Annotated in this window: 50 protein-coding genes; 26 read left to right on the top strand and 24 right to left on the bottom strand. The window is 68.4% G+C overall.

The genetic code is table 11. The features are described from left to right. Positions 1–113: 113 nt before the first annotated feature. Both QH276_RS04060 and QH276_RS04055 read left to right on the top strand, forming a co-directional pair. Positions 114–791, top strand: coding sequence for a response regulator transcription factor (locus tag QH276_RS04060; RefSeq protein WP_030522487.1), 678 nt, complete (start codon positions 114–116; stop codon positions 789–791). Position 792: 1 nt separating this feature from the next. Next, positions 793–2,103 carry a sensor histidine kinase gene (locus tag QH276_RS04055; protein ID WP_280399187.1) on the top strand — a complete coding sequence of 437 codons (1,311 nt, stop codon included), beginning with the start codon at positions 793–795 and terminating at the stop codon, positions 2,101–2,103. A gap of 212 nt (positions 2,104–2,315) precedes the next feature. Here QH276_RS04055 and QH276_RS04050 read toward each other — a convergent pair whose 3' ends face one another. Then, complete coding sequence (locus QH276_RS04050; protein WP_280399188.1) at positions 2,316–2,867, bottom strand: GtrA family protein; 552 nt, start codon at positions 2,865–2,867, stop codon at positions 2,316–2,318. A gap of 87 nt (positions 2,868–2,954) precedes the next feature. On the opposite strand from QH276_RS04050, the gene QH276_RS04045 reads away from it, so the two are divergent. From QH276_RS04045 to QH276_RS04025, 5 genes are all read left to right on the top strand, one after another. Continuing rightward, positions 2,955–4,127 (top strand): 5-(carboxyamino)imidazole ribonucleotide synthase, encoded by a 1,173-nt coding sequence (locus QH276_RS04045; protein ID WP_432278637.1) that lies wholly within the window; start codon positions 2,955–2,957, stop codon positions 4,125–4,127. After that, positions 4,120–4,647: a 5-(carboxyamino)imidazole ribonucleotide mutase gene (purE, locus tag QH276_RS04040; protein WP_280399190.1), complete on the top strand. Its 528-nt coding sequence runs from the start codon at positions 4,120–4,122 to the stop codon at positions 4,645–4,647. The genes QH276_RS04045 and purE overlap by 8 nt, the downstream gene beginning before the upstream one ends. A 130-nt stretch (positions 4,648–4,777) precedes the next feature. Beyond that, positions 4,778–6,028 carry a hypothetical protein gene (locus tag QH276_RS04035; protein WP_280399191.1) on the top strand — a complete coding sequence of 417 codons (1,251 nt, stop codon included), beginning with the start codon at positions 4,778–4,780 and terminating at the stop codon, positions 6,026–6,028. 33 nt (positions 6,029–6,061) lie between these two features. After that, the gene (locus QH276_RS04030; RefSeq protein WP_280399192.1) at positions 6,062–6,766 is read left to right on the top strand and encodes a TetR family transcriptional regulator; all 705 of its coding nucleotides are present in this window, start codon (positions 6,062–6,064) and stop codon (positions 6,764–6,766) included. Between the two features lie 114 nt (positions 6,767–6,880). Continuing rightward, a complete protein-coding gene (locus QH276_RS04025; protein ID WP_280399193.1) occupies positions 6,881–8,041 on the top strand; it encodes an acyl-CoA dehydrogenase in 1,161 nt (386 codons plus the stop codon). A 195-nt stretch (positions 8,042–8,236) separates the two neighbouring features. Here QH276_RS04025 and QH276_RS04020 read toward each other — a convergent pair whose 3' ends face one another. Together QH276_RS04020 and QH276_RS04015 are read right to left on the bottom strand one after the other, a co-directional pair. Continuing rightward, complete coding sequence (locus QH276_RS04020) at positions 8,237–8,704, bottom strand: hypothetical protein (protein WP_280399194.1); 468 nt, start codon at positions 8,702–8,704, stop codon at positions 8,237–8,239. A gap of 16 nt (positions 8,705–8,720) precedes the next feature. Then, on the bottom strand, positions 8,721–8,897 hold the full coding sequence (locus QH276_RS04015) for a hypothetical protein (RefSeq protein ID WP_280399195.1): 177 nt from the start codon (positions 8,895–8,897) through the stop codon (positions 8,721–8,723). 188 nt (positions 8,898–9,085) lie between these two features. Between QH276_RS04015 and QH276_RS04010 the strand changes: the two genes are divergently transcribed. After that, complete coding sequence (locus tag QH276_RS04010; RefSeq protein ID WP_280399196.1) at positions 9,086–9,913, top strand: sigma factor-like helix-turn-helix DNA-binding protein; 828 nt, start codon at positions 9,086–9,088, stop codon at positions 9,911–9,913. A gap of 16 nt (positions 9,914–9,929) precedes the next feature. Here QH276_RS04010 and QH276_RS04005 read toward each other — a convergent pair whose 3' ends face one another. Continuing rightward, the gene (locus tag QH276_RS04005) at positions 9,930–10,646 is read right to left on the bottom strand and encodes a hypothetical protein (RefSeq protein WP_280399197.1); all 717 of its coding nucleotides are present in this window, start codon (positions 10,644–10,646) and stop codon (positions 9,930–9,932) included. 216 nt (positions 10,647–10,862) lie between these two features. Here QH276_RS04005 and cutA point away from each other — a divergent pair, with 216 nt between their 5' ends. Further along, the gene (gene cutA / locus QH276_RS04000; protein WP_280399198.1) at positions 10,863–11,189 is read left to right on the top strand and encodes a divalent-cation tolerance protein CutA; all 327 of its coding nucleotides are present in this window, start codon (positions 10,863–10,865) and stop codon (positions 11,187–11,189) included. A gap of 43 nt (positions 11,190–11,232) precedes the next feature. Here the strand turns inward: cutA and QH276_RS03995 are convergent, their stop codons facing one another. From QH276_RS03995 to QH276_RS03980, 4 genes are all read right to left on the bottom strand, one after another. Next, the gene (locus QH276_RS03995; protein ID WP_280399234.1) at positions 11,233–11,520 is read right to left on the bottom strand and encodes a GNAT family N-acetyltransferase; all 288 of its coding nucleotides are present in this window, start codon (positions 11,518–11,520) and stop codon (positions 11,233–11,235) included. A gap of 146 nt (positions 11,521–11,666) precedes the next feature. Continuing rightward, positions 11,667–13,025, bottom strand: a complete 1,359-nt coding sequence (locus QH276_RS03990; protein ID WP_280399199.1) for an FAD-binding oxidoreductase — start codon at positions 13,023–13,025, stop codon at positions 11,667–11,669. A 99-nt stretch (positions 13,026–13,124) separates the two neighbouring features. Next, positions 13,125–13,508 carry a peptidase inhibitor family I36 protein gene (locus tag QH276_RS03985; protein WP_280399200.1) on the bottom strand — a complete coding sequence of 128 codons (384 nt, stop codon included), beginning with the start codon at positions 13,506–13,508 and terminating at the stop codon, positions 13,125–13,127. Positions 13,509–13,649: 141 nt separating this feature from the next. After that, positions 13,650–14,615, bottom strand: coding sequence for an NAD(P)/FAD-dependent oxidoreductase (locus QH276_RS03980; RefSeq protein ID WP_280399201.1), 966 nt, complete (start codon positions 14,613–14,615; stop codon positions 13,650–13,652). Between the two features lie 170 nt (positions 14,616–14,785). Here QH276_RS03980 and QH276_RS03975 point away from each other — a divergent pair, with 170 nt between their 5' ends. Continuing rightward, positions 14,786–15,259 carry a GtrA family protein gene (locus tag QH276_RS03975; RefSeq protein ID WP_280399202.1) on the top strand — a complete coding sequence of 158 codons (474 nt, stop codon included), beginning with the start codon at positions 14,786–14,788 and terminating at the stop codon, positions 15,257–15,259. A 50-nt stretch (positions 15,260–15,309) separates the two neighbouring features. Here the strand turns inward: QH276_RS03975 and QH276_RS03970 are convergent, their stop codons facing one another. Next, complete coding sequence (locus QH276_RS03970; protein ID WP_280399203.1) at positions 15,310–16,191, bottom strand: SDR family NAD(P)-dependent oxidoreductase; 882 nt, start codon at positions 16,189–16,191, stop codon at positions 15,310–15,312. 70 nt (positions 16,192–16,261) lie between these two features. Between QH276_RS03970 and QH276_RS03965 the strand changes: the two genes are divergently transcribed. Continuing rightward, positions 16,262–16,849, top strand: a complete 588-nt coding sequence (locus tag QH276_RS03965) for a TetR family transcriptional regulator (protein ID WP_280399204.1) — start codon at positions 16,262–16,264, stop codon at positions 16,847–16,849. Between the two features lie 58 nt (positions 16,850–16,907). Here QH276_RS03965 and QH276_RS03960 read toward each other — a convergent pair whose 3' ends face one another. From QH276_RS03960 to QH276_RS03950, 3 genes are read right to left on the bottom strand one after another with little or no spacing between them, the layout of a single operon-like run. Continuing rightward, a complete protein-coding gene (locus QH276_RS03960; RefSeq protein WP_280399205.1) occupies positions 16,908–17,549 on the bottom strand; it encodes a Type 1 glutamine amidotransferase-like domain-containing protein in 642 nt (213 codons plus the stop codon). Next, entirely contained in the window at positions 17,549–18,385 is an 837-nt protein-coding gene (locus QH276_RS03955) for a maleylpyruvate isomerase family mycothiol-dependent enzyme (RefSeq protein ID WP_280399206.1), read from the bottom strand. The genes QH276_RS03960 and QH276_RS03955 overlap by 1 nt, the downstream gene beginning before the upstream one ends. 56 nt (positions 18,386–18,441) lie before the next feature. Further along, entirely contained in the window at positions 18,442–18,900 is a 459-nt protein-coding gene (locus QH276_RS03950; RefSeq protein ID WP_280399207.1) for an HIT family protein, read from the bottom strand. 278 nt (positions 18,901–19,178) lie between these two features. Between QH276_RS03950 and QH276_RS03945 the strand changes: the two genes are divergently transcribed. The 4 genes from QH276_RS03945 to QH276_RS03930 all read left to right on the top strand — a co-directional run bounded on the left by QH276_RS03945 (position 19,179) and on the right by QH276_RS03930 (position 23,483). Next, a complete protein-coding gene (locus QH276_RS03945) occupies positions 19,179–20,312 on the top strand; it encodes a Re/Si-specific NAD(P)(+) transhydrogenase subunit alpha (protein ID WP_280399208.1) in 1,134 nt (377 codons plus the stop codon). Next, positions 20,312–20,632: an NAD(P) transhydrogenase subunit alpha gene (locus QH276_RS03940; protein WP_033244390.1), complete on the top strand. Its 321-nt coding sequence runs from the start codon at positions 20,312–20,314 to the stop codon at positions 20,630–20,632. Before QH276_RS03945 ends, QH276_RS03940 begins: the two co-directional genes overlap by 1 nt. Before the next feature lie 3 nt (positions 20,633–20,635). After that, positions 20,636–22,054, top strand: a complete 1,419-nt coding sequence (locus QH276_RS03935; RefSeq protein ID WP_280399209.1) for an NAD(P)(+) transhydrogenase (Re/Si-specific) subunit beta — start codon at positions 20,636–20,638, stop codon at positions 22,052–22,054. A gap of 115 nt (positions 22,055–22,169) precedes the next feature. Continuing rightward, on the top strand, positions 22,170–23,483 hold the full coding sequence (locus QH276_RS03930) for a DUF5925 domain-containing protein (RefSeq protein WP_280399210.1): 1,314 nt from the start codon (positions 22,170–22,172) through the stop codon (positions 23,481–23,483). Between the two features lie 130 nt (positions 23,484–23,613). Here the strand turns inward: QH276_RS03930 and QH276_RS03925 are convergent, their stop codons facing one another. After that, positions 23,614–25,113, bottom strand: coding sequence for an MFS transporter (locus QH276_RS03925; RefSeq protein ID WP_280399211.1), 1,500 nt, complete (start codon positions 25,111–25,113; stop codon positions 23,614–23,616). A 146-nt stretch (positions 25,114–25,259) separates the two neighbouring features. Here QH276_RS03925 and QH276_RS03920 point away from each other — a divergent pair, with 146 nt between their 5' ends. From QH276_RS03920 to QH276_RS03910, 3 genes are all read left to right on the top strand, one after another. Next, positions 25,260–25,841: a TetR/AcrR family transcriptional regulator gene (locus tag QH276_RS03920; RefSeq protein WP_280399212.1), complete on the top strand. Its 582-nt coding sequence runs from the start codon at positions 25,260–25,262 to the stop codon at positions 25,839–25,841. A 105-nt stretch (positions 25,842–25,946) separates the two neighbouring features. Then, entirely contained in the window at positions 25,947–26,897 is a 951-nt protein-coding gene (locus tag QH276_RS03915) for an AraC family transcriptional regulator (RefSeq protein ID WP_280399213.1), read from the top strand. An 83-nt stretch (positions 26,898–26,980) separates the two neighbouring features. Continuing rightward, positions 26,981–27,415, top strand: a complete 435-nt coding sequence (locus QH276_RS03910; RefSeq protein WP_280399214.1) for an acyl-CoA thioesterase — start codon at positions 26,981–26,983, stop codon at positions 27,413–27,415. A 51-nt stretch (positions 27,416–27,466) separates the two neighbouring features. On the opposite strand, the gene QH276_RS03905 is transcribed toward QH276_RS03910, so the two are convergent. From QH276_RS03905 to QH276_RS03880, 6 genes are all read right to left on the bottom strand, one after another. Then, positions 27,467–28,240, bottom strand: a complete 774-nt coding sequence (locus QH276_RS03905) for an ESX secretion-associated protein EspG (RefSeq protein WP_280399215.1) — start codon at positions 28,238–28,240, stop codon at positions 27,467–27,469. After that, on the bottom strand, positions 28,240–29,403 hold the full coding sequence (locus QH276_RS03900) for a hypothetical protein (protein WP_280399216.1): 1,164 nt from the start codon (positions 29,401–29,403) through the stop codon (positions 28,240–28,242). The genes QH276_RS03905 and QH276_RS03900 overlap by 1 nt, the downstream gene beginning before the upstream one ends. Positions 29,404–29,442: 39 nt before the next feature. Beyond that, positions 29,443–29,919: a hypothetical protein gene (locus QH276_RS03895; protein WP_280399217.1), complete on the bottom strand. Its 477-nt coding sequence runs from the start codon at positions 29,917–29,919 to the stop codon at positions 29,443–29,445. A gap of 53 nt (positions 29,920–29,972) precedes the next feature. Next, the gene (locus QH276_RS03890; RefSeq protein WP_280399218.1) at positions 29,973–30,563 is read right to left on the bottom strand and encodes a DUF3558 domain-containing protein; all 591 of its coding nucleotides are present in this window, start codon (positions 30,561–30,563) and stop codon (positions 29,973–29,975) included. A gap of 222 nt (positions 30,564–30,785) precedes the next feature. Further along, positions 30,786–30,998 carry a DUF397 domain-containing protein gene (locus QH276_RS03885; RefSeq protein WP_280399219.1) on the bottom strand — a complete coding sequence of 71 codons (213 nt, stop codon included), beginning with the start codon at positions 30,996–30,998 and terminating at the stop codon, positions 30,786–30,788. Next, positions 30,988–31,881 carry a helix-turn-helix domain-containing protein gene (locus tag QH276_RS03880; protein ID WP_280399220.1) on the bottom strand — a complete coding sequence of 298 codons (894 nt, stop codon included), beginning with the start codon at positions 31,879–31,881 and terminating at the stop codon, positions 30,988–30,990. The genes QH276_RS03885 and QH276_RS03880 overlap by 11 nt, the downstream gene beginning before the upstream one ends. A gap of 368 nt (positions 31,882–32,249) precedes the next feature. Between QH276_RS03880 and QH276_RS03875 the strand changes: the two genes are divergently transcribed. Together QH276_RS03875 and QH276_RS03870 are read left to right on the top strand one after the other, a co-directional pair. Beyond that, a complete protein-coding gene (locus QH276_RS03875; protein WP_280399221.1) occupies positions 32,250–32,567 on the top strand; it encodes a hypothetical protein in 318 nt (105 codons plus the stop codon). Positions 32,568–32,600: 33 nt separating this feature from the next. Then, positions 32,601–33,140, top strand: a complete 540-nt coding sequence (locus QH276_RS03870; RefSeq protein WP_280399222.1) for a tetratricopeptide repeat protein — start codon at positions 32,601–32,603, stop codon at positions 33,138–33,140. 136 nt (positions 33,141–33,276) lie between these two features. On the opposite strand, the gene QH276_RS03865 is transcribed toward QH276_RS03870, so the two are convergent. Beyond that, positions 33,277–34,110 (bottom strand): SDR family oxidoreductase, encoded by an 834-nt coding sequence (locus QH276_RS03865; protein WP_280399223.1) that lies wholly within the window; start codon positions 34,108–34,110, stop codon positions 33,277–33,279. Between the two features lie 174 nt (positions 34,111–34,284). After that, positions 34,285–34,779: an Lrp/AsnC family transcriptional regulator gene (locus QH276_RS03860; protein ID WP_280399235.1), complete on the bottom strand. Its 495-nt coding sequence runs from the start codon at positions 34,777–34,779 to the stop codon at positions 34,285–34,287. Between the two features lie 143 nt (positions 34,780–34,922). Here QH276_RS03860 and pdhA point away from each other — a divergent pair, with 143 nt between their 5' ends. From pdhA to QH276_RS03840, 4 genes are all read left to right on the top strand, one after another. Continuing rightward, positions 34,923–36,029, top strand: coding sequence for a pyruvate dehydrogenase (acetyl-transferring) E1 component subunit alpha (pdhA, locus tag QH276_RS03855; RefSeq protein ID WP_280399224.1), 1,107 nt, complete (start codon positions 34,923–34,925; stop codon positions 36,027–36,029). Beyond that, entirely contained in the window at positions 36,026–37,000 is a 975-nt protein-coding gene (locus tag QH276_RS03850; RefSeq protein ID WP_280399225.1) for an alpha-ketoacid dehydrogenase subunit beta, read from the top strand. Before pdhA ends, QH276_RS03850 begins: the two co-directional genes overlap by 4 nt. Before the next feature lie 39 nt (positions 37,001–37,039). After that, positions 37,040–38,770, top strand: coding sequence for a dihydrolipoamide acetyltransferase family protein (locus tag QH276_RS35475; protein ID WP_280399226.1), 1,731 nt, complete (start codon positions 37,040–37,042; stop codon positions 38,768–38,770). Between the two features lie 94 nt (positions 38,771–38,864). Then, complete coding sequence (locus QH276_RS03840; RefSeq protein WP_280399227.1) at positions 38,865–39,680, top strand: sulfurtransferase; 816 nt, start codon at positions 38,865–38,867, stop codon at positions 39,678–39,680. 306 nt (positions 39,681–39,986) lie between these two features. On the opposite strand, the gene QH276_RS03835 is transcribed toward QH276_RS03840, so the two are convergent. Both QH276_RS03835 and QH276_RS03830 read right to left on the bottom strand, forming a co-directional pair. After that, positions 39,987–40,703: an HNH endonuclease family protein gene (locus tag QH276_RS03835; RefSeq protein WP_432278636.1), complete on the bottom strand. Its 717-nt coding sequence runs from the start codon at positions 40,701–40,703 to the stop codon at positions 39,987–39,989. A 47-nt stretch (positions 40,704–40,750) separates the two neighbouring features. After that, the gene (locus QH276_RS03830; protein WP_280399228.1) at positions 40,751–41,113 is read right to left on the bottom strand and encodes a hypothetical protein; all 363 of its coding nucleotides are present in this window, start codon (positions 41,111–41,113) and stop codon (positions 40,751–40,753) included. A gap of 303 nt (positions 41,114–41,416) precedes the next feature. On the opposite strand from QH276_RS03830, the gene QH276_RS03825 reads away from it, so the two are divergent. Together QH276_RS03825 and QH276_RS03820 are read left to right on the top strand one after the other, a co-directional pair. Further along, positions 41,417–44,221 (top strand): DEAD/DEAH box helicase, encoded by a 2,805-nt coding sequence (locus tag QH276_RS03825; RefSeq protein WP_280399229.1) that lies wholly within the window; start codon positions 41,417–41,419, stop codon positions 44,219–44,221. Beyond that, complete coding sequence (locus QH276_RS03820; RefSeq protein WP_280399230.1) at positions 44,221–44,985, top strand: SWIM zinc finger family protein; 765 nt, start codon at positions 44,221–44,223, stop codon at positions 44,983–44,985. Before QH276_RS03825 ends, QH276_RS03820 begins: the two co-directional genes overlap by 1 nt. Positions 44,986–45,025: 40 nt before the next feature. Here QH276_RS03820 and QH276_RS03815 read toward each other — a convergent pair whose 3' ends face one another. Then, positions 45,026–46,084 carry an amidohydrolase family protein gene (locus tag QH276_RS03815; RefSeq protein WP_280399231.1) on the bottom strand — a complete coding sequence of 353 codons (1,059 nt, stop codon included), beginning with the start codon at positions 46,082–46,084 and terminating at the stop codon, positions 45,026–45,028. Positions 46,085–46,909: the final 825 nt, after the last annotated feature.

The following is a 46,909-nucleotide window of genomic DNA, read 5'->3' as shown; positions in this document are numbered from 1 at the left end:
GGTGCTGCCTTTGTTCACCCATCGGTGTTGGGGGGGGGGGGGGGGGGGGGGTTTTTCCTCCGCGGCGCGGGGCCCGGCGCGGGTACCGGCGTCCCGGACCGTAATCTGGTCGCATGACCGCGGTATTGCTGGGCGAAGACGACGAGGCCATCGCGGCGCCCCTGTCGCGGGCGCTGGGCCGCGAGGGCTATTCGGTGACCGTGGAGAGTTTCGGTCCCGCGGTGCTGGACCGGGCGCTGGAAGGTCATCATGACCTGCTGATTCTCGATCTCGGGCTGCCCGGTATGGACGGTTTGGAGGTCTGCCGGCAGGTCCGCGCCCGCGGCGCCGAGATGGCGGTGCTGATGCTCACCGCCCGCACCGACGAGGTGGATTTCGTGGTCGGCCTAGATGCCGGTGCCGACGATTACGTGGGCAAACCTTTCCGGCTGGCCGAACTGCTGGCCCGGGTGCGGGCGCTGCTGCGGCGCAGCGGGATCGGTGACGACACCGTGGAGGTGGGCGGGATCCGGCTGGAACCGGCGGCGCGCCGGGTGCTGGTGAACGGGGTGGAAGTGGGGCTGGCGAACAAGGAGTACGAACTGCTCAAGGTGCTGATCGACCGGGCCGGTCAGGTGGTGCCGCGGGAGACGATCCTGCGCGAGGTGTGGGGCGATGCGGAGTTACGCGGTTCCAAGACCCTGGATATGCATATGTCCTGGTTGCGCCGCAAGATCGGGGACGAGGGCCCGATGGCGGAGCGGCGGATCGTCACCGTGCGCGGTGTCGGTTTCCGGTTGAACACCGACTGACGTGCGGCGCCGGATCCTGCGGTCGATGCTGACCGTGCTGATGCTGACCACGGTCGTGCTCGGCGTACCGCTGACCTATACGGCGTGGCTGTGGGTCGAGGACATCACCCGTAATGATCTTCGCGGCCGGTTGGAACAGATCTCCACCGATATCATCGGCCAGGAACGCGGTACCGGGGTGGTGCGGGGCGGGCTCGATCTGCGCACCGTTCAACCGCTCGTCCCGGAGGGCGGTCGGTTGACGATCGTGTATCCCGCCCCCGAGGACAACGCCGCGAAGGTGGAGATCGGGGCTGTCGGCGTCGAGGATCCGCTCGTGGAATCCCTGTCGATGGGCACCGAGGGTTCCCTGCGGCTCGAGGTGCCGGCCACCCCGATGAAGGCCCGGCAGCGGCAGGCGGTGGCGGGCGTGGGGCTGGCGGTGGCGGTTTCGCTGGGGGCGGCGATCACCGTCGCCATCGTCACCGCGCGCCGCGTCGCCGATCCGATCCGCGATGTGGCGGCCCGAGCCGCGCGGCTCACCATGGGGGATTTCCGTCCGGATCCGCGGCGGCACGGTATCGCCGAACTGGACCGGGTCTCCGATGTGCTCGATGCGGCGACCGTGGAGATCGCCGGGCGGTTGCAACGGGAACATGCGCTGGTGGCCGATGTCTCGCATCAGCTGCGCAGCCGGCTCACGGCGGTCCGGTTACGGCTGGACGAACTGTCCGCGCATACCGACCCGGCTGTCGTGCACGAGGCGGAGGAAGCGATGGCCCAGGTCGACCGGCTGACCGAGGCCATCGACGATCTGGTCCGGGCCTCCCGTGACGAGGACGCCACCGACCGCGATCCGGTGCCGGTGATGGACGAACTCCGCGGCGTCGTCGCCGAATGGACGCCGCCGTTCCGTGAAGCGGGCCGCACGCTGACGCTGACCGGGGATGGATCGCTGCGTGCCCCGACCACCGGTTCGCGGTTGCGGGAGGCGGTGACGGTGCTGGTGGACAACGCCTTGATGCACGGCGGCGGGACCTGCACGGTGTCGGTGCGTACGGTGCGCCCGGGGCAGGACCGTGAGCCGCTGGTCTGCGTGCAGGTGGCCGACGAGGGCGACGGAGTCAGCGACGAACTCGCGCCGCATATCTTCGACCGCGGTTTCTCGGGCGCCGGGTCGACCGGGGTGGGATTGGCCCTGGCCCGCGCATTGATCGAGGCCGACGGTGGCCGACTGGAGCTACAGCGCCGACGGCCGGCCTTGTTCGCGGTATTCCTCGGCAAACCGGTGGCGGCGCGGATGGAGAATCGGCGGGTCGGCGAACCGCGGTGAGGACACTCGGTCCACAGCCGGCGTGTCGTCGCCGGGCCGAATGGATGCGGCACGGTATCAACCGGCGGGACGTCGTAGAGCCCGGGACACGGAAGAATGCGGCGTTCACACCTGGGGAGGCGCCGGTGAGTGTCGTATCGGAGGCCCGCGCGACGCCGGAAATCAGCGGCCGAGTTACCGGTGGCTTCGGCGGTGAGGGCGGCTTGGGGAAGTCAGCGGCCGAGCGGGCGCCGGTGGTGTTCCTCTTCCACGTAGTCCTCGAGCTGTTCCAGCATCTGGTCGACCTCGTCCGGGAAGACCCAGCGCCGCATCGCCCAGAACCGGAAGGCCATCTGCAGCAGGTTGCCGATGATGTAGGCGCTGATGAAGTCGGCGATGTTCTCCACCATGAAGCTGACCGTCGGCTGGTGCAGCTGGAAGGCGTAGCGGGAGATGTAGAGCGGGAGCATGCTGAGCACCACGCCCACCCCGCTGACGGCGAAGAACAACAGCGCCTCGTGATGCCGTTCACGCCCGCCCCGGTTCTTGAACGACCATTCGCGGTTGAGGATGTAGGAGGCGATCACGGCGATGACACCGGCGATGATCTTGGCCGTGACCGGCTTCTCCTCCAGAACGGTCCACTTCAGGATGTAGAAGATGCCACTGTCGATCACGAACGTGGTCGCCCCGACGATGGCGAACTTGATCAGTTCGCGTTGCCGGAAGGCAATATCCTGCAGGGGCTGCGGTAGGACGCGCACCACGTCGTCGACGAATGACACAAGGCCAGAGCATACCGCTAGCAGTCGTTCGCGCAGGACGTGACAGTATTGACCGACGTGAACGCTCGTAGATTCGATTCCGCGGCGATGCCGACCGTCACGATGGTCGGCGGTGGCCAGTTGGCGCGGATGACGCATCAGGCGGCCATCGAACTGGGGCAGCGGCTCCGGGTGCTCGCCGAACGCCCAGGCGATCCGGCCGCCCAGGTCAGCCCCGATGTGGTGCTGGGCAGCCATACCGACCTGGACGCGCTGCGCCGCGCCGCCACCGGCTCACACGCGCTGACCTTCGACCACGAACACGTGCCCACCGAACACTTGGAGACGCTGGTCGCCGAGGGCGTGAATGTGCTCCCGCCCCCGCAGGCGCTGCGCTTCGCCCAGGACAAACTGGCCATGCGCACCGAGCTGTCGGCGCGCGGCCTGCCGGTACCGGCGTTCACCGCGGTCGAGTCCGAGGCCGACGCGGTGCGTTTCGGCGACGAGCACGGCTGGCCCATCGTGCTGAAGGCGATTCGCGGCGGGTACGACGGGCGCGGGGTGTGGATGCCCGCCGACGCGGAGGAGGCGGCGAAGATCGCCACCGAACAGCTCGGCGCCGGCGTGCAGCTGCTGGCCGAGGTCCGGGTGCCGCTGAAACGGGAACTGTCGGCGATGGTGGCCCGCTCGCCCTACGGTCAGGCGGCGACCTGGCCGGTGGTGGAAACCGTGCAGCGCCGTGGCCAATGCGCCGTGGTGATCGCGCCGGCGCCGGACCTGTCCGAGGAACTGGCCGCCGAGGCCGAGGAGCTCGCCCTGCGATTGGCCCGCGATCTCGGCGTGGTCGGGGCGATGGCGGTAGAACTGTTCGAAACCGAGGCCGGTGAGATCCTGATCAACGAGCTGGCCATGCGCCCGCACAACTCCGGTCACTGGGGGATGGACGGCGCGCGGACCGGGCAGTTCGAACAGCATCTGCGCGCGGTGCTCGACTACCCGCTCGGCGATACCAGCCCGCTGGCTCCGGTCACCGTGATGGCGAATATCCTCGGTGCGCCCGAGGCGCCGGCGATGTCGATGGACGAGCGGTTGCATCATCTGTTCGCCCGGATGCCGGACGCCAAGGTGCACCTGTACGGCAAAGGGGAACGCCCGGACCGCAAGATCGGGCATGTGAACATACTGGGCGACGACGTGGCCGTGGTCCGCGAACGCGCCGAGCGTGCGGCGCACTGGATGTCGCACGCGGTCTGGACCGACGGATGGGATCCGCATGAGTGACGTGGTGACGGACGGTATCGCGGGTGCGCCCGCGGTCGGGTTGATCATGGGCAGTGATTCCGACTGGCCCACCATGGAGGCCGCCGCCGAGGCGCTGGCGGAATTCGGCATCCGGTTCGAGGTCGGCGTGGTGTCCGCGCACCGCACCCCGCAGCGCATGCTCGACTACGCCCGCGACGCCGCGGGCCGGGGCCTGAAGGTCCTCATCGCGGGAGCCGGCGGCGCCGCCCACCTGCCGGGCATGGTGGCGTCGGCGACGCCACTGCCGGTGATCGGTGTTCCCGTGCCGCTGAAGTATCTCGACGGAATGGATTCGCTGCTGTCGATCGTGCAGATGCCGGCCGGGGTGCCGGTGGCGACGGTGTCGATCGGTGGCGCCCGGAACGCGGGGCTGCTCGCCGCGCGCATCCTCGGTGCCGCGGATCCGGCCCTGCGTGCGCGCATGGAACAGTTCCAGGCCGGCCTGGAAGCGATGGTCCTGGAAAAGGACGAAGCACTGCGCAAACGTCTTCTCGGCTGAGACCTCGTGGCCACTGACGCGGCGTCGCGAAATACGTGCTGAGCTGAGTCTTTCGCTGCCGGCGCGCGCCCGCCGGTCGCGTGGCCTACGATCCGGCTGTTGTATCGGACGGTGTGTCAGGTGGGTGTCGGTGGCGGAGTTCCCTTTCGCGACGGTGACCGCGAACGAATTGTCCTTCGCCGAGCGGGATGAGCGATACCTGCGGCTGCACGACTGGCCGGGGCGGACCTACCGCCATGCTTCCGGGTTGCGGATGATCTGGAAGTACGACGATGTCCGCGAGGTGCTCGAGGCCGCGTCACCGGCGATCACCCCGGCGAACGCCCTGGAGCCCCTGGTGGGATACCCGCGGATCGCGGCCACCGCGGGGGCGATCCCGCATCTGGTGCGGCATCTGTTGCCGTTGCCCGCGAAGGCGACCGCGGATCTGACCGATCGGCGTTTGCACAAACAGGTCTGGGACACCATGGCCGGACCGGCCGGTCATTTCCGGATCCCGGCCGCGGACCGTCCCCGGCATGCGGCGGCCATGACGGAACACTTCCACGCCGCGCTCCGCGAAATAAACACCGGGACAACCGAGTTGGATGTCACCGCGCTGTCGATCGCCTATGCCACCCGGGTGACCGGGTCCGCGGTGGGCCTTCCGGAACGGGAATGGCAGCGGGTCGCGGTATGGAGCGGCGCCCAGTCCGGGTTGCTCGGCCGGCGGATGCGCGGGCGCGAGCTGTCCGGCGCCGTGGCGGCGCTGGGGCAGCTGTTCACGGTGAGCGGCCGGGCTGTCGATCACAATTTGCGCAGCGGCAGCGTCGGTTTCGCGACCCGGCTGCGGGACGCCGGGGTCCCCCGCCGGGTGGCGATTTCCGCGGTGGCGAATTCCCTGGCGGCCGGAGTGCACACCGTCAGCGGCAGTATTCAGCAGGGTGTCCAGCGGCTGCTGAGCGATCCCGGCCGTGCCTGGTGGGAGCTGTTGGCCGATCCGGATACCGCCGGGCACGTGGCCGCCAAGATCCTGCAACTGGATCCGGGTCTGGTCGCCTGGAAGCGCCGGGTGCTGCGCCCGGTCACCCTCGCCGGCGGAACCGAGCTGCCGGCGGGACCGGTGTTGGTGATGTTCGCCGCCGCGAACCGCGACCCCGCGGCGTTCCCGGACTGCCTGAGTTTGCGGAGTCCCGGCAAGATGCCGTTGACCTTCGGGTTCGGTGCGCATATCTGTCCCGGTAAGCAGTCGGCGACCCTTGCCGTCGAGGTCTTCCTGCACCAGTTGCGGACGCTGCTGCCGGAGGCGCGCCTGGTGGCGGCCGCGCCGGAACCGCGCCGTGACCCCGACCTGCTGTTCAGCGGCGCGGCGGTCCGCGTGGCCGGCGAGCGACGGCTCTGACGGATCGGTTCCGCCGCTCGATACGGTGGCGCTATGGAGAACGAGGAAACCGTGCGCCGGGCAGGTGGGGCCGAGCTCGTCCGATTCCGGCTGGGTGTGGTGGACGAGGCTCTGCGTTTGTTCGCCGAGCAGGGATATGAAGCGACCTCGGTCGACGAGATCGCCGAGGCGGCGGGTATCTCGCGACGCACGTTCTTCCGGCAGTTCCGGTCCAAAGAGGACGTGATCTTCGCCGATCACGAGGCCCAGTTGCTCGCGGCCCAGGAATTCCTGCAGCAGTCGCACGGCGACCCGTGGGAGGCGGTTTGCGAGGCGGCGGTCCAGGTTTTCGAGCGGTTCACGCGGTGGCGCGATATCGCCGAACGCCGATACCACGTGGTGCGCCGGGTCCCGGCGCTACGCGATCGCGAGATCGTGACGGTGTTCCGCTACGAGCGTTTGTTCACCGACTACCTGCGCGAGCGGCTGCCGGATTCCTCGGATCTGGCGCGGGTGCAGTTCACGGCGGCGGTAACCGCCACCCACAATTACCTGCTGCGGCGGATGGTGCGGGGGGAGTCGGCGGCCGGGCCCGCCGATCTGCGGGCCGAACTGAGCGCGATTCCGCGCGGTGATCGTCGCATGAACGGCGCGGAGGAGCTGGTGCTCGCCGTCTTCCGCCGCGATCTGCCCGCCCGGCATGTCGCCGAACTGCTGCACGACCGGCTGGGTAGTTTGGCAGAGACGGCCGCTGAGTGACACTGAGTGCCATCAACCTGGCCGCCCTGCCCGGCATGCAGGCGGTATAGTGACAGAAGATCTGACACCGAGTGCCGATGAGTGGCACCGCACCGGCAACCAGGAGTGAAACCCATGGCGGGAAACCCGGATTTCGATCTGTTCAAACTCGAGGATTTCCACGACGAGCTGCGTGCGGCCATCCGCGCCCTGTGTGAAAAGGAAATCGCTCCGCACGCCAAGGACGTCGACGAGCATGCGCGCTTCCCGGAAGAGGCACTGGCGGCACTGAATGCCGCCGGTTTCAACGCGGTGCACGTTCCCGAGGCCTACGGCGGGCAGGGTGCCGATTCGGTGGCCACGTGCATCGTCATCGAGGAAGTCGCCCGGGTGTGCGGGTCGTCCTCGCTCATCCCGGCCGTGAACAAACTCGGCACCATGGGCATGATCCTCAACGGCTCCGAAGAGCTCAAGCAGAAGGTGCTGCCCGATATCGTCAACGGCGAGATGGCGTCGTACGCGCTGTCCGAGCGGGAAGCCGGGTCCGACGCGGCCGGGATGCGTACCCGCGCCCGGCAGGAGGGTGACGACTGGATCCTCAACGGGTCCAAATGCTGGATCACCAACGGCGGCAAGTCGTCCTGGTACACGGTGATGGCCGTCACCGACCCCGACAAGGGCGCCAACGGGATCTCCGCCTTCCTGGTGCACAAGGACGACGAGGGCTTCGTGGTGGGCCCGCTCGAGCACAAGCTCGGCATCAAGGGCTCCCCGACCGCCGAACTGTACTTCGAGAACTGCCGCATCCCCGGTGACCGCATCATCGGCGAACCCGGCACCGGTTTCAAAACCGCCCTGCAGACCCTCGACCACACCCGCCCCACCATCGGCGCACAGGCCGTCGGCCTGGCGCAGGGCGCTCTGGACGCGGCCCTGGCCTACACCAAGGACCGCAAACAGTTCGGCAAGCCGATCGCCGATTTCCAGAACACCCAGTTCATGCTGGCCGATATGGCGATGAAGATCGAAGCCGCCCGGCTGATGGTCTACACCTCCGCCGCGCGCGCCGAACGCGGCGAGAAGAACCTGGGCTTCATCTCCGCCGCCGCCAAATGCTTCGCCTCCGATGTGGCGATGGAGGTCACCACGAATGCGGTCCAGCTGTTCGGCGGCGCCGGCTACACCACCGATTTCCCGGTGGAACGGATGATGCGCGACGCCAAGATCACCCAGATCTACGAGGGCACCAACCAGATCCAGCGGGTCGTCATGTCCCGCGCCCTGCTCAAGGGATAGTTCTTCCGGATCGTGGCGTTCGGACGGCGGCCCGGGATGCCCGCTCGGGCGGCCGCCCGGCCACGGCTCCATGCCGGGCCGGGCGGGCTTCTCGCCGAATGCCACCTGGGGGGGTGAAGGACGTCATCCGCTCGGTGACTCCCCGCCCGCCGAAGGGAAACGCCGACTCCGCTGCGGCTCGTTCGGCCGAATGATTCACGGCGCGGGCGGGTTCGGGACGAACAGGGGTGGGGCGGTGCCGATCGGGGCGATTCTGGTGCCGGACCACGGGCAAGTGGTGTGGTGGTCGCGGGGGTGATCGCAGATGTGGTGGTCGTGGACGGCGACGTGGGGGCCGGGACACAGGCCTGGGCAGGAGAGGGAGACCACCGGGCCGGTGAGGTTCTTACGGAGGAACAGGCGTAGGTGGCGCAGTTTTATCCACGGGCCCCGGCCGCAGGTGCAGCGTGGATACTCGGTGACTTTCGTTCCGACCCAGGGGCATTCGCCGGGTACGTTGCGCCAGTGGTCGGCGATGCGCCCGTGCTGCAGGGTGGTGCCGTGTAGGCAGTGCAGCGTTTCCGGGCAGCGGTAACGCCCGGGAACGGCGGTGGGAAAGAGCATTCCGCGGTGGATCCAGGGCTCGTTCGCGCAGTGGCAGACTCGTTCGCGCCGGTGTGTCATCGGCTGTCCTCCGCGCTCAGTGGGTTCCGGGGCCGGTGCCGGGGGAGGGCGGGGGTAGTTCGCGTAGGCCCGCGGCGACGCGGGCCTGGATCACCGGGTCGCAGCATTCACCGAGGTGCCACAGGCGCAGCGTCGCGGCCATGGCGCGGTTGGTGGCGGGTCGGGAGGGCAGGCGGGGACGATCGTGGTTCATCGGTTGACCTCGTATTTCGTGGTTCGCCGGAGCCCGCGTACCGGAATGGGTACGCGGGCGATCGAGTGCTGATTTATGCTTCCTAAACCTGTGGGTCAGAAGAGAATCGCAGAACATTTAGGGGGGATAAACGAGGATGTTACGTCTACCGGCTGATGCGGTCAAGCGGCGCTCTCTAGACTCAGAGCGTGGGTGGCGCAGGCGAGTTCGAGCAGGTCCGTTCCGAGCCGGATCCGATACGGCGTGGCCGGCGGGCGACCGAACTGATCACGCTGTACCAGCAGCGGGCCGCCGAGCTGGCGCGGCTGCGCAAGGAAGCGATCGAAGAAGCGCACCGGAATGGCCTGAGCTATACGGAAATAGCGGAACTACTCGGCATCACCAAGGGCCGGATCAGTCAGATCAAATCGGGTGCGCCCCCGGCCGAACGCGCCTTCTTCGGCGTCGGCCCGGTCGCGATCGGAGTGCCCCGCCGAGATGCGGCCGGGGAGGGCCGATCCGGCCCCGCCGACGAAGCCAACGACCGAGCGGCCCAGAAGCTCGTCGAGCAGGTGCTGGCCCGGCTTTCGCTGGTGTCTTCGCGATTCGAAATCGACCCCGATTCCGACGAGGTACCGCCCGGCGACGCGGTGGTGATCTGCGAACCCGGCGCGGCCCCGCTGGCGCGGGACCTGCTGGCCGACGACGAAGCGCTGAGCCTCGAAAAGATCAACGGTGAATGGTGTTTGGTCGACAAGGCCACGGGGCAGCGGTACACCTCGCCCGGTGCCGCCGGCGCGACGACCGATATCGGGTTCCTCGGCCGTCGCGAAGAAGAGGGTCGCGTAATCGTGCAGATCGCGGGTGTGACGAGCGCCGGATCGCACGGTGTCGCGCATTGGCTGGACGGCAACGTTTCCGAGCTCTACGAACCGTCGGCCCGGTCGACCAGCGCGGTCATCGAATGCGATATCGACTCCGAGGGGGCGGTCACCGGGAGTCGCGCTGTCGCCGGGCCGTTCACGAAACGGGAGTGAACCCGGGCACCCGGAACTATCCGGGGTGGCAGTAGCGCATCGGTCCGTGCAGCGCGGGAACGCGGCTCGCGGGGCCCGTGCGACGCATGGTCGGCATATGCTGTCCGGGCAGTCTCGCCGAGCCCCACGGGGCAGGTAGCGAGGTGCGGGGGGAATCACCACCGGGGGCCGAGGCGGGCGGCGATCCGGCGGGGCCGGCCGCGAGGATTCCGGCCATCGCGAACTGGCTGGTCGCGAATCCGGCATCGAATTCGGGAGCACCGAACGCCTCGGTGATCAGTGTTCGCGGCACGCTACCGGCCTCTGCGGCATGCAGTATCGCCCGCACCGCCGCGCGGCGCTGTTCGGCGTCGCCGCCCAGAGCGGCCGTGACACCGTAGATGGTTTCGTCGGTGCTCCAGAGATCCGGCAATGCCGCCGACCGATGGTCGCAGGCAAATGGTTCGGCCTGGTGCCAGCGGTCGTTCTCCCACCGGTAGCCGAATGGGGCTACGACCGCACCCGGCGCGTCGGCGGTTCTGATCTCACCCCAGAGCGCCGCCCGGCCACCGGGCAGGACATGCACAACGGCCCCGCCGCCGAAGCCGTTGTCGAACCAGCCCAGCAACGGCAGAATCCGCGGTCCGCGCGGTCGGCGCGCCGCAGCGAACGCTGCCGCGATGACCGTCCAGCGGGCCCACAGCCGCGGGAACGGTGGTAGGTCGCCGAGGTCTGGACAGATGTGACCGTTCATAAGGGGACAGTAGGCCCGATCCGCCTCGGCAAGAAGTGTCGGAAACGACATCTTGGGTACTGTTCCCGACATGGACGTCAGCGTATCGGCGATGGATGATGTCGCCGACCCGGGGCTCGGCAGCGCGGCCCAGGGTGAGCGCCTCGTTCCGGGCCCGGCACCCCGGTGAGCCGGGTCCACCCGGCGGTATCGGACGGCCTCGTGGATCATGTACCGGTGAGCGATATCGATCTTGTGGACGTGACCATCAGCGGGCCCGACGAAGAATGGCTGGTGGAGTTCACCCGCCGGCTGGTGGACGACCGGCTGGCGGCCTGCGGGAACATCCACCCGGAAGTCCGGTCGATCTACCGGTGGGAGGGGGAGGTGGAGGACGCGTCCGAAGCGGTGGTGGTGCTGCACACCCAGGCGTCGCATATCGCCGCGATCATCGAACGCGCCAACGCCGAGCACCCCGATGAGGTGCCGCAGGTGGTGGCGGTGCCGGTGGTCGGGGTCAACCCCGCGTACGGGGAGTGGATCCGGACCGAGACGGCGAGCTGATCGGCCGGCCGGCGCCGGGCATATCCCGGTCGGCCGGTGCCGCTCAGCGGTGGACCAGGTCGGCGTATTCCGGGTGCTTACCGATGTACTCGTCCACGTACCAGCAGGTGGCGAGGACCGAGTAACCCGCCGCCCGGGTCTCGTCGAGCGCGTACTTCACCACCTGCCCCGCCACCCCGCGTCCCCGGAATTCCGGGAAGGTGATCGTGTGGTGGAAGTTGCGGACCTTCGGACTGTCGGTTTCCGCGTAATCGGCATAGCCGGCCAGCGCGCCGTCGAGATAGATCTCGAAGCGGGTGTCGTCGGCATTGTGTCGGAGTTCGGTGCTCACTTTCAATGGAACGGCCGCCCGCACCGGGTTTGTTCCGAAGACGGTGCGGGCGGGCGCGTGCATCGTGGATCGTCCGCCGCGTCCGTGGCCCGATGACGCACGAGACGGGCGGTGTCTGCTGACCTACGGTTTGTCCGGACCGGTCGTCAGAGCACCGCGCCGGGGTTGAGGATGCCGTTCGGGTCGAGCGCGTCCTTGATCCGGCGGGTCAGCGCCATCACGTCGGGACCGAGCTGATCGGGGAGCCAGGCCTTCTTCAACCGTCCGACTCCGTGCTCGCCCGTGATGGTGCCGCCGAGGGTGATGGCCAGGTCCATGATCTCGCCGAAGGCGCGATGCGCGCGTGCGGTTTCGTCGTGGTCGTCGGGGTCGTGGACGATCAGCGGATGGGTGTTGCCGTCGCCGGCATGCGCGATCACCGATACCGTGACCGCATTGCGCCGGGCGATTTCGGCAACCCCGGTGACCAGGTCACCGAGTCGCGGAAGCGGCACTCCGACATCCTCCAGCAGCAGCCGGCCGAGTCGCTCGACCGCCGGGATCGCGAACCGGCGGGCCGCAGTGAAGGCTTCGCCTTCCTCGGGGTCGGCGGTTTCGAAGACCTCGGTCGCACCCGCGGCCCGGCAGGCCTCCAGCATCGTCCGCGCTTCCTGCGCGGCGTGTTCCCCGGGGGCGTCGGACCGGGCGACCAGCAGTGCCGCGGCCCCGCGGTCGAGCCCCATCCGCATCTCGTCCTCCACCGCGTTGATCGCGACGGAATCCATGAACTCGAGCATGGCCGGCCGCAGGGTCCCGGTGATGGCGAGAATGGCCTCGACGGCGGCGGTGAGCGTGCCGAACGAGGCGACCACGGTGCACTGCGCGGGCTGTGCGGGCAGCAGGCGCAGGGTGAGTTCGGTGATCACGCCGAGGGTGCCCTCGCTGCCGACGAACATCTTGGTCAGCGACAACCCGGCCGAATCCTTCAACCGCGGACCGCCCAGCCGCACCACGCTGCCGTCGGCGAGCACAACCTCCATACCGAGGATGTAATCGGTGGTCACACCGTATTTCACACAGCACAGGCCACCGGCGTTGGTGGCGGCGTTACCGCCGATCGAGCAGATCTCGAACGAGGACGGGTCCGGCGGGTACCACAGCCCGTGCTCCGCGGCGGCCCGTTTCACCTCCGCGTTGAGCAGCCCCGGCTGGACCACGGCCGTCCGGGTGACCGGGTCGATCCGGATATCGCGCATCCGCTCGGTGCTCAGCACGATGCCGCCGTCCAGCGCGGTGGCGCCACCGGAGAGACCCGATCCCGCGCCCCGCGGCACCACCGGAACGCGGTGCGTATCGGCCCAGCGCAGGGTTTCCCGCACATCCGTGGTCCCGGTGGCCCGGACCACAGCGGCCGGGGTGCCGGCACCGGGGTCCAGGGCCCGGTCCTGCCGATACCCGGCGATGATATCGGGGTCGGTGAGCACAGCGCCGTCGGGCAGCGAGTCGATCAATGCGCGCAGGTCCACGTCGCCACGGTAGCGCCCGGGAGCGGTTGGTTCGCCGGGAACCACCGTGTGGGTGATGCGACCCGCGGCGCACCACCCACCGGCCGGCGGAGGCGGGAGCTAATCGCAGACCTTCAACGCGTCGGTCTGGTTGTCCGTGCCCGCGGGCATATTTCCCCGGCCGTTGTCGGGTACCGAGGCGAGGAGTTGCCACCGCACCCCGGTCCAGTTGTAGATGCCGACGGTTTTGCCGGTGCGATTCCAGTACGAGGTCAGCCGGTCACCTTTACCTCCGCTGCCGATATCGTGCAGTAGGCATTCCGAGTTGACCTGTACGAACATATTCTCTCCGCCGGGACTGTCGAAGCCGCAGAACAGCCCGCCCGGGCAGTTGTACGCCGCCGCGGCCGGCGCGGGGGAGACGGCCGCCCCGTAACCGGCGAACGTGAGGACGGCCGCCGCCGCGACGGCAACACGGAGGCGCGGCAGTGCGAGTGAATACATGATTGTCCCTTCGCAAAACGATCGGAACGGAGCCGAAATGCCCGGTCCGAGCTGCTTTTCCGATCAGCACAGTCATGATCACGCGGCCGCGCGGGTGGTGACTATCCCGAATGCGCGAGTTCTGTCCGCGGAGCGCGGGGACTATCCGGCCGGATGGGTGGCGAGCTCCGCCACCGCCGCGCGGACCTCCTCCTCGACAAGGTCGGCATTGATCTGCGCCCCGGCCATCGCACCCGCCGCCGCGGCGGCGCCCACCTGCGCGGTGAGTTCGGTGACATTGCCCGCCGCCCACACTCCGGGTACCTCGGTGCGGCCGGTGGCGTCGGCCGGGATGTAGCGGCCGACGCCGGCCGGGTGCTCCACGGCGGGCAGTTCGAGATCGGCCAGGAAACCCGCCCGGGCGACCATACGCGTTCCGACCGCGACAACCTCCCGGGTGACCACGGTGCCGTCGGCGAGACGCAGCCCGGTGATCCGATCGGCGTCCGTCTCGAGCGCGGCGACCTTCCCTGGCACGATTCGGATACCGCGCGCCCGCAGCCGCTCGGTTTCGTCGGCGGTCGGCTCCGGGCCCTCGTGGGTGAAGAACACAACATCATCGCTGAGCTGGCGGAACAACTGCACCTGGTGCATCGACATCGGGCCGGTGTTCAGCACGCCGATCGCCCGATCGCGCACCTCCCAGCCGTGGCAGTACGGGCAGTGCACCACATCGCGACCCCACCGTTCCCGCAGGCCGGCGATATCCGGGAGCTCGTCGACCAGGCCGGTGGTCACCAGTAGGCGCCGGGCCCGGACGCTGCGGCCGTCGGCGAGGCCGATCGTGAATCCGTCCTCCGTCCGGGTGGCAGCGGTGATCTCGCCGGACACCACCTGCCCGCCGTAGCGCCGCACTTCCTCCCGGCCCCGGGCGAGCAATTCCGCCGGGGGCCGGCCGTCGTGGCCCAGTAGGCCGTGCACCCCTTCGGCCGGGGCGTTCCGGGGTGCGCCCGCGTCGATCACCACCACCGTCCGCCGGGACCGGGCCAGCATCAGGGCCCCGTTCAGTCCGGCCGCGCCGCCGCCGGCCACCACCACGTCGTAGTCGTTCTCCAGTTGCTCGGTCACTGTGACCACCTCCTCGACACCGACTATCCGAAACCGCGCCGCTTTCGGCAAGTAAATTTGCCGAATCGACAAAATGACTGCCGGTTGTCTTCCTCGGCGGCTCGAACCTGCGATCTCCCGGTTTGCCCCGTGCTCACCTGCCCGTCACCTGCCCCTGCCACCCTGACCGCGTGCAGGAACTGGCGACGAACCCGGAGACGTGGGCGAGCCGGTTCGCCCGTTGGTGCGAGGCGGTGGTCGCGCGACTGCCCTGGGGGCTGGACCGAATCGTCCCGCCGACCTTTCTCGGCTTCGCGCTGATCAACAGTTTCACCTTCGGCGTCGACCTGTTGATCCTGACCGGGATGCGCAGCGGGCTCGGCCTGCCCGGCTGGTTATCGGTCACGGTCGGCTACGTCTGCGCGTTCGCGCTGGCGTTCTACCTCAACCGCACCCTGAACTTCCGCTCGCACGCCCCGGCGGGCCGGCAAGCGGTGATCTACACCGTCGTGGTGGTGATCAACTACCTGGCATTCATCCTCGGCGTGGGAGCGGGTCTCGCAGCGCTGGGCGTCCAGTACCACGTCTCCCGGCTGCTGGCCGGTGCGTGCGAGGCGGTGTACATGTACTCGGCCATGCGCTGGGTCGTGTTCCGCCGCAAGTGATCACGGCTTGTTACCGATGGCTCCGGATTGCTGGACGGGTCTTGTGTGGTTCACTGCAGCGTGTTGTGCAGCCTCTCGCACAGGTTCCAGATCGTGCCACGGGTGGTTTCGTCCAGCACGGCTTTCGGCCACGGCGTGACGGCTGCCCGGCTGTTGAAGTAGCTTCCGTGGCTGGTCCGCGCCGCGGGGGAGGAAGCGAGGAAGACGCTCGACCGGGTGGCGGCGATCAGCGCGCGGTGGCCGTAGAGCACGGGCATCGCCAAGCGCAGCAGTGGCACGATCGGGCGGGCGAGCGGCGGATACGCGCCTGCCGTGAGGTCCTTGTTCATCGAGGTGTAGGCATGGCCCGGATAGGCGACATTCAGCGACACTGTCGTATCGGCGAGGCGTTCGGCGAAAGCGTAGCTCATCGCCATCTGGGCCAGTTTGGTCTGGTTGTAGAACGACAGGCCCACATACGCTTTCTCGCCCTGCAGGTTGCCGAGGTCGATCCGGCCACGCGGCACCCCGCCCGTGATGTTGACGATCCGGGCCGCGTCCGCCGCTTGCAATGCGGGAAGCAGCCGGTGCATGAGGCTGAACGGTGCCACGACATTGACCGCGAACACGGTCTCGATACCGTCCTCGGTCAATTCTCGCCGGGTTCGAGTCGCTCCGGCGTTGTTGATCAGAACGTCGAGCCGGTCGACTCGTGAAGTGACCTGTTCGGCGAGGTGGCGCACGTCGCGCAGACGCGACAGATCAGCGGTGATCGCTTCGATCTCGGTGTTACCGCTGGTCCGGCGCAGTTCCGCGACCGCCGTCCCGGCGCGTTCCGCATCGCGGCCGACGAGGATTACGCGGGCGCCGAGGGCGGCCAGCCGCCGGGCGGTTTCCTTGCCGATGCCGCCGGTGCTCCCGGTGATCAGCACGGTCTTTCCTTCGAGGGTCATTGCGGCAATCCCTTCCTGTGTCACTTGGTGTCACTATAGTCATCTGGTGTTGAAAAGTAGACTCGAGCGCATGTCGGAAGGACTCCGGGAACGAACCCGGCGAGCGGTGCGAGCCGAACTCACCGAGGTGGCCATCGCTCTTTTCGCGCGTCAGGGCTTCGAGGCGACGACCGTCGACGAGATCGCTCGTGCCGCCGGAATGACCAAACGCAGCTTCTTCCGCTACTTCCCCTCGAAGGAGGAGGCGGTTTTCGGCGGTATCGATACCACCGGTGAGAAAGTGGTCGCCGAGCTGGCGGCCCGGCCGGCGGGGGAGGACCCCTGGGATTCGCTCCAGCACGTGCTGCGCAACTGGCAGGAGGAGATCCATGCCGGTGAGCAGGTGCTGGCCGTCCTGCGCCTCGTCGAGGCGACCCCGGCGCTGGCCGGGCGACTACACCAGCGGCGAGCCGAATGGCGGCAACGGGTGAGTGATGCCGTGCGGCAACGCCCGGGGGCCGGTATCGACTCGTTCACCGCCGACCTGCTCACGAATACGGCCGTCGCCGTACTCGACACCGTCTCCAGCGCATGGCTGCGATCCGATGGCACCGCCGACCGCTCGGCGCTACTGGACCGGGGTTTCGCACTCGCACGCGTGCGGGGAAACGCCGAATGAACGTGCTGCTGTCACTTCTGCAGTACGTCCATCCGACCGGCGCTCCGTACCGGTCGGATCAGCCTGTGTAGAGGCGGGTTTCGGCGCCGTCTCGGACGACGACATCGGCATCGGTGAGTGCCCAGTGCGGGGTGCCGTCGGCGCGGAAGCGGGCGGCGAGCGCGTTGCCCGTGCCTTCGGGGTCGGTGGGGGAATCGAGGTGGGGGACTATCGGTCGGTCGATCAGCCCGAGGCCTTCCCAGATGGGCTCGATACCGCAGGCCGGGGCGACTTCTCCCGGATCGTCGGAGGTTTCGAGTCCGCGCAGGTGCGGTCCGAGCAGGCAGGCGCCCGCGCTGTAGCCCGCGTACAGGAACGCATCCGCGGCGAGCAGTTCCGGCACGACCCGATCCGCACCACTGCGCGCGAACTGGGCCCGCAGCACGAAGGTGTTGCCGCCGCGGACCCATACCGCGGGAAACCCGGCCAGTGTCCGGCGCAATTCGCCGGGGCGCCCGGTGTAGTCGCGCAGATCCACTTCCTGCGGAATGAACCCGTGCTTGCGCAGCGGTACCAGTTCGCTGGTCACCGCCGCCGCCCGTGAATCCGGCCAGGCGTCGCAGGCATTGGCGATCACGGCGATCGGGCGGGGGCCACCGGCCAGTTCGGCGAACACCTCGTAGTGCGCGCCGAACCGGTAACTGGCCAGGAACAGCCGCATCAGATGGTGAACGCGAGGTTGCGGGCCAGCTGCCGGCCCAGCTCCGCATCGCCCTCGAAGTCGATGCGGTCCAGCGCGGTTTCGGGGTCCACCCGGCCACCGCCGAGGCGCACCAGCAGTCCGGAATCCAGCTGCAGCGTGGCCGTGGCCGCCCGGTCGGGGGCGGTCACATAGCTCGCCCGGTCGCCGACCTCGATATGCAGTGTGCGCGCGAGCGGCCCGGTCAGCCGCAGGGTGATCAGGGAGCCCGCGGGAGCCTTACCGCGTTTCGCGATCACCCGGGGCAACGACTGCGCGAATTCGGTGAACGCCACCTCGCCGCGCGCGCCGCCCTCGTCGATCTGCTCGCCCAGCGCATCCGCGATATCGAGCTCGTGCATCCAGCAGTCGAACAGCCGGACCCGCATGAACCGGGCGTAGGGAACTTCGCCGACGGGCGATTGCGAGGGCGCCAGCCAGGCCTGATCGTCCATCTCGGCCAGCGCTTTCCGGCGGCGGCCGATCACCTCGTGGTACAGGCGCAGCAGTTCGCCGCCCGTGCGGGACCGCAGCCGCTGTAGCCAGATCTCGTTCAGCGCGCCGATCTCGTTGCGTACATGCGGCAGCGTCTTGACGTCGATATCGGGTGTCTGCGGGTCGCGGGCCGGCGGTTTCTCGCCCAGCAGCAGCGATTCGGTGCCGATGATATGGCCGATCACATCGAAGACGGTCCATCCCGGCAGCGGCGACGGCGTTCGCCACCGGTCCTCGTCGAAACCGGCGACCAGATCGGCGAGGGCGTCGAACTGCTCGGACAGTAGTGCGACGAGTTCGGGGCGGTCGGGCAGATCGTGCATGGGCAGGGCCTTCCGTGGGCTGGTCGGAATCCGGGTGGGCCGGTGAACCGTTCCTATCAGCCGGGATCGGTATCGGTTCCGGCGGCCGGGGGATCGAGGGCCGCGAGCCCGTCGCGGAGTGCGGCGGCGACTCGCTCGGGTTCGTGCGAACGGCGCAGTACCAGTCCGGAGGCGAAACGGAACTTGTCCCCGTGCTTGCGGGGCAATACGTGCAGGTGCACGTGGCCGACCGTCTGGAACGCGGCCTTACCGTCGTTGATCAGCAGGTTGGCCCCGTCGGCGGCGAACGCCGGGCCCTGCGCCGCCAGCGCGATCCGATGCCCGATCCGGAACAGCCCGGCCCCGGCGTCGGCGTCGAGTTCGGACAGGTCGGTCGCATGGTGTTTGGGGATCACCAGAGTGTGCCCGCGGGTGATCGGCCGGATATCGAGGAAGGCGCACACCGCGTCGTCCTCGTAGACCCGGTGCGCCGGGGCGGTACCGGCCACGATCCGGCAGAAAACGCATTCGCTCACAGCGTGACTATATTGCACAAGAGCCAGCTGGGTGGGGTGAGCGGGGAAGGATTGGCAAACTTTTCATACCTGCCGTCACGGTAATCCGGATATGTCACCTGATCTGCATTTACCGCTGTGAAGGCGACGGCCCCCGCCAGGTGGATGTGACGGGCATCTCAGCTAATCTCACTCGCATCGTTGTACGGTGGCGAGGATTTTCGGGCGGGGTGTTCGCGGACACCCCGCCCGGCGCCGTCATCGGGCGGCCGAACACAGTAGGAGAGGGAAACAGACAAGTGGAGACAACGCAGACCGTGAGCGATTCGTCGCCGCGCGGGGCGCGTGTCGGTGTCGTTCGCGAAACCGCCGCGGGCGAGCGGCGGGTCGCCCTGGTACCGAAGATCATTCCGGCCCTGGTGAAACAGGGTGTGGAGGTCGTGGTCGAAGCCGGTGCCGGCCTGGGCGCGCTCATTCCCGATACCGCCTACACCGAGGCCGGTGCCACCATCGGTGATGCCTGGTCGGCCGATGTGGTCGTGAAGGTCGCCCCGCCGACCGATGCCGAAGTCGCGAAACTGTCCGCGGGGCAGACGCTCATCGGATTCCTGGCGCCGCGCAATGCCGACAATCAGATCGACGCCCTGAAGAAACAGCAGGTGCAGGCGTTCGCCGTCGAAGCGATCCCGCGCATCTCGCGCGCGCAGGTGATGGACGCGCTGTCCTCGCAGGCCAATGTCGCCGGATACAAGGCGGTGCTGCTGGCCGCCTCGGAATCGACCCGCTTCTTCCCGATGCTCACCACCGCGGCGGGGACCGTGAAACCGGCGACCGTGCTGGTGCTCGGTGTCGGTGTCGCGGGGTTGCAGGCGCTGGCCACGGCCAAGCGGCTCGGCGGCCGCACCACCGGTTACGACGTGCGGCCGGAGGTCGCCGATCAGGTGCGCTCGGTCGGCGCCCAGTGGCTCGATCTCGGTATCGACGCCGCCGGTGAGGGCGGGTACGCCCGGGAACTCACCGACGAGGAGAAGGCGAAACAGCAGCAGGCCCTCGAAGACGCCATCAAGGGTTTCGACGTGGTGATCACGACCGCCCTCGTTCCGGGCCGTCCCGCGCCGCGCCTGGTGACCGCCGCCGCGGTCGCCGGGATGAAACCGGGCAGTGTGATCGTGGACCTGGCCGGCGAGACCGGCGGCAACTGCGAACTCACCGAACCCGGCGAAACCGTGGTGAAGCACGAGGTGACCATTTGCTCGCCGCTGAACCTGCCGGCCACCATGCCCGAGCACGCCAGCGAGCTCTACTCCAAGAACATCGCCGCGCTGCTGGAGCTCATGCTCGCCGACGGTGCGCTGAAACCGGACTTCTCCGATCAGGTGCTGGCCGATTCCTGCGTCACCCGTGACGCCGAACCGACAACGAAAGCCGAATGATGTACAGCGAGCTGCTGGCGAATATCGCCATCCTGGTGCTCTCCGGGTTCGTGGGTTTCGCGGTGATCTCCAAGGTCCCCAATACCCTGCACACCCCGCTGATGTCGGGTACCAACGCCATCCACGGCATCGTGGTGCTGGGTGCGCTGGTCACCCTGGGCCGGATGGAGGACCCCTCGATCGGGGTGCAGATCATCCTGTTCGTGGCCCTGGTGTTCGGAACCCTGAATGTGATCGGCGGTTTCGTGGTGACCGACCGGATGCTGGGCATGTTCAAAGGTAAGAAGCCCGGCGCGGGTGCCGAGAAGGCAGGTCAGTAAGCCATGGACAATCTTGTCGATATCCTCTACATCCTGTCCTTCGCCCTCTTCATCTACGGCCTGATGGGGCTGACCGGCCCGAAGACCGCGGTCCGGGGCAACTGGATCGCCGCGGCCGGTATGGCGATCGCGGTGATCGCGACGCTCATCGCGGTGCGCGATACGAACAACTGGATCATCATCGTCGCCGGTCTCGTGGTCGGTGTGCTGCTCGGTGTGCCGCCCGCCCGCTACACGAAGATGACCGCGATGCCGCAGCTGGTGGCAGCGTTCAACGGTGTGGGCGGCGGTACGGTCGCGTTGATCGCGTGGGCCGAATTCATCGACACCACCGGGTTCTCCACCTTCCATCACGGTGAGGAACCGACGGTGCACATCATCGTCGGGTCGTTGTTCGCCGCGATCATCGGCTCGATCTCCTTCTGGGGTTCGCTCATCGCGTTCGGCAAACTGCAGGAGATCCTGCCCGGCAAACCCATCGGGCTCGGGAAACTGCAGCAGCCGGTGAACCTGCTGTTGCTGATAGCCGCCATCGCCGCCGCCGTGGTCATCGGCCTCGGCGCGTCCGACGGCGGGGTCACGCAGTGGTGGATGATCGGGCTGCTGGTGGCCGCCGGTGTGCTCGGCCTGATGGTGGTGCTGCCGATCGGCGGCGCCGATATGCCGGTGGTGATCTCGCTGCTCAACGCCCTCACCGGGCTCTCGGCCGCGGCCGCCGGTCTCGCGCTGAACAACACCGCCATGATCGTGGCGGGCATGATCGTCGGCGCGTCCGGCACCATCCTCACCAACCTGATGGCCAAGGCCATGAACCGGTCCATCCCGGCCATCGTCGCCGGTGGATTCGGTGGTGGCGGCGCTGTCGCCGGGGCCGGCGGCGGCGAACAGAAACAGGCCAAGGCGACCTCCGCTGCCGACGCCGCGATCCAGATGGCGTATGCCAACCAGGTGATCGTGGTGCCCGGCTACGGTATGGCCGTCGCCCAGGCCCAGCACGCCGTGAAGGAAATGGCCGGGCTGCTGGAAGCCAAGGGGGTGGAGGTCAAATACGCCATCCACCCGGTCGCCGGCCGGATGCCCGGGCATATGAATGTGCTGCTGGCCGAGGCCGAGGTGTCCTATGACGCCATGAAGGAAATGGACGATATCAACGGCGAATTCGGCCGCACCGATGTCGCCCTGGTGATCGGCGCCAACGATGTCACCAACCCGGCCGCCCGCGAGGATTCGTCCAGCCCGATCTACGGGATGCCGGTCCTCAACGTCGACCAGGCGAAATCGGTGATCGTGCTGAAGCGCTCGATGAACAGCGGTTTCGCCGGTATCGACAACCCGCTCTTCTACGCCGACCACACAGCCATGCTGTTCGGTGACGCGAAGAAGTCGGTGGGTGCGGTCACCGAGGAACTCAAAGCGCTGTAACCACGCGGTTCACTGTTCGGCCCCGGTGCGGGGTTCGGTGCGATACCGAATCCCGCACCGGGGCCGCTGTGCTGTTGCCGTCGGCACATGGCGGACGTCCGGTGGAGCCTGCGAAATGACCGCGGTGCCGGCCGGCTACCGGATCCGGCATCCCAAGGCATACCGGAAGCTGAGCGGCATCATCCAGGAGGCCACGGGCCGGGATATCGGCACGGCCGATGGTCGAACTGGCCCTGCGTTCCTAAAACCGCTGGACGCCGCCGCGCCGACAGGCAGATCATTGTCGGCGATGCCCGAACGTAATGAATCCCTTCGCCTGATCGAGTTCGATCCCGCCGCCGCCGATCCCGCCGATGCACTGCCGTGGTCGGCCGTTCTCGACTCCTACTCCACACCGCGCGACCTGATGGACATGCTGACCCTCAGCTTCTTCGGGCGCGGTGTGCAACCGTGCTACCGCAAGAAGCAGCTGGGCCGGGTACGGCCGGACGCGCTACTGCGTCCGCCGGGCGCGGAGATCTCCCGGTCGGTCGTCGAATCCGATTCGCAGTCGATTCTCGTACTCGGCGACGGCTGGACCCTGCGCAGCGATCGGTGGTCCGATCGATCCGCGACGCTGGAAGTGGTCGCGACCAGTGACGAGCTGGCCGAACGTATCCTCACCGAGTCGATCCTCGATGCCGAGGAACCGGCGCCCACCGATGCGACCTCGGTGAAAATGGGCTTCTGGCATCAGGGCGACCGCGGGGCGACCCGCCGCGCCCTCACCGTCACCACCCCCGAGTGGCCGGAGATCCGCGGTAACTACAGTGCGCCCGTGGCGGGCGCGCTGGACCGCCTGATGGCCATGCGCCCGGAAGATATCCGAGGCCGGTTGCTCCTGCTGCACGGCCCACCGGGCACCGGCAAAACAACGGCCCTGCGCTCACTGGCTCGCTCGTGGTCGCAGTGGTGTCAGGCCGATTGCGTACTCGACCCGGAGATGCTGTTCGCCAAACCCGGCTACCTGATGCGCGCGGCGATGGGCGCCGAAGGCGAGGACGACGAATCCGACCGCTGGCGCCTGCTGATCCTCGAGGATTGCGACGAACTGATCCACGCCGAGGCCAAATCCTCCTCGGGACAAGGCCTTTCCCGGCTGCTGAACCTCACCGACGGGATGCTGGGCCAGGGTCGCGACGTGCTGATAGCGATCAGCACCAACGAGGATCTGTCTCGCCTGCACCCCGCCGTGACCCGGCCCGGCCGGTGCATGGCGCAGGTGGAAATCGGCAAACTCACGCCGGCCGAGGCCCGGTGCTGGCTGGGCGATACCCCCGCCGATATCCCGGCCGGGGGCGCCACCCTCGCCGAACTCGTCGCCCTCCGCGACCGCGCCGAGAGTATCGCCGTGCACACCGAGTACACCGACGGCGGAATGTATCTGTAGTTGGTCCGAGGCCGCAGCCCGTGCGGTGCGCGAGAGGGTCCGTCGTGCGCGTGGCCTCCCTTGAAGGGACGGCACAGGGGTCCGCCTTGCACCGAGGCGTAACCGAGCTCGAGTGGTGCGGGCAGCCGTTTCAGCGCTGCCCGGACGGTATGGCGGCCGTCGCGAGCGCGGCGAGCGCGACGATCGCCGCGGAGGCGGCAAACGCGGCGGTATATCCGGATGCGGCCGGCAGACCGGTGCGCCCGGCGGACGCGGCGACGACGACCACGGCGAGCTGGGCGCCGACGGCCCCGCCGATGGTGCGCAGGACCGTATTGATACCGGTCGCCACACCGGTCCGGTCCGCGCGTACGGCGCCGACCACAAGGTTGCCGAGCGAGGCGAACGCGAATCCGTATGCGGTCCCGAGGACCGCGCCGGCGGTGTAGAAATGCCACGGTTGCTGGTGAAAGACACCGAGTGCGGCGAGCGCGGCGCAGGCGAGCAGCGCTCCGAGAAGAAATGTGGTGCGACCTGAGGTCCGGGCGGAAATCCGCGCGGTCAGCGGTGCGGATATCAGCATGCATGCCGCCATCGGGACCATGAAAAGCCCGGTTTCCCCTGCGGTGGCGCCGAATCCGTAACCGGCGCGCGGCGGGGTCTGGACGAACTGCGGGATCAGCGTGACGGCGGCGAACATGCCCACACTGATCACCACGGTGGCGATATTGGTGGCGGCAAGTGCCCGGCTGCCGATCAGTCGCAGATCGAGCAGCGGCTCCGTGGAAGCCAGCTCAGCCGAGACGAAGCAGATCCCGAAAACTCCCGCGGCCATGAGCAGCCCGAGGGTCGGCACCGAGGCCCATCCCCAGGATCGGCCCTGGCTGATGGCCAGCAGCAGCGCGACGAGCGCTCCGGAGAGCAGTATCGCGCCGCCCAGGTCGAGCGTCTCGGCTGCCGGGCGTTTCGCGTGATCACGCGGCTGCGCGACGGTGCCGACGAGTGCGAGCACCGCGATCACCGAGGTCAGCCAGAACAGCGAAGAAGTACCGAACGCGTCCGCCAGCGGCCCGGCGACCACCATGCCCAGGGCGCCGCCGACCCCGAACATCGAACTCAGGGCGGCCACTACACCACTGAGCCGCCCGGGCGGCACGGCGAGTCGCGCCAGACCGAAAGCGGCCGGGAAGGCGCCCCCCGAAAAGCCTTGCAGGACACGCCCTGCGACGACTCCTGCGAACCAGTCGCACCGATCGGCGATGCCCGCGACCACGCTCCCCACGACAAGGCACGCCAGGCAAGCCGTCAGTACGACCCGGTACCCGTAGCCGTCGCCGAGGCGTCCGGCGATCGGCGTCGCGATTCCCGCCGCCAGCATGAATACGGTCAGTAACCACGTCGCGTCCGCCGCCGGAACGCCGAGTTCGCGAGCGAACACCGGCAGGGCCGACACCACGATGGTCTGAGCCATCGCCACACCGAGCGAGGCGAGCAGTAGTACAGGTGTGACGAGCCTGCCGCCGCCCGTGGCTGTTACGACATCCGGGTCGGTGGGAGCGGTGGGGGCGCCGCCTCGTTTGCTGTTCGCCCGCCCCCGTAGCGAGCGCGCGACGAATAGTGCGCCACTTGTCTGCGCGGCGAGCAGCCACATCGGTCCTTCTCCTGCTTTTCGGTGCGCAACCGGGCGCTCGCCCGGGATCGGCGCGTGGGTGGTCGGTCATGGTCCAGCAGCTGCTGAGGGCACCCTAACAGATTTGTGTCCATTGGTCACTAAGTATGCGAACTATGCTTCCGGCAATGGCAGCAGGAGGCGTGAAACGGACCGGGCGCCCGGCGCGGTTGAGTCGCGATCTGATCGTGTCCGCGGCGCTGCAGGGCGATCTCGGCACGCTCACCATGCGTGAGCTGGCGACCCGTCTGAACGTGTCGCACTCCGCGCTGTACCGCTGGGTCGCCGACCGCGACGAGCTTTTCGACCTCATCAGCGAGGTGATGGTCGAGCGCATCCTGCCGGCCGAACCGCCTACCCCCGAAACCTGGCGGGAGTGGCTGGCGCGCCTGGGCTGGGCGATGCACGACGAGTTTCTCGCGGTACCCGGCTATGCCCTCCACGTCGCCCGGCCGCATCGGCACAATCCGGAGTCCTTCGGCCGATTACGCCACCAGGTCATCGAGGCGTTCCGCCTCGCCGGGGCGTCACCCGATATGGCGGCGCAGAGCTGGTACATATTCGGCATCGGGGTCACCCAGTGGTTGGGAGTTCAGCAGTCGGCCCATGATCTCGGCCCCGATGCGCCGCGGTTCGATCTCTTTCTCGATGCGCTGTTACGTGGCCTGCCCGCACAAGCGCCGGGCGGAGCGGCCGGAGGGCTGCAATAAAGCACCGGGCCCGGTTCTTGCCGGAGGTGGGTGGACGGCTGTCCGGCCGTATCCGCCCGGACGAGCGCGTAGCCCACGGGCCGGCGGCGGATTAGGGTTGTCCGGGTGGATGCATTGGCGGCGCTGCTCGAGGGCCCGCGGGCGCGCGGGGCCTTCGTATTGCGTTCGACCCTGAGCCCGCCGTGGTCGCTGCGGATCCAGGACGATTCCCCGTTGACGTTGGTGGCGGTGATCCGGGGGTGGGCGTGGGTGCTCACCGCCGAGGGCGAGCAGCGCCGGATGGCGGCCGGTGATGTCGCGGTGTTCCGGGGCCCGCAGCCCTATACCGTGGCCGACGATCCCGCGACCGCACCGCAGATCCTGATCAACCCGGGTCAGGTCACCACGACCCTGGACGGCGACGTGCTCTGCGAGACGATGAGTCTCGGTGTGCGGCAATGGGGTAACGACCCCGATGGCGAAACGGTGCTGGTCACCGGTTCCTATGAATATGCCGGCGCGGTGAGCCGGCGGTTGCTGCGGGCCCTGCCGCCGATGCTGGTGGTGCCGCGGGATCGTTCCGACGACCGGTTGCTGGATCTGATGACGGACGAAACCGTCAAGGACCTGCCCGCGCAGGGAGTCGTGCTGGATCGCTTGCTGGACCTGCTGCTCATCGCGACCCTGCGCACCTGGTTCTCCGGCGCCGAAGCCCCGCCCTGGTACCACGCCTACGGCGACCCGCTGGTCGGCAAGGCGTTGCGACTCCTTCAGCACAACCCCGCGCACCCCTGGACCGTCACCGACCTGGCCCGGGAGGCCGGTGCCTCGCGGGCCGCGCTGGCCCGCCGGTTCACCGAACTGGTCGGCGAACCGCCCATGGCCTTTCTCACCGAATGGCGCCTGGACCTGGCCGCGGATCTACTCCAGGGCACCGAGCACACGGTGGAGGCCATCGCCCGCCAGGTCGGGTACGGGAGTGCGTTCGCGTTGAGCACCGCGTTCAAACGGCACTTCGGCGTGAGCCCGCGCGAACACCGGACCAGCGGCTCGGCCGCGGTCTCCTCGGCCGGTTGATCCATGCGCCGGCAAACCACGGAGGGGCCGGCCGGGTCGTCTCCGCGGCACTGCCGATCGACCGACCCGGTATCGTCGCCCGGGTGACGACGCAGTATCCGGTGCTCTGGCCGGTGCCCACCCGCTGGGCCGATAACGACCACTACGGGCACGTGAACAACGTGACCTACTACGCGTACTTCGATACCGCGGTCAACGCGTGGCTCATGGACGCGACCGGCACCGATATTCGTGAGCTCCCCGCGATCGGCATCGTCGCGGAAACCTCCTGCCGCTTCCACGCCTCACTCAGCTTCCCCGACAAGCTCCGGGTGGGCCTGCGCATCGCCCGGCTGGGCCGCTCCAGCATCACCTACGACCTGGCGATCTTCCGGGAGATGGGGGAGGACCTGGAACTGGCCGCGACGGGCAGTTTCGTGCACGTGTATGTGGACGAGACCTCCCGGAAACCGGTCGAGATCCCCGAGGTCATCCGAACTGCCGCACAGACGCTGGTCACCGACGCCACCGAGCGGTAGCGGCTCCGATCCGGTGAATGCCCGGCTCGGTGCCGGATTCGCCGGCGGCGCCTACCAGGCCGGTTCGGATTCGCGGAGCCGGGTTTGCGCGGACTCGAGCCAGGCGGTGAAACGGCCGGTGAGGTCGTCACGGGTGGTGGGGCGGACGGTGACGTGGTTGCCGCGGGTTTCGGTGTAGCGGCCGTCGGCGGTGACGTCGAACCAGCGGACCGTGCGGAACGGGCCGGGGCGGTGGTAGATGGGGCCGAGGTAGAGGCGGGCGATACCGTAGCCGTCGCCGCGGCGGCCGAGTAAGCGCTCGTACTGTTCGCGGGGGCTGCGGCCGGCGGTTGTCCGGGCGTTGCCGTCGCGGTCCGATTCGAGGTCGTGCGGGTGGAAGGTTGCGGCCGCTTCGCGGCCCGGCCGGCAGTCCGGGATGTTGCGGACCAGCTGCGCGGGCAGGGAATCCGGGGCCAGCAGGTGGAGGGTGATATCGCCGTATTCGTCGGCGCGGCCGCCCTGGAAGGCGATCACCGAGCGCTGGTGATCGGCGGTGGCGAGGATCCGGTATTCCTTGATGTCCTCGGGGCCGGTGCTGGCGCGGTGTTTGTTCGTGCAGCCGAGGATTTCGATCCGCAGCCGGGAATTCGACAGGATGTGCAGGGCGAAGGCGATCGCTTCCCGGTCGTCGCGGTCGTAACCGGCGCGGACCTGCTCGCGGAAGCGGGCGAAATCGTCCTCGTGGCGGAAACGGCTCAAATATTTCAGCGGCGGGGGAAAGCGATCGTTGGCGTCGCTGTACCACAGTGCGGCGAAGGTTTCCGGGTCCATCGTCCACGTGGCCATCAGCGGCTGTCCTCCGGTTCCGGATTCGTGCCGATCAACCCGCCCGGCAGCGTTCTCGGCAACTCCCCGAGAAGTTCCTCGGTGTTCTCCATGGTCACCAGGTAGTCCGGGGTTTTGCGTTCGGCGTCCTGCTCCTGCTGGCCACCGCGCCCGGCGGCACCCATGGGCATCCCGGCCATACCACGCGGACTTCCGGCGGCGGTGGCCGAGGACGCGGTGGCCGCGACCGCGGGTGCCGCACCACCGGGTGTGCCGGGGACGGTGCGGCCGGGGCCCGGAGTGTCCGGCGTTCCCGGGCCGGGCGTGCCTGCCGGAGAACCCGGTGAACCCGGGCCGGGCACGCCGGCGGGGGTGGTGGCAGCCGGGGTGGTCGATGCGGGGGTGCCGGTATCGACCGGTTCGGTGCCGGTGGGCGATTGTGCCTGTTCGGGACTCGAGGGAGATTCCTGTTCGGTGCCGTTCTCGGTGCCGGGATCCTCGGATGTCTGTTCTTCGGTACCCGGTTCTTCGGTATCGGTCGCGCCGGGGCCACTCGGGTCTCCGGTTCCGTTGTCGGCGTTCGAATTCTGCTGAACGCCCGGTCCCACCGGCTTCCCCGAGGTCGGTTCGTCGATATCGAGGGGCGTAGTCGGATCGACCGGGTTGGTCAGCACCGGGATCTTGGGGTCCAGCTCCGCGACGAACGGCTTGACGTATTTGGTCTCCATGATCGCCTGGGCGTCTTCCTGCCGCTGCTCGATCATGGGATCGCGGTTGGTGCCCACGATCGGCCACGAATCAGGATGCAGAGGATGTTTTTCCTCGAGCGGCTCCGGCAGTTCGTGTTTGGTGGCTTCGATCGCGGCAGCGGCGGCGCCGACCCGATTGGCGAGATCGAGCAATTCGAGTTCGAACGTGGCGGCATGCTCGACGTAGCGGCGAATCGAATCGAGGAAAGCGGTGGCGGCCTCGCCCTCCCATGCCGCGGCCACCGACCGTTTGATACTGGTGGAGAACACCTGCAACCCCGCACCCCAATCCCAGGACAACTGCCGGTAGCTCTCGGACAGTTTCTGGGCTTCGGCCGGCAGAGTCGTCTGGAATGCGGCGTAAATATCTTTGTGGACCAGGCTGCGCGGACGTTCACCGCCTCCGGTGATACGCGGTGGTTCGTAATCGGTCACGGTGCTTCCCCCCGAACGGTCGTGCTGGTCGAGCTGTGGTTACAGGTAGGCGGTGACGCCGGGCTGGCGCGGTTTACCCTCGATCGGTGCAGGAGCGCCGAGGCTGCCCTCGTACTGACGGACGGCGTCGGCGAAGGCGGTATCGGCCTGCATATAGCGGTCCAAGATGATCTTGTGGACGGTTTGGATGTCCTCGATGATCTTGTAGTTCTCCTCGAGGATCGAGTACACGTCGTTCTTGTCGGGAGCGTTCTTACCCTTCTCGCGAAAGCGGGCGACCAGTGTTTGTGCCGAGGTGAGCAGGGGGTTATCGGCGCCCAATCCCCAGTTTTTCGGCTCGGTGTCACCGATGGCCTCGGCCTTCCGTCGCATAGCGTCGATCAGATCGAGAAAGCGTATGCAATCCCGGTCGATGTTCACGAACTCTTCCGGCTTCAGCGTCACGCTCATACGGCCCTCTTGGGCTTCGGTTATCAGGTTCTTCAGTGGGCGTTCGCCGGAATTGTCGTCGGTCATCTGTTCCCCATGTGACGGTCGGACTGCTGAAATTTCTCGCCGGGACCGTGAGGTCAAGCGCTGGGCGGCAATGTCGGGACGACCTGCTCGGCAACCTCCCGCGCTGCCTGGCACGGGTCCAGCTGTTGCGAAGCTTGTGACGACGAGGATTTCACGACGTGAAATTCGAGGCTGCCGCCGGCTATTTCGACGTTGAGAGTGCACACATCATCAGGGTGTTCATCACTCTTGCGCATGGAGAGGGCGTTTCGTCCGCCCAGGGCGAACTCCTGGAGATCTGTTGTCCATGTTTTCCGCGCGTAGTCCAGTGTCACGTTGGTAACGGTGACACCGACGGCGAATTCCCTACTGCGGACCCACTCGCATCCGCGCCATTTCAGTCCGCCGGGGCCATCGAGGTCGGCGGTGTTGGGGTTTGTGGCGGCCCGCAACTCCAGGCGGTCGAGGATGTCCTGTGTGACCGCCTCGCAAGGGTTGTATCCGGCCGGCGCCTCGGGTTCGAGGCCGAGTGGCGTCAGCGTGCTGGTAGGTGCGGCTGCGGGTGTGGTCTCGCCGGGCCCACCAGGCGACGAATTACATCCCGTGGCCGGCAACGCGGCCACTGCCAGCACCGCCGCGAACTTCATCCCCATGCACAGCCGCATGCACGCCCCCTGGATCCGGTGGTTCAACTATCGGGCACGGTAGCAGAACAGGACCACTCGTGCGCGAGCCGCCCAACGTAGGGTAGGGGCCTTCGAGCTGTGCGGTTTCGGTGTTGCGGTAATTCGACTACCGATGTCCGCACGACGAGCAGTTAGGCGGTTGCGATTGCGGTCCTGGCTGGGGTGCAGCTCGTTCCGGCTGCCTGGACACTGCACGTCGGCTCAGTTGTCAGTGCGGCCGTACTCCCCAGTGCGGGTATCTGCGGTGAATGCATTCCATTCGACGGGGGTGAAGACAAGGGCCGGACCGGATGGGTTCTTCGAATCGCGGACGCCGACCATGCCTCCATCGAGGTAGGCTACCTCGACGCAAGCCCCCTGGGTTTCGCTGTAGCTGCTCTTGAACCAGCCGGTGCCGGATAGCTTATCGATCAAGGTCGTACTCCCTAGCTCTCCGCCGAAGCAAGTTTCGAGTGTTCGTTTCGTCCAGCGCTGTGCGCCGGATATCGTCGGCCAGCTCATGGTAACGCTCGACGATCTGCTGATTCTCGATGTACAGATCGCTGCTCATCGCGCCGTCGAGGTAGACGACGGGTGGCTCCACAGGGTTGCCCCGCCTGTCGGTGCCGAAGTCGAGAACAACGAACCCGCTGGGCAGCGTTCCCCAGGTGCACCCCGCGTTGAATGGCTGGACCCGCAGACTTACGTTCGGCAACTTGCTGATTTCCGCCAGGTGACGCATCTGTGCGGCCATGATCCGGGGAGACTCGATGACTCGGTGCAGAGCAGACTCATGGAGCAGGACTTCGAGGTGCAGAGGGCTGTATTTGCGAGTCACCATCACCTGGCGCGCTTTTCGAGCCGCTACGAGCTGCTCGACTTCCGCGGGGTTTCCGGTGCGGAGGAGATACGCGCTGATCAGGTTGCGGGCGTAGTCGGGAGTCTGGAGCAGGCCGGGAACCAGCTCCTGGAACGTAACGATCCGGCGGGCCGACCGTTCCATGCTCGCGTACAAGTTGAAGGCGTCACTGAACATGCCGCCCAGCGTGACCACACCTTCGTCGTCTGCACTGGCCGCTTTGGTAGCGAGGCCTACAGCCTTATCGGTTTCATCCGGACTGACCTCGTAGATCGTGCAGAGTTCCCGCACAGCCTGTGTGCGCGGGGTTCTGGCGTGCCCGGACTCCAGTCTCTGCAGGCCGGTTGCGCTGAGCTGCGCCTCGGCGGCGGCGATCGCGATGGTCATGCCGGTGGCTTCGCGGCATTCGCGGAGGAAGCGGCCGAGCTGGCGGCGAAGCAGGGTCGGGGATTCAGTCATGTGACGCTCCTGAAATGTGGATGCGGAGGTGCCCGTTCGTGAATCCGGCCGGGCGGGAGATCTGAACGCTTTTCTATCGCACCCGCGAACCTGATCGTGGAGCTTTGCGCGGGTTCGAATATGTGCTCACGCTGGGCTTTCCATGTTATCGCCACCGATGCTGTGCTGTCCGCGCTCCCGGTGGAGTGGCCCGCTCCGCTGGTCCACCGCGGGGCGGTATCGAGCTTCCGCTGTGCAATCGCAATAGGAGAACTGATGGACGCACTCGCCGAGCGTGAACCGTGCCGGTCCGCAATGCCGGTTCAACTTCCCGCCGATACCTCTCGGGCCGCTTCCGCTGAGAACTTCCACTGCCCGGGTCCGGCGCGATGAGCCTGCGCATTGTGCTCGGAATGCTGCGTGAGGAGCAGCCCGCGCACTGGCTGCAATACCGCGACGGGTCGTGGGCGCCGGTGTGGAGCGACGGGCGCGTCGGTGAATGTATCGGTGTTCCGGAGCTGCTCGGCGCCTCCCTCGAGGAGTTGGCGGTACTGGTGGAGGCGGGCCTGGTGGGTGCAATGGTCGAGACTGCCGCGCGTGCCCGCGGGAACGAATCCGAGCGGCCGATGGATTCGGATCGGCCTTCGCCCACAATGGTTTCCGGCCGGGATTTTCCCGAACCCGGAGCGGCCGATCCGGTTACCTGATCCGTGTCGGTGCCCGGTCGTACTCTCGGCAATATGAGCATCGTTTCGGACTACGAACAGCTGATCGCCGATCAGACTCGCGTGCTGGGCGCCGATCATGCCGACACCCTGACGAGTCTGCGCCGGCTGACCGAGTTCCGTTTCGACTGCCGCGATTTCGCCGGGGCGTCCGCCGGTTACGAACAACTGCACGCCGCGCGGGTGCGCATACTCGGCGCCGATCACGAGGACACGCTGCTCATGCTCGCGAACCTGGCCACGACGCGCGCCATGATGGGTGACTACAGCGCGGCCGTAACCGATTACCGGCAGGTGTACGAGCGACGCGCCCGCGTGCTCGGCCCCGACGCCCCGGACACCCTGCGAACGCTGAGCATGCTGGCCGACGTCCGGGGGTCGGCGGGAGACCACGAAGGCGCCACCGCCGATTTCCAGCAGTTGCTCGAGGCGCGCAACCGCGTGCTCGGCCCGGAGCACGAGGACACTCTGCGAACCCGCGGCGACCTGATCTATCAGCGCAGCCTGCTGATCACCGCCCAGCAGGAGGTATCGGACCGAGGAGCCGCCAGTTGACATTTCGGAAGGCCGGAGGCTGATTACGATTGATATCCAGCCGCGATCTCCCGGTTGCCGCCGTCTCCTTGGACAGGCGCCGTTACCCCAGCGTGAGACGTGCGATCGCTGTACGGGTTGTCGTCGGGGTGACGAGCTAACTCCCGGGGTTTTCGAGGGTGGCTTGGAAGCGGCGCATGCCGCGGATCCAGCGGTCGTAGTCGGAGCCCTTGTTGCGGTACATCTGCAGGACTTCCGGGTGGGGAAGGATGAGGAAATCGCCGGCCGCGACTCCGGCGAGGACCGTGTCGGCGACCTCCTCGGGGCTCAGGACGGTGCCGGCGGATTTCACCGCGTTGATGGCGAGGCGGCCCGCTTCGGCGTTGTTCTCGGGGATCATTCCCTCGCGCAGGAGGGCCGTGTCGACGCCCATGGGGCATACGCAGCTGACGCCGATTCCTTTGTCGCCGTAGGTGATCGACAGCCATTCCGCGAAACCCACGGCCGCGTGCTTGGACACCGAGTAGGGGGCGGAGCCGAGCTGGGTGAGCAGGCCCGCGGCCGAGGCGGTGCTGACGAAGTAGCCGGCGCCTCGGGCGAGCCAGCCGGGGACCAGGAGCCGGGCTGCGCGGATATGGGCGAGGGTGTTGACCTCCAGGGCGGCCGACCATTGGGCGTCGGTGCTGTCGAGGCCGGCACCGCCGCCGATACCGGCGTTGGCGAAATAGAAGTCGACCGGGCCGAAGGACGATTCCGCGGTGGCGATGAGCTGTTCGATCACGCCGGCGTCGGCGGCATCGCCACCCGCGGAGACTGCGGCCGGGCCGATATCTGCGGCGACCTTCGCGGCGGTGGCGGGGTCGAGATCGGCCACGACAACCTTCGCGCCGTGATCGGCGAGGCGGTGCGCGAGCGCCGCGCCGATACCCGCACCGCCGCCGGTGACGATGGCGGTCCGGCCGGCGAAGGTTTCCGTTACTGAGGTCTCCATATCGGCACCCTATCCCTCATTGCGACACAAACCTATAGGTGTCGCTTAATGGGAGTTCTTCGGCAGGTCGGGACGGGTGGTGGTCATACCGGACCGGTCGTCCGGTTGCGGGAACCTCCGGGCGGTGACAACTGCCCGTATCGGCGTCGGGCGATGCGGGCCGGGCGTCGCACGTCAGTCGGGTTCGGCCAGGCGTTCCAGCAGGGGCGCCGTGCGGGGGCCCACCAGTTCCTGCATCACCAGGGCCATATTCGTGCGCACCACGCCGGGGACCTTCAGGATCTGGCCGGTGATCCGGTAGAGGTCGTCGGCGTCGCGGGCGACCACCCGGACGGTGAGATCGGTGGGCCCGGTCATCCCGCAGACCTCGGTGACCTCCGGTATTTCGGCGAGTTCGGCGACCACCGCATCGAGTTGGTGTTGATCCACCACGACCGCCACGAACGCGGAGAGCCGGTAGCCGAGCGCGCGCGGCCGGACCCGGAGTTCGAAGCTGCCCAGTACGCCGGCAGCCTCCCAGCGGGCCAGCCGAGCCTGCACGGTGTTGCGGGAGAGCCCGAGCCGGGCGGCCAGTTCCACACCGGTGGCGCGGGGGTTGGCGGTCAGTTCGAGCAGGAGTCGCGCGTCCGTGGCGTCCAGTATCGGGCCGGCGGTTTCCTGACTGGTCATATAGCGCAGTATGACAGTCTTCGCCGCCTCGAACTTGTGCATCTTGCTCAGTTGCCGGATCGAGACTTGCGCAGCCCGCATAAGCGTGGATGCTTTGTGTTATAGGCCACATCAGCGCGTGACCCGCGTGAGGAGGCGAGGCGATGCCCGGCACAACCGAGTATCCGGTGCAACTCATCCAGCCCGACGGCGCCCGGGTGCACAACCCGGAACACCAGGCACTGGTCGCCGATATCGGCCCGGATGAACTGTGGCAACTCTACGAGGATCTGGTGGTGAGCCGCCGGATCGATACCGAGGCCACCGCTCTCGCCCGGCAGGGGCAACTCGGCCTGTGGGCGCCGATGCAGGGGCAGGAAGCCGCGCAGGTGGGTTCGGCGCACGCCCTGAAAGCCGACGACTACGTGTTCTGTAGTTACCGCGAAACGGCGGTCGCGTACTGCCGCGGTGTGGACCCGGGCGCGGTGACCGCGATGTGGCGCGGGGTCGCGCATTCGTCGTGGGATCCGGCGCAGGTCAATATGACCAACCCGGCGATCGTGGTGGGCGCGCAGGGCCTGCACGCCACCGGTTACGCCTACGCCGCCCATCTCGACGGCGCCGAAATCGCCACCGTCGCCTATTTCGGTGACGGCGCCACCAGCCAAGGCGATATCGCCGAGGCCCTGACCTTCGCCTCCACCTGGAGCGCCCCTGTGGTGTTCTTCTGCCAGAACAACCACTGGGCGATCAGTGAACCGGTGGATTTGCAGAGCGCGACCCCGATCGCGCAGCGGGCGGTCGGGCACGGCATTCCGGCGAGCCGGGTGGACGGTAACGATGTGCTGGCGGTCTTGGCGGTGACCCGCCGGGCGGCGGCTCGCGCGCGGGGCGGCGGCGGGCCGTCGTTCATCGAGGCGATCACCTACCGGATGGGCCCGCACACCACTGCCGACGACCCCACCCGGTACCGCACCGCCGCGGAAACCGAGGAATGGGCCCGCCGCGACCCGATCCTGCGGATGCGCCGCCTGCTGGAACGCGAAGGCCTGTTCGGCGGGGCGGCGCAGCGGCGGGTCGACGAGCGCGCCGACGAGGTGGCGCATCGGATTCGTTCGGCGACGCTGGCCATGCCCGACCCCGAACCGCTGGAACTGTTCGAGCACGTCTACGCGACCCCGCATCCGTTCGTCGAGGCCCAGCGCCGTGACTACGCCGAATACCTGGCCGCCGACAGCGTCGCGCCCAGCGAGGAAGGAGTCCGCTCATGATCACCACATTCGCCGCGGCGCTCAATGCCGGGCTGCGTACCGCCCTCGAGGATGATCCCAAGGTGGTGCTGATGGGCGAGGATATCGGCCGGCTCGGCGGTGTGTTCCGGGTGACCGACACCCTGCAGAAGGATTTCGGCGATCGGCGGGTGATCGATACGCCGCTGGCCGAATCCGGGATCGTGGGCACTGCGTTCGGGATGGCGTTGCGCGGGTACCGGCCGGTGTGTGAAATCCAATTCGACGGATTCGTCTACCCGGCGTTCGACCAGATCGTTTCGCAGGTGGCCAAGATCCATTACCGCACCCGGGGCACGGTGCGCGCCCCGATCACCATCCGTATCCCGTTCGGCGGCGGAATCGGTTCGGTGGAGCATCATTCCGAATCGCCCGAAGCGTATTTCGCACATACTGCGGGGCTGCGAGTGGTAGCGCCGAGCAACCCGGCCGACGCCTACACGATGATCCGCCAGGCGATCGCGCTGGACGATCCGGTGATCTTCTTCGAACCCAAACGCCGCTATTGGGACAAGGCAGAACTCGACCCGGCGGCCCCGGATGCCCTGCCGCTGGACCGGGCCCGGGTGTGCACGACAGGGACCGATGCCACCCTCGTCGCCTACGGAGGCACGGTGGCCACCGCCCTGGCGGCCGCGAAAATCGGTGCCGAGGAAGGTATTTCACTGGAAGTGATCGATCTGCGCAGTCTGGCGCCGCTGGATATCGACACCATCGCGGAATCCGTGGCGAAAACGGGCCGGCTGGTGGTGGTGCACGAGGCACCGGTGACCGGCGGGATCGGCGCGGAAATCGCCGCCCGCATCACCGAACGCTGTTTCTATCAGCTGGAAGCCCCGGTGCTGCGGGTCGGTGGATTCGATATTCCCTATCCTCCGGCTAAGCTCGAGAAGCATCACCTGCCCGACCCGGACCGCATTCTGGCGGCGGTCGACCGAACGCTCGCCGCCTGAGTGCTCACGCCGCCCTGACGCCAGCCGGAGGTGCCCACCGTGGACGATGCCCCAACCACCGAATCCGGGGAGATCCTGGAATTCCGGCTGCCCGACCTCGGTGAGGGGCTCACCGACGCGGAACTGCAGAACTGGACGGTCGCCGTGGGCGACGAGGTGGCACTGAACCAGACGATCGCGGAGGTGGAAACGGCGAAGGCGGTGGTCGCGCTGCCGTCGCCGTTCGCCGGAACCGTGGTGGAACTGCTGGCCGAACCCGGCGCGACGGTCGAGGTGGGCGCGCCGCTGCTGCGGATCCGCACCACCGCACCGGCCTCCGGTGGCCGGACCTCGGTGCTGGTGGGCTACGGGCCGGACACGCAGGACCAGCCGTCCAGACGGCGGCGCCGGGCGAGTGGGACTGTTCCCCGGGAGCCGCGGGACGGCGGAATCTCCTACCAGGACGGTGTTATCGGCGCACAGGGCGCCGAGTCGAACGCAGCCGAGGCGGCTGCCGGTGGGCATCCGGACGATGGTGTGCGGGCAGACCAGGCCGGTGCCGGCTCGGTGGCAGCGCCCGATGATTCGCAGCGAAGCCGGACCGGGGACGGGTATGCCGAGAAGCCGGCAGCTGTGCGGGGAGGCGAAGCGGGCCGCCGGCTCGTGGAAGCCGCCGGTACGGAGAGGGCTGCCGACGGATATCGGGCAGGGCGGGCCGGTGAAGCGGGCCGCCGTACGGGGGAAACGGCCGGCGCGTCGAGCGCGGATAAGGCGACCGACAGGTATATGGCCGGGTCGGCAGACGCGGGGACGGGTGAGGTAGGTCGTGGGGGAGGCGCGGCGGCGCCCGGCGCCCGGCGCGCGGCGGACGGTGCCACGGGGCTCGGTGGAGGACGGGTCGCGGCGACTCCGGGCGCCCGGAAGTTGGCTCGGGAGCTGGGGATCGACCTCTGGTACGTCGCCGGTTCCGGTCCGGGCGGGGCGGTGACGGTTTCCGATGTGCGCGGGGCCGTACCGGTTTCCGAGCCCGACTACCGCGACCGTGCCGACGCGGAAGCCGCGGCGGCCGAACAGCCTGCCCGGGGAGCCGATCGGGAGGAGCGCACCCCGATCTCCGGGGTACGGAAACGAACCGCCGCGGCCATGGTGGCCAGTGCCCGCACGATTCCGCAGGCGTCCGCGGCGAGCACCGTCGATATCACCGCGTCGCTGGAACTGCTGGAACATCTGCGCGCCACCAAGGCCTTCGAAGGGCTGACCCCCACACCGCTGGCGCTGGTCGCCAAGGCCGTCCTGGCCGCACTCGCCGAATACCCTGGTATCAACACCTTCTGGGACGAAGCGAATTCGGAGATCGTCACCCGGTACTACGTCAACCTGGGTATCGCGGTCGCCACCGACCGCGGACTGCTGGTGCCCAATATCAAGGACGCGCAGACACTGAGCCTGCGCGAACTGTGCCGGGAGATCGGCTGGCTGGCCCAGACCGCCCGCGACGGCCGGGCCGGACTGCCCGATCTGCGGGGCGGTACGTTCACCATCTCCAACGTCGGTGTCTTCGGCGTCGATTCGGGGATTCCGCTGGTGAACCCGGGTGAGGCGGCGATTCTCTGCGTGGGAGCGGTCGATCGGCGACCGTGGGTGTTCCGCGGCGAACTCGCCGTCCGCTCGGTGGTCACCCTGACCCTGAGTTTCGACCACCGCATGATCGACGGGGAACTCGCGGCCCGTTTCCTGGCCGCCGTCGCCGGCGCCCTGGAGGACCCGCTGACACTGCTCGCCCGGATCTGACCGCCCGCCGAATTTCCGTGTCGGCGTGGACGCCGCGCACACGACCCGCGTACGGTGGCGAAATCTGTTCCAGACTCTTGGACGAGGAGCTGCGTTGAACGCGGTACTGATCTCGGCTGAAGAACTCCGGGAATCAACCGAAAAGAATCTGCGCCTGCTGGATGTCCGCTGGCAACTCGGCGACCCCGAGGGCCCGCAGCACTACCAGAACGGCCATATCCCGGGTGCGGTGTTCGTCGACCTGGATACCGAACTCGCCGCGCTACCCACCCCGGCGCACGGCCGCCATCCCCTACCCGAAGTAGAGCAACTGCAGAAATGCGCGCGCAGCTGGGGGATCTGCGCGGGCGATCCGGTGGTGGTCTACGACGCGCTCGGTGGAATGTCGGCGGCGCGGGCCTGGTGGCTGCTGCGCTGGGCCGGGATCACCGAGGTGCGCATTCTCGACGGCGGGCTACCCGCCTGGCTGCGCAGCGGCGGCGAACTGGCCACCGGTGTGGAACCGGACCCCGAACCCGGCGATATCGAACTCGAACCCGGCCGGCTGCCGGTGATCGACGCCGACGCGGCCGCCCGCTGGAAAGGGGTGCTGCTGGATGCCCGGGCCGCCGAACGGTACCGCGGCGAACACGAACCGGTGGATCCCCGCGCCGGTCATATTCCCGGCGCGATCAGCGCCCCGACCAGTGAGAACCTCGGCGAGGACGGTTGTTTCCTGCCCGCCGAACTACTGCGCAGGCGCTACGGCGACCTGGACGGCGAACCGGTCGCGGTGTACTGCGGGTCCGGAGTCACCGCCGCGCATGCCATCGCGGCCCTCGCGGTGGTCGGGGTGGAGGCGGCCCTGTATCCGGGGTCGTGGTCACAGTGGGCACATGATCGGAAACGCCCCGTCGCCACCGGAGCCTGAACGCACGGCGTCGGGAGTGTCCCGATCCTGGGGTGCGGGGAGCGCCCCGACCCTGTGCCGCGGCGGTCGAGCCCTCGGTGCTCGGTGGTTACTCGACGAGACGGCGCCGATGGTGACGAGTGCGCCGGGCAGGCGACGGCGCGCGATCCCCTAGATTCGGTGCGCGCAGCGTCAGCAATGGCTGATCACATGGCGCCGTACCGCGCACCGGCCCTGGGTCCATCGTGCCGATCGGGGCCGGGACCATCCTGGGCCGGCGGCCTGGCATACAGTGTGGGCGGGTCTCCAGGGGTGGGTCGGGCCGGTTCAACCACAGCGCGCGGCGATCGCCCGGAGCACCCCGTGGTCAGCGGCGGTGACCGGTAACTGGTAGCGCAGCGCCACGGTGAGGTATCGGCCCGCGTAATAGCAGTGGCCGGGCCGCGACGGTGGTAACCAGTGGGCGGGTGTGCTGTCGCTTTTGGCGGTATTCGTCGCGCGGTCGGTGACCTGCAGGTTGTACTCGATATCGTTGGCGAAGCGAATGCGCTGGGTGGGGGTCCACACGGCGGCGCCCATATCCCAGGCGGCGGCCAGCGGATAGATATGGTCCACCGGCATCTGCTGCGCGGTGCGCCGGTCGAAAACGATCCGGGCGCCGGTGTACGGATCGGCGAGCGCGCCCGACTGCACCACACAGTTGCGGGTGCCGGGCCGATAGGCGACCTCGGTGAGCTGCCGGGCCAGCACGTTGTTGCGGGTATCGCAGCCGTCGTGCCCGCCCGGGCCGTCGTGATCGTCGGACCAGGCCGGGCCGAAAACGCAGCCCTGCCCGGACCCGCAGTCACGTTCGTACCCACCGGCGTGCGGCCGGTGCGGGACCACGCGCACCGCGGCGAGCAATTGTTCGAGCTGCGCCCGCCCGGGACTACCCGGCGCGGGCCGATGGCCGCCGGCGATACCCGCGCAGCCGGTGAGCGCACCGAGCAGCAGACAGGCGAGCAGGAATACCGGAACCGTGTGAATCTTCCCCCGTGTCCTCACGGATACCGGTATACCGGACCGCACCGACAGCTACCGCCGGCCGCGGCTCACAGCCAGGCGCGGGCCAGCAACTCGTCGTTGTCCACCCCGCTGCTTCGCGTTGGGAAACGGGTCGCGACCAGCGATTCGATATGCACGCCGTCGTGGCCGATCACCCAGGAACCGCCGTTGTCCCCGCATTCGGCGATCTTCGCGAACGTCGTGAGGAGGAAGGTGATGGCCTCCTCGGGGCGTTCGGTGCGGGCCAGGCGCTGGGATTCGCCCGGCCGGGACAGGTCCAGCCAGACGCCGCACTGGCCGTCCAATCGCATACCGACGATCTTGCCGGCATCCACGAAGGTGAATTTGCGCTGTTCCCAGGGTGTGGTCGGCGTATAGCTCTGCTCGAGAACCTGGAGCAGAATGGTCATGCTGCTGCCCTCCGCTGTTCGATGACGCCGCTGTGTGCTGTGGGACCGCTGTTCCCGGGCCGGTGCGCGCCGCCCGCCGAAGGCGAGAGCCGGGGCAGGACGATTCGCCCGCCGCGGCCTCTCACCCGGCGGGCTCGGATCGCGGATAACAGCGGTGACCAGCGGATATTTCCCAGTATGTGCCGTCGGGGTGGATAAATCCAGAAAGTGCCCGGGCGTGCCGGGGCGGCGGGAGACCGGGTCCGCCGCGGGTCGGCGGGGGACCGATCGGGACGTGTCGGACCGGGCTGATTGGATGGGACGATGCTGCACGGACTGTGGTCACCCGGGTACGGGTTGCTGCTGTGGCGTGCCCCGGGGGCGGAAAGCGAGCAGGTCGGCGGCCTGCTCGGTTCAGTGCTCGCGGAATCGCGGTTCCGGCACCGGGCCGAGGTACTCGTCGTCGACGAGGCCGGGCCACGGCGGGAGGTCGTGCGGGCTCATGCGCTCGCACCCGCTGCCGCGGCGGCCGCGCTGCGACAACGGCTACCGGCCGCCGCCGTAGCGGGCGATCTGCGGTTCCTGGCGCATCTCGCGCTGGGGCTGGAGCGCTGGGTCCGGGCGGGGATGGTCGTGCCCGAATTGCGGCGCGAGGAGGGCCGGTGGTGGGCCCGCTGGCGGCCCGCCGGCGGCGCCGGTCAGCGCGCCTGGCTCGCCGAGCTCGCGGCCCTGGCGCCGCCGGCGCTGCGCGTCGCGGGTGAGCCGGCAGATGTGCTCGACGATATGGTCACCGAACTCACCGACCCGATGGCGCGGGAACTGATCGCCCCGGATGTCTCGGCACACCCGCTGGTACATGCGCTGTCCGCCGACGTTCCGGTGGATACGGGCAGCCATCAGGCGTCCGAGGTACTGCGGCAGTGGCGGGAGACCTGTTCGGCCGGCGAACCCGAACTGGTGCTGCGCTTGCGCGAACCCGACGGTGAATTCGCCGCGGTCCCCGGCGATTCCGCGTTGTGGCGGCTCGAGGTCTGCCTGCGGGAAGACGGTGTCGCGCCGCGGCCGATCCCGGTGCCGGGAATCGCGGACGAGGTACGCACGGGGCTGGAATGGCTGGGCCGGGCGCAACGCGCCTACCCCCGGCTGCGCGACGTACCCGGCGACCCGCACAGCCTGGACCTGCTGCTGCCCACCGAAGTGGTCGCCGACCTGGTCGCGCACGGGGCGCAGGCGCTCTCCGCCGCAGGGATTCCGCTGCTGCTGCCGCGGGCCTGGAACATCACCGAACCGAGCCTGCGGTTGCGGGTGAGCGGGGCGGCCGTCCCCGCCGCGCAGAGCACCGTCGGCCTGGACGGGCTGGTGTCCTACCGGTGGGAACTGGCCCTCGGCGATACCGTGCTCTCCGAGCCGGAGATGCGGCAGCTGATCACCGCGCAATCCGATCTGGTGCGGTTACGCGGTGAATGGGTGCAGGCCGATCACAGTGCTCTCGCCGCCGCCGCGAAATTCGTCGCCCTGCACACCGGCGACACCGAGATCACCCTCGCCGATCTGATCGGTGAGATCGCCGGTACCCGGGTCGGGCGGGTGCCGCTCACCGAGGTCACGGCCGAAGGCTGGCCGGCCGCGCTGTTCGACCCCGCCCGCGCGCAGGAACCGGTGGCGGCGCCGGCCCGGTTGAAGGCACAGCTGCGCCCCTATCAGGAACGCGGGCTGGCCTGGCTGGCGACGATGAACAGTCTCGACTGTGGGGCGATCCTCGCCGACGATATGGGTCTCGGGAAGACCATCCAGGTGCTCGCGCTGCTGCTGCACGAACGGGAACGCGAGACCGCGCCGCGGCCGACCGTGCTGGTGTGCCCGATGTCGGTGGTGGGCAACTGGCAGCGCGAGGCCGCCCGGTTCGCCCCCGACCTGCGGGTGCTGGTGCATCACGGGCCGGGCCGGGCCCAGGGGCGCGATCTGGACGTCGCGGTGGCCGGTGCCGATCTGGTGATCACCACCTACGCGCTGCTCGCCCGCGATATCGCCGATCTGTCGCGGCAGCAGTGGGAACGGGTGGTGCTCGACGAGGCCCAGCACATCAAGAACGCCGCCACCCGGCAGGCGCGGGCGGCCCGGGCGCTCCCGGCCCGGCACCGGCTGGCACTCACCGGCACCCCGGTGGAGAACCGGCTCGAGGAACTGCGCTCCCTGTTCGATTTCGCCGTTCCGAAGTTACTGGGCAGCCCACAGACCTTCCGCGCCCGTTTCGCCGTGCCGATCGAACGGGAGAACGACGAGAACGCCGTCACCAGGCTGCGTGCCGTCACCTCGCCGTTCCTGTTGCGCCGGGTGAAAACGGATCCGGCCGTGATCTCCGATCTGCCGGAGAAACTGGAGATGACGGTCCGGGCCAATCTCACCGTGGAACAGGCGGCGCTGTATCAGGCGGTGGTCGAGGATATGCTCGAAAAACTGCGTGACGCAAAGGGAATGGCGCGTAAGGGAGCCGTTCTCGGCGCGCTCACCCGGTTGAAGCAGGTGTGCAACCATCCCGCCCATTTCCTAGGGGATTCCTCGGCCGTACTGCGTCGCGGCGCGCACCGTTCGGGGAAGCTGGCACTGGTCGAGGATGTCCTCGACGCTGTCCTCGCGGAGGGTGAGAAGGCGCTGCTGTTCACCCAGTTCCGGGAGTTCGGTGAACTCGTCACGCCGTATCTCGCCGAACGGTTCGGCAGCCGGATCCCGTTCCTGCACGGCGGGGTCGCCAAGAAGCGGCGCGATGCGATGGTGGAGGCCTTCCAGCAGGACGACGGCCCGCCGCTGCTGCTGCTCTCGCTCAAAGCCGGCGGCACCGGCCTGAACCTGACCGCCGCGAACCATGTGGTGCACCTCGACCGCTGGTGGAATCCCGCGGTGGAGAACCAGGCCACCGATCGCGCCTTCCGGATCGGCCAGCAACGCACGGTGCAGGTGCGCAAACTGGTCTGCGTCGACACGATCGAGGAGCGAATCGACGAAATGATCACCGGGAAAAGGGAACTCGCCGATCTCGCGATCGGGGTGGGGGAGAACTGGATCACCGAACTCGGCAACGACGAGCTGGCCCGGCTGTTCACCCTCGGTGCCGAGGCGGTGGGTGAGTGATGGCCGATTTCGCGGAATACGGTAAGCGCCGCCCGGTATCGGGCGGCGCGGCGGCCCGCAATCGCCGCGGCGGGTTCACCCGGACGTTCTGGGGCAAGGCATTGCTCGACGTGATGGAACGGCTCGCCGACCCGGGCCGTCTCGCGCGTGGACGTACCTACGCGCGGGCCGGACAGGTGGTGAGCTACCGCATCGAACCCGGTGTGGTCACCGCCGAGGTACAGGGCAGCCAGCCGAGCCCGTTCACCACCACCTGCGAGATCCGCCGGCTGCGGCCGGAAGAGATCGAGCTGGTGGTCGAGGCGATCCGTGCCGCGCCGGGGATGCTCGCCCGGATCGTTTCCGGGGACCTGCCCCGCGAACTCGCCACGCATCTGGTGCCGGAAACGGCCGCCGATATCGACTTCGGATGTACCTGCCCCGATCCCGGCTGGCCGTGCAAACACGCGATCGCCGTGGTCTGCCTGCTGGCCGAACGTCTCGACGAACATCCCCGTGATCTGCTGGCCGTGCGCGGGCTGAGTATCGAACGGTTGATCGGCGGAGTCGAGACGGCCGCCCACGAGGTGGACGAAACCACCGACCCCTACGGCGAGGCGCTCGAACTCCCCGCCCTACCGGCGCCGCGCGGTGGGCCGGCGCTCGACGAATTGGACCCGGCGCTCCTGCGGCGCGCGCTGCGTATGCTCTGCGCCGACGAGAACACCGCGGCCGCTGGTAATCGCGCGCTGGTCACGATGTATGCGTCCCTGACCGGAAGGTAGAGGTTTCGGTCCGTAGCGCACCCCGCCGCCGCGCGCAGAGTTAGTCCAGCCGGTAGACCCGCTGGGCGTTTGCCCGGAAGATCTTGTCGAGCGGCACGGAGTCACCGAGGTGCTGGGTGAGGACCGTGGCAACCGCCTCGGCGCTGCCGGTGATCGAGGTGATCGGCCGGTCGACCGGGAAGTTCGATCCCCAGATGAGACGGTCGGGGCCGAACGTATCGGCGGCGTGCCGGAGCAGGGGCCCGATCCTGTCGACGAGTTCGCGAACCGGTGTCGGGGAGCCGTGCCGCGGGACCGAGTGCCCGAGGACGGGCATCATCAGGCCGCTGACTTTCGCCACTACCCGCGGGCATTCGGCCAGTTCGGCGATATCGGTGCGCCACCGTTCGAGGAGGCCGGCGCGGGCTTCGGCATCCCGGCCGGTGTGTTTACCGACCGGGCCGAAGATTCCGGCGGGCGTGCCCAGATGGTTCAGGATGATCGTGGCTTCCGGGTAGCGCTGGGCGAGCGCGGTGACCTCCGGGATCTGATGCGAGTACACCCACGCTTCGAAGGCCAGATCGCGTTCGGCCAACGCGGCGAAACCGTCCAGGAACTCCCGGCTCCGCAGCGTGTTCGGTCCGGGCGCGAAACTGCGTATCCCGGTGTCCGGGTGGTGCGCGACCATACTGCGGATCCCGCGCACCAGCGGCGAGGCCGACAGATGGGCCTCGAGGAGTTCGGGAAAACCCGGGTCGGACGGCGAGCCGCCGCCGCTGACCGCCGCCAGCGCGGGCGTGTCCACCCCGAAGGGCAGCGCGGTGACCCAGCGCGTTTCCTCGGATTTCGCCCCGGTCCACTCGACCTCGATATGCACCACCGATTCGACGGGTAGCCCGGCGGCGTCGGCCCGGTAGTCGGCAGGCAGGTACGGGCCCATATAGGCGGAGGGTTCGCCGACGAATTCGCGATCTCGGCGCGGCGCGAGCCGCACCGCCAGCCCGAGGGGCAGCGGCACGGCGCGCAGGAGTTTCGCGGTACCGCTGAATTCGCGCGGGTTGGTGAACGGATCCCACTGGTGGATATGCGCGTCGATGATCCGGATATCGCCGATGTCCATAGCGCTGGTGGCACCTTCCTGCGATCGTCGTCGGTTCGCCGAGCGTAGCGCGCGAGCGGCGGCGGTCCGTCCAATTCCGCCTTTGTCGCCGGTCGGCCGGGCTTGCGATGCGATGTGGTTGCTGACCGTAGCCTCCTCGGTGCCGGGTGCCGGGTGCCGGGTGCCGGGTGCCGGGTGCCGGGTGCCGGGTGCCGGGTGCCGGGTGCCGGGTGCCGGGTGCCCGACGGCGGCAGGACCGTTCATTTCCGCCCGGCCGGGGTGTGGGTGTGGGTGTGGGTGTGAAGACCGGGATGCCAGGTGCGGCTGCCGGGCGCGGGGTGCGGCTGCCCATGTGCAGAGTGCGGCTGCCGAGGTCCGGGGTGCCCAGTGCGGGGTGCGGCTGCCCAGGTGCCAGGTGCGGCTGCCAGGGTGCGGGGTGCCCAGTGCGGGGTGCGGCTGCCGGGCGTGGCTGTTGCCGGGAAGTGGGTTTGCGGTGAACCCGGAACGCAGGGGGCCTCGGCGGCATAATGGACTCTGTGGCCGAGAAGGATTCGTCGCAGCAGGCGTCGGGGGGCGAATCGCGGGCCGGTGAGTCCGGACCCGCTCGGCCGGTATCGCAGGCACCGCCCACGGACGGACCACCCCCGCCGGGCCGGAAATCCGCGTTTCGTGGCGGCCGGGGCATCCGGGGTGCCCGGTCCGGAGTAGCTGGGTCGGAAGAGTCGGCGGGCGGCGGGGGGAGGCCGGGAGGCGGAGGCCCGGGGGCGGCCGGCGGTGCGGCCGGCGGAACGGGGGGTGCACGGCCGAACCCGTATTTTTGTGGGGATTATCAGACAGGCCCCGGGA

It is taken from the genome of Nocardia carnea, from assembly GCF_029869215.1.
In the GTDB taxonomy this organism is placed as follows: Bacteria; Actinomycetota; Actinomycetes; order Mycobacteriales; family Mycobacteriaceae; genus Nocardia; species Nocardia carnea_B.
Note: the sequence above shows the minus strand (reverse complement) of the source record. Positions and strands in the feature narration are given on the sequence as shown.

What these genes read in the sequence shown, in the direction of transcription:
- QH276_RS03930 (WP_280399210.1), top strand. Translation starts at nt 22,170, where the DNA reads ATGACCGCGGTGCCGGCCGGCTACCGGATCCGGCATCCCAAGGCATAC.
- QH276_RS04005 (WP_280399197.1), bottom strand. Translation starts at nt 10,646, where the DNA reads ATGAACGGTCACATCTGTCCAGACCTCGGCGACCTACCACCGTTCCCG.
- QH276_RS03890 (WP_280399218.1), bottom strand. Translation starts at nt 30,563, where the DNA reads ATGCGGCTGTGCATGGGGATGAAGTTCGCGGCGGTGCTGGCAGTGGCC.
- QH276_RS03870 (WP_280399222.1), top strand. Translation starts at nt 32,601, where the DNA reads ATGAGCATCGTTTCGGACTACGAACAGCTGATCGCCGATCAGACTCGC.
- QH276_RS03830 (WP_280399228.1), bottom strand. Translation starts at nt 41,113, where the DNA reads ATGACCATTCTGCTCCAGGTTCTCGAGCAGAGCTATACGCCGACCACA.
- QH276_RS03875 (WP_280399221.1), top strand. Translation starts at nt 32,250, where the DNA reads ATGAGCCTGCGCATTGTGCTCGGAATGCTGCGTGAGGAGCAGCCCGCG.
- QH276_RS03940 (WP_033244390.1), top strand. Translation starts at nt 20,312, where the DNA reads ATGTACAGCGAGCTGCTGGCGAATATCGCCATCCTGGTGCTCTCCGGG.
- QH276_RS03820 (WP_280399230.1), top strand. Translation starts at nt 44,221, where the DNA reads ATGGCCGATTTCGCGGAATACGGTAAGCGCCGCCCGGTATCGGGCGGC.
- QH276_RS04030 (WP_280399192.1), top strand. Translation starts at nt 6,062, where the DNA reads ATGGAGAACGAGGAAACCGTGCGCCGGGCAGGTGGGGCCGAGCTCGTC.
- QH276_RS03850 (WP_280399225.1), top strand. Translation starts at nt 36,026, where the DNA reads ATGATCACCACATTCGCCGCGGCGCTCAATGCCGGGCTGCGTACCGCC.
- QH276_RS03895 (WP_280399217.1), bottom strand. Translation starts at nt 29,919, where the DNA reads ATGACCGACGACAATTCCGGCGAACGCCCACTGAAGAACCTGATAACC.
- QH276_RS03925 (WP_280399211.1), bottom strand. Translation starts at nt 25,113, where the DNA reads ATGTGGCTGCTCGCCGCGCAGACAAGTGGCGCACTATTCGTCGCGCGC.
- QH276_RS03920 (WP_280399212.1), top strand. Translation starts at nt 25,260, where the DNA reads ATGGCAGCAGGAGGCGTGAAACGGACCGGGCGCCCGGCGCGGTTGAGT.
- QH276_RS04020 (WP_280399194.1), bottom strand. Translation starts at nt 8,704, where the DNA reads ATGACACACCGGCGCGAACGAGTCTGCCACTGCGCGAACGAGCCCTGG.
- QH276_RS03905 (WP_280399215.1), bottom strand. Translation starts at nt 28,240, where the DNA reads ATGGCCACGTGGACGATGGACCCGGAAACCTTCGCCGCACTGTGGTAC.
- QH276_RS03960 (WP_280399205.1), bottom strand. Translation starts at nt 17,549, where the DNA reads ATGCGGCTGTTCCTGGCCAGTTACCGGTTCGGCGCGCACTACGAGGTG.
- QH276_RS03935 (WP_280399209.1), top strand. Translation starts at nt 20,636, where the DNA reads ATGGACAATCTTGTCGATATCCTCTACATCCTGTCCTTCGCCCTCTTC.
- QH276_RS04045 (WP_432278637.1), top strand. Translation starts at nt 2,955, where the DNA reads ATGCCGACCGTCACGATGGTCGGCGGTGGCCAGTTGGCGCGGATGACG.
- QH276_RS03860 (WP_280399235.1), bottom strand. Translation starts at nt 34,779, where the DNA reads ATGACCAGTCAGGAAACCGCCGGCCCGATACTGGACGCCACGGACGCG.
- QH276_RS03865 (WP_280399223.1), bottom strand. Translation starts at nt 34,110, where the DNA reads ATGGAGACCTCAGTAACGGAAACCTTCGCCGGCCGGACCGCCATCGTC.
- QH276_RS04025 (WP_280399193.1), top strand. Translation starts at nt 6,881, where the DNA reads ATGGCGGGAAACCCGGATTTCGATCTGTTCAAACTCGAGGATTTCCAC.
- QH276_RS04060 (WP_030522487.1), top strand. Translation starts at nt 114, where the DNA reads ATGACCGCGGTATTGCTGGGCGAAGACGACGAGGCCATCGCGGCGCCC.
- QH276_RS03970 (WP_280399203.1), bottom strand. Translation starts at nt 16,191, where the DNA reads ATGACCCTCGAAGGAAAGACCGTGCTGATCACCGGGAGCACCGGCGGC.
- pdhA (WP_280399224.1), top strand. Translation starts at nt 34,923, where the DNA reads ATGCCCGGCACAACCGAGTATCCGGTGCAACTCATCCAGCCCGACGGC.
- QH276_RS03825 (WP_280399229.1), top strand. Translation starts at nt 41,417, where the DNA reads ATGCTGCACGGACTGTGGTCACCCGGGTACGGGTTGCTGCTGTGGCGT.
- QH276_RS04015 (WP_280399195.1), bottom strand. Translation starts at nt 8,897, where the DNA reads ATGAACCACGATCGTCCCCGCCTGCCCTCCCGACCCGCCACCAACCGC.
- QH276_RS03880 (WP_280399220.1), bottom strand. Translation starts at nt 31,881, where the DNA reads ATGACTGAATCCCCGACCCTGCTTCGCCGCCAGCTCGGCCGCTTCCTC.
- QH276_RS03955 (WP_280399206.1), bottom strand. Translation starts at nt 18,385, where the DNA reads ATGCACGATCTGCCCGACCGCCCCGAACTCGTCGCACTACTGTCCGAG.
- QH276_RS03965 (WP_280399204.1), top strand. Translation starts at nt 16,262, where the DNA reads ATGTCGGAAGGACTCCGGGAACGAACCCGGCGAGCGGTGCGAGCCGAA.
- purE (WP_280399190.1), top strand. Translation starts at nt 4,120, where the DNA reads ATGAGTGACGTGGTGACGGACGGTATCGCGGGTGCGCCCGCGGTCGGG.
- QH276_RS03815 (WP_280399231.1), bottom strand. Translation starts at nt 46,084, where the DNA reads ATGGACATCGGCGATATCCGGATCATCGACGCGCATATCCACCAGTGG.
- QH276_RS03985 (WP_280399200.1), bottom strand. Translation starts at nt 13,508, where the DNA reads ATGTATTCACTCGCACTGCCGCGCCTCCGTGTTGCCGTCGCGGCGGCG.